The sequence below is a fragment of the Streptomyces sp. ISL-1 genome (assembly GCF_018614585.1).
Classification (GTDB): domain Bacteria; phylum Actinomycetota; class Actinomycetes; order Streptomycetales; family Streptomycetaceae; genus Streptomyces; species Streptomyces maoxianensis.
This window is the reverse complement of record NZ_JAGGOI010000047.1, coordinates 1-57,671: the sequence shown is the minus strand read 5'-3', so window position 1 is coordinate 57,671 and position 57,671 is coordinate 1. Positions and strand designations below refer to the sequence as shown.

Here is a 57,671-nt window from a genome sequence, read left to right as displayed (position 1 = left end):
CGGAACTCGGCGCGCTGCGCGGCGGGGTAGGGGTCGCGCCAGCGGGCCTGCCGGAAGGGGTCGTCGCCGGGCGCGTACAGATAGCGGTTCTGCTTGGTACGGCCCATGAAGTCCAGCTGCGCCAGACGCTGTTGATGGCTCCAGGGCTGTCCGTAGAAGCCTTCCGTCAGTCCGCGTACGGCCGTGCCCGGCCAGTCGCGTACGAGGACTCCGGCGACGGCCTTGTGACCGCTACCGGCGACGGTCTTCCGGTCGGTGATCAGTTGGCGCAGTGTCTGGACGCCGTGGAAGAGCCCGTCCCCGCCGAGGCCGTCGAGCGCGACCGTGTCGCGGCCCTCGACCTGGCCGACCGCGAGCCGGTAGCCGCCGGAGGGCAGGTCGGCGCGCTCGGGCGCGCGCAGGGCGCGCAGCGCGTTCTGCGCGCCGGTGCCGCCGATACGCAGGACGGGACCGCGGCCGGGCAGCTGGGTGTGCACGGTCCGTACGCCGGCATCGCGCAGCAGCTTTTTGAGCCGCTCTACGGCGTACGGATCGGCATCGCGGTCCGCAGCGACGGTCACCTCGTCGCCGAGCGGCACGGCGGAACCCGCGGCCCGCATCGTCTGCGGGCGCGGCCACACGGACGGCAGTGCGGACTCGCCCTCCGGGTCCTTGGCGGTGCTGGGCAGGGAGCCGGGGTCTTCGGGGGCCGCGACCGCGCCGTGCGCGCCGCCGAGCAGGCTGCCGATGACTGCGACTGCGACGGCTGTCGCGGTCCGCCTCCTGCGCGCGAGCCGCACGTCAGTCTCCCCTCGTCCATCCCTGACGTTCCGGTCGGTTTCGAGCCCACCACCGCCACACTCCGGGTGTCAATGCGAGCGGCCGTTGTGCACCTTTTGCCTGATGCTATGGGTGGTTTGAAGCAATGTGACTCAACTGCGGGGTGAGGGAGGGAATGTGGGGAACTTTGTGTGACACGGAACACGTTGACCGATCGTGCAGGTCTGCCTTCGCGATCGCTGGGTAGGGCGCCTGTGTCCCGATCCCGTCAGCTTGGAGTGTCCCCCATGGCCGCATCCGCGCATCTGCTGCTCTCCGCCCTGTCCAAACAGGTCCCGGGCCCCGGCCCGCTCACCAGCGAACCCCCGCTCGCCGATGCCGCCCCGCTCACCAGCGAACCCCCGCTCGCAGACGCCGCCCCGCTGACGAGTGAGCCGCCCCTCGCCGACGCCGCTCCCCTCACCAGTGAGCCGACCGCGCACGGGACGGCCGGCGGCACGGAGTCACCAGGAGTCTGAATGGGCCTAGACCGGCTCGCCGCGCTGCACGGAGTCGCCACCGCCTACGCGCCCTCGGAGGGCGTCACGGTCCCTGTCCCCGACGCCACGGTCCTTGCGGTCCTCGCGGCGCTCGACATCGACGCGTCGACGCCCGCGGCGTTACGTGATGCCTTGAACCACGCCGAGTCCGCGGCGTCGGCCCGCCTGCTGCCGCCGACCGTGGTGCTGTGGAGTGAGGGCGCCGATCCGCTCCCACCTGCCCTGACGGCGCTCCCCGCGGGCACGAGTGTGCGGGTCGAGACGGAGGGCGGTGGGGCGGTCCAGTGGACCAGCCCGGGTCCGGCGGGCGCTGCCCCGCCGGGTGGCGCGGAGCCGACCACTACGGCCGAGGCGGCTTCTGCGGCCGGCGTGGTGCATCCCGCCGGCGTGGTGCCTTCGGTCGGCGCGGCGCCTCCGATCGATGTGGCGCCTGTGTCCGGCGCGGTGCCACCGGCCGACGTGCCGCTCCCGGCCGAGGCGGCGTATCCCGCCGACATGGCGCATCCCGCCGACATGGCTCATGACTGGCCGCAACTTCCCCTGGGCGTACACCAGTTGCACGCCCACGCCCCGGACGAGCGCGTGGCACGCTCCACCCTCATCGTCGCGCCCGCCCGCGTGCCGTCGCCCGACCGGCGCTCGTACGGGTTTCTCGTGCAGCTCTACTCCCTGCTCTCCGCCCGGTCCTGGGGCATGGGCGACCTCGGCGATCTGGCCGAGCTCGCCACCTGGTCAGGGCGAGCGCTCGGGGCCGGGTTTGTGCAGGTCAACCCGCTGCACGCGGCAGTGCCCGGCGCGCCCACCGATCCCTCCCCGTACCGGCCGTCCTCGCGGCGGTTCCCCGATCCCGTCCATCTGCGGATCGAGGACATCCCTGAGTACGCGTACGCCGGCCCCGACGACCGGCAGCGGCTGGACGAGCTCCGGGACGAGGCCGCGCGACTGCGTGAATCCGTGCTGGCCAAGGGTGCGTTGATCGACCGGGACGCCGTGTGGGCGCTGAAGCGCGCGGCCCTGGAGATCGTGCACCGTATCCCGCTGGGGCCCGGCCGCCGCGCCGCGTACTGCGACTTCCTGGCCGAGCAGGGGCAGGCACTGGAGGACCACGCCACCTGGTGCGCCCTCGCCGAGGTGCACGGGCCCACGTGGCACTCCTGGCCCGCCGCGCTGCAGGACCCGCGCTCGCCCGAGACCGCGCGGGCCCGGCACGAGCTGATGGACCGGGTCGACTTCCATGGGCGGCTGGTCTGGCTCACCGACCGGCAGCTGGCCGCGGCCGGACAGGCGGCGCGTGAGGCGGGCATGGGCGTCGGCATCGTCCATGACCTGGCCGTCGGCGTGCACCCCGGCGGTGCGGACGCCTGGGCGCAGCGGGAGGCATTCGCCGCCGGGATGTCGGTCGGCGCGCCCCCGGACGCCTTCAACGCACGCGGCCAGGACTGGGGGCTGCCCCCGTGGCGGCCGGATGTGCTGGCCGCGTCCGGCTACGCCCCGTACCGGGGACTGCTCCGAGGCCTCCTGCGGAACGCGGGCGCGCTGCGTATCGACCATGTCATGGGCCTGTTCCGCCTCTGGTGGGTCCCGGAGGGCAGCCCGCCCACCGAGGGCACGTATGTGCGATACGACGCGGAGGCGATGCTCGCGATCCTCGTCCTGGAGGCCCACCGCGCGGGCACGGTCGTCATAGGGGAGGACCTCGGCACGGTCGAACCGGGTGTGCGTGAGGCCCTGACCCGCAGGGGCGTGCTGGGCACCTCCGTGCTCTGGTTCGAGCGCGACTGGGCCGGCACGGGCCGCCCGCTGCCGCCCGAGCGCTGGCGCGAGGGCTGCGTCGCCACCGCGACCACGCACGATCTGCCGTCCACCGCGGCCCGGCTGACCGGCGAGCATGTGGCGCTGCGGCACCGCCTGGGTCTGCTCACCCGCCCTCTGGAGCAGGAGCGTACGCAGGACGCGGCGAACGTCTCCGAATGGCTCGGCCTGCTCACCGGCCTCGGCCTGCTGCCCGAGGGCACGGGCGACGAGGAGGGCCAGATCCGCGCGGCCTACCGCTTTCTGCTGCGTACACCCGCCCGCATGGTCGGCGTCTGGCTGCCGGACGCGGTGGGCGACCGCCGCCCGCAGAACCTCCCGGGCACCTGGGACCAGTACCCGAACTGGCGCCTGCCGGTCGCGGACGCCGAAGGCCGCCCGGTCCCCTTGGAGGAGCTGGCCGCCTCGCCCCGCCTGCACGCGCTGATGGGGGTCTTCACGCCCCGTACGGCACCCCCGGACGCGCGGCCGGGATAGCCGTTCGCTACGTTGGCATCGTGGACAAGAAGAACGCTTTGCGCGCCGGCTCCGTCGCGGCCGGTACGACGCTGATGATGCTGCTCCTGTCGTCGCCCGCGCTTGCCTTCAGTGACGACGGCGAGGACCCGGGCCAGGGTCTGAGCGTGATGGAGACGGTGGGCCTCTTTGTCGCGGCGCCGGTGGGGCTCTTCCTGCTGATCGTGGGCCTGGTAATGGTTCTCGACAAGTCCAGGAAGCAGACCTGACCGGCTTCAGGCCCCGTCAGCTCCACGAGATCTACTAGCTCCACCGGCTTTCCAAGGGCGCCTTGAGGTGTGTACGCACCCAAGGCGCCCTTGCCATGCCTGCCATCCCCCCAACCATTCAGGCTCCGGCCTGCCGGGAGCCTGAGGTGGTGCTGGGGCGGGGCCGCCGCATCCCGCGCTCACCGGCGGCGACGGGCTGACGACGGACGCGTCACGCGGCACAGCCGGCCGTCCTGACACCGGCACCGACACCGGCACCGACACCGGCACCGGCACCGACACCGGAGAACCCGTTGCTCTAGGCCGCGTTCCCCTGCATCGGCCGGTGCCGTACACGCGATGCGGTCCCGTCGGGCACGAGGTGGGGCACATGACCGGGCACCTCGTCGGGCATGAGGTCCCACCACCAGGAGACGGCGGGGATGTCCAGTGGCTCGCGGCTGTCGTCGGTGGGCGTATCGCGGAACACCGACGGGAAGGCCGCCGGATCGTCCGGCGTGGTGTACCGAACGGAGCTGATGCCCCAGTCCTGGGCGCCGCGTATGAAGCAGGCAAGGCTGCTCAGATACCGCCGCAGCTGCGGGCTGGCCGTCGGCTGCAGGTGCGCGCTCAGGCGCATGAAGAGGGTCATCACCCGGTCCCGCTGGGAGATCGCCGTCTCCAGTGCCTGGACGGGATTGAGACCGTGCTCCTCCTCCAGCACCCGCAGGGCGTTGAGGTAGTAGCCCGACCCGTTGCGTTCCTTGTGGTACGAGAAGATGTCGTTGTCCCACGTGATGATGAAGGACGCCATCTCGGCCGCCGCGCGCACGGCGGTGTGGTCCCGCTCGTGCGGCTGGAGCTCGTAGCCGTGTCCCATCTCCAGCAGCGGTAGCACCACGGACGTCGCGCCGTCGTAGAGGCGCATCAGGGTGTAGTCGTTCAGGTCCGGCACGGTGCCCGTACTGCGGTGGGCCGCCTCCCACACCACGGAGAAGAAGTACTCCCGCAGCGCGTCCACCCAGCGGGCCGTCTGGCCCGGGGTGCCGTAGCGGCTGACCCGGAGCCGCAGGTCCCGCAGTCCCGCGGCCAGCGGTTCGTCGAGCAGCATCGGGGCTTCCGGGTTCTGGGCGACGCGCAGCAGACGATGGAGCAGGCCGGCCAAGTCGCCGGGCCGGTGGCCGAGTTCCCCCTCCTCGCAGTGTCCGTCGTCCACGCCGAAGAGCCACAGGACGAAGTCCGAGAGGAGGGAGACGACCTCCTCACTGCCTTCCGGCAGTATCCGGGCGGAGAACGTGCCGATGTCCTGCATCACGAGTCTGCCGCGCAACTCGTCGGACCCGATGCGAAACGTTTCGGCCCAGGCCGCGGTCTGCACGTCTATGTCCGCATGGCACGGATGGATCGCCGGCGGAATGGGAGAGAAGATCGGTGGAACTCTCAGCTCGGGTCCCACTGCGAACTCCCTCTCGTTGGGGGCGCGACGCCAACTCTGCTTCAGCAGAGGTCACTTGCGCCCCAGAGCGATCAACCATGGCGCATAGTATTCACTCCGAGCGGTTGATCCAATAGGACAAGCCCCCGGCTATGGGGCACGCCACCGCGCCCTCCCCGGCCGTCGGGGTGAGAACGGACCAGGCCGTGGGCCGTGCGCCGTCGCGAGGCGTCGCGAGGGCAGGATCATGACGCCTCCCGCGTCGTGGCCAGCGTCTGCAGGTAGCGCATCAGCGTCATCAGTACGTCCCGGCTGGACGCGCGCTCCCGGGCGTCGCACATCACGATCGGCACCGCCTCGGGGAGATCGAGCGCGGCCCGCAGCTCATCCACCGGATAACCGGGCGTGTCCGGGAAGGAGTTCACGGCCACCACGAACGGCACCCCGCGCTCCTCCAGACGCCCGATGACGTCGAAGCTGACCTCGAGGCGGCGGGTGTCGACCAGCACCACGGCACCCAGCGCGCCCTCGAACAGACCGCGCCACAGGAACCAGAAGCGCTCCTGTCCGGGAGTGCCGAACAGATAGAGCACCAGCTCCTCGTTGATGCTGATGCGGCCGAAGTCCATCGCGACCGTCGTCGACGTCTTGTCGCCTATGCCCGCCGTGTCGTCGACGCCGACCCCGGCCTGGGTCATCGTCTCCTCGGTGGTCAGTGGCCGGATCTCGCTGACCGAGCCGACCAGGGTCGTCTTGCCGACCCCGAAGCCGCCCACGATCACCACTTTGACGGCGGCGGCAGCGGTTGCCGGCAGCGCATCCTCGCTCCGCGGCCCGGCGGCCGGCGCCGGTTGCTCAGAGCCTCTGAAGTCCATCGATCACTGCCTCAATCAAAGCGCGGTCGGGAAGTCGGGCGGGTGGGACGGGTGCTCGGGCGACGACCCGGTTGCCGGCGAGCAGATCGCCGATCAACACGGTCACGACGCTGACCGGAAGGCCGGTGTACGCGGAGATCTCGGCGACCGACAGCGGCGCGTCGCAGAGCCGGATGATCGCCGCGTGCTCCGGCTGCATACCGGGCTTCGGCCCGGACCTGGCCATGATCAGGGTGACCAGGTCCAGCGTGGCGGGGACGGACGAGCCGCTGCGGCCACCTGTGATGACGTAGAGCCGCTCGGGACTGTCCTCCCAGTCCCGGCCGCCCGCGTCGCTCACCTCGGCTGTCCATCCTGACGCGGCGGGGTGCTCAGGTGCTCACCGATCCGCAGAACGAGGTCCCGCATCCGCTGGCCCATCAGCCCTGCGTCGACGTCCGCGTCGGCGAGCACCGCGAGGAATGCCCCGGGGCCCGCTGCCATCAGATAGAAGAAACCGCCGTCCATCTCGATCACGACCAGCCGCATCCGGCCGTCGCTGTGCGGGAGTTCGGAGGCGACCGCGCCGGCCAGGGACTGCAGCCCGGCACAGGCGGCCGCCAGCCGGTCGGCGGTGTCGGTGTCGGTTCCGTACTGGGCCATGCGCAGACCGTCGGCGGAGAGGACGACCACATTCCTGGTCTGCGGCACGCCCTCCGCGAGGTCCTTGAGCATCCAGTCCATGTTGGTCTGGTTGGACTGCTGCTGAGTCATGGCTGGTTGTTCCCTCTGTTCGTCTCGGGGGTCTCGCCGGTCACGCCGCTCTGGAAGGCGGCCAGCCACATGCCGGGCTGCACCGCGGGTGCGGGATCCGATTCGGACTCCGGCGCCGGCGCGGCAGTTGGGGCCGGTGCCGCGACGGGCGCCTTGCGACGCCGCTGCGGCAGACCGTTCGCGGTCCGCTCGGCCACGACAGGGAGCTCGTCTTCCACCGTCGTGGGACCGGTGGCCGGCTTGGGCGGGCGCTCGGCGGGGGCCTGAGGCAGAGTCGGGCGGGGGCCGGAGGAGGCGCCGATGCCATGCGCGAGACCGGTCGCCGAAGCGGCCGTGGTGATCAGCGCCTGCGGGACCACCAGGATGGCGCGCACACCGCCGTACGCGGAGGAGCGCAGCGAGACCTGGAAGCCGTACGCCTGCGACAGCCGGCCGACCACGGCGAGGCCCAGGCGCGGCGTCTCACCGAGGTCGTTGACATCGATGCCCTGCTGGGCCTGGCGGAGCATACGCTCGGCCCGCTTGCGGGCCTCCTCGCTCATGCTGACGCCGCCGTCCTCGATCTCGATGGCGATGCCCGACTGCACGTCGACGGCGGTCAGATGGACCTTGGTCTGCGGCGGCGAGTAGCGGGTGGCGTTGTCGAGCAGCTCGGCGAGCGCGTGGATCAGCGGCTCGACGGCGGTGCCGAGGACGGCGACCTCGGTGACCGAGTGCAGCTCCACCCGCTGGTAGTCGATGATCCGCGACATGGCGCCGCGCATCACGCTGTAGAGGGGTACGGCCTTGCTCCACTGGCGGCCGGGCCGCGCGCCGCCGAGCACGGCGATGGAGTCGGCGAGCCGGCCGATGAGCGCGGTGCCGTGGTCGATCCGGAGCAGATCGCCGAAGACTTCGGGGGAGCGGCCGTGCCGGTCCTCCATCTCCCGTAGTTCCTGCGCCTGTTGGTGGACGATGGCCTGAACCCGTCGGGCGATGTTGACGAAGGCGCGCTGTGCGGATTCGCGCAGATCTTCCTCGGCCACCACGGCGTTGAGTACCGAGCGCAGCACCGCCTGGTGCTCGGCCCGGGCGTCGATCGATTCGAGTACGTCCTCCGGGAACTCGCCCTTGCGCAGCCGCTCCACCACCTGCGGCAGCAGTTCGTCGGCGAGGTATCCGGTCTCGGCCTGCTGCCGCGCCAGCGCGGCCTCCCGCTCCGAGAGTCTGGCCCGCAGCTCCTGGACCAGCCTGCCCCGGCGCGCTGCTTCGGCGCAGGCGATCGCCACCATGACGACCGCCGCGACACCGATCCAGAGCACAGGGGTGCGGGCCGACTCGGAGACCAGTACGGCGGCCGCCGCGGTGGCCGCGGCGATTACGGCGACGGGCAGCAGCCACACGGAAGAGCCCGCAGGCCGCGGACTTCCGGTCGACGTTTCCTGTCGAACCATCAGCACCCTCAAACCCCATCGAACGAAGAAGATCACATAACGACGGTCGGGAGCATATCCATGTCCGGCCAAGGAGTTTGACGGCGGGTCACAGTAATTGGCGCATTGTTTTCGCCCGGCACCGACGAGGGCGCCCCGAGCCGATGTGGCCCGGGGCGCCCTCGCGCGAGCTCGTTACGCAGCGGCCGCGTCCGCCTCCTGCGCCTTCAGCGCACGCTCGACGCCCGCCCGCGACTCCGAGATCAGCCGCCGCAGCGCGGCGTTCGGCTCGGCCGATGCCAGCCACGCGTCCGTCGTGTCCAGTGTGGCCTGCGAGACCTGGAGCGAGGGGTAGAGCCCGACCGCGATCTGCTGGGCGATCTCATGGCTGCGGGACTCCCACACGTCCTTGACCGTGGCGAAGTACTTGTCGGTGTACGGGGCGAGCAGCTCGCGCTGGTCGGTCTGGACGAAGCCCCCGATGACCGCCTCCTGCATGGCGTTCGGCAGCTTGTCGGACTCGACGACCGAGGCCCAGGCCTCGGCCTTCGCATCCTGGGTCGGCCGGGCCGCGCGCGCCGTCGCCGCGTGGCGCTCGCCCGCCGCCGTCTTGTCCCGCTCGTACTCCGCGGCGATCTCGTCCTCGTCGAGCAGGCCGGCAGCGGCGAGACGCTCCACGAACGTCCACCGCAGCTCGGTGTCCACGGCCAGACCATCGATCGACTCCGTGCCGTCGAGCAGCGCCTGCAGCAGGTCCAGCTGCTGCGGCGTCCTCGCGGTCGCGGCGAACGCCCGCGCCCACGCCAGCTGGTGGTCGCCGCCCGGCTTCGACGCGCGCAGATGCGCCAGCGTCGCGTCCGTCCACTGCGTCAGCCCCGTCTCGCGCCACTCCGGCGCGGCGTACAGGTCGATCGCCAGCTTCACCTGGCGCTGCAGCGACTGCACGACGCCGATGTCCGACTCCTTGCCGATGCCGGAGAGGACCAGAGAGAGATAGTCCCGCGTCGCCAGCTCGCCGTCGCGGGTCATGTCCCAGGCGGAGGCCCAGCACAGGGCCCGCGGCAGCACCTCGGTGAAGTCGCCGAGGTGCTCGGTGACGACCCGCAGCGACTCCTCGTCTAGGCGGACCTTCGTGTACGTCAGATCGTCGTCGTTGAGCAGGATCACCGCGGGACGGCGGGTGTTCTGCGGGAACGGCACATCGGTGCTCTCGCCGTCCACGTCGAGCTCGATCCGGTTCGTACGGACCAGCTTGCCGTTCTCGTCGAGGTCGTAGCAGCCGATCGCGATCCGGTGCGGACGCAGCGTTGGCTCACCCTTGGCGCCGGCGGGCAGGGCGGGCGCCTCCTGGCGTACGGAGAACGAGGTGACGTACCCGTCCTCGGAGACCTCGATCTCGGGGCGCAGGATGTTGATGCCGGCCGTCTCCAGCCACGCCTTCGACCAGGTCTTCAGGTCACGGCCGGAGGTCTCCTCCAGCGCGCCCAGCAGGTCGGACAGCCTGGTGTTGCCGAACGCGTGCGCCTTGAAGTACGCCTGCACCCCGCGGAAGAACTCGTCCTGCCCGACATACGCGACGAGCTGCTTCAGCACCGACGCGCCCTTGGCGTAGGTGATGCCGTCGAAGTTGACCAGGACGTCGTCCAGGTCACGGATGTCGGCCATGATCGGGTGGGTGGACGGCAGCTGGTCCTGCCGGTAGGCCCAGGTCTTCATCTGGTTCGCGAAAGTGGTCCAGGCGTGCGGCCACTTCGAGCCGGGGGCGTGCGCCTGGCAGGCGATCGAGGTGTAGGTGGCGAACGACTCGTTCAGCCACAGGTCGTTCCACCACTCCATGGTGACCAGGTCGCCGAACCACATGTGCGCGAGCTCGTGCAGGATCGTCTCGGCGCGCGTCTCGTACGCCGCGTCGGTCACCTTCGAGCGGAAGACGTACTGGTCGCGGATGGTCACCGCGCCGGCGTTCTCCATCGCGCCCGCGTTGAACTCCGGCACGAAGAGCTGGTCGTACTTGGCGAAGGGGTATTCGTAGTCGAACTTCTCCTGGAACCAGTCGAAGCCCTGCCGGGTGACCTCGAAGATCGCGTCCGAGTCCAGGAACTCGGCGAGCGAGGGCCGGCAGTAGACGCCGAGCGGGACGCTCTGCCCGTCCTTCTCGTACGAGCTGTGCACGCTGTGGTACGGACCGACGATCAGCGCGGTGATGTACGTGGAGATCCGCGGTGTCGGCTCGAAGCGCCAGACGTTGTCCTGGGGCTCCGGAGTGGGGGAGTTCGAGACGACCGTCCAGCCCTCGGGGGCCTTCACGGTGAACCGGAAGGTCGCTTTGAGGTCCGGCTGCTCGAAGGAGGCGAAGACGCGGCGCGCGTCCGGCACCTCGAACTGCGTGTAGAGATAGGCCTGCTGGTCCACCGGGTCGACAAACCGGTGCAGCCCCTCACCGGTGTTGGTGTACGCGCAGTCCGCGACGACCGTCAGCTCGTTCTGGCCCGTGTGCAGATGCGGCAGCGCGATCCGCGAGTCCCTGAAGACGGCGGCGACGTCCAGTGCCTTGCCGTTCAGCACGACTTGGTGCACGGCCGGGGCGACCAGATCGATGAAGGTCTCCGCGCCCTCCTCGGCGGAGTCGAAGCGCACCGTGGTCACGGACCGGTAGGTCCCGCCCTCCTGTGCCCCGCTCAGGTCGAGGTCGATCTCGTACGAGTCGACACTCAGCAGGCTCGCCCGCTGCTGGGCCTCTTCGCGGGTCAGATTCGTGCCAGGCACGCTGTCATCTCCTCGGTTCGTGACGTTTGCGGCCATCTTTCCACGGGGTGCGGGTCCGTCGCCTGCTCTATTTGCCTGCCCCGATCGCCTGCCCCGATCGCCTGCTCCGCCCGCTGCCCCGGCCGAAGGGGCAGGCCCGCGGGGAGCAGCACGAGGGCGGGGCACCCCGTGGGTGCCCCGCCCTCGTCGCCGGCAGGGGTCAGGCCTTGAGCTCGTCGGCGACGAGCTCCGCGATCTGCACGGCGTTCAGCGCCGCGCCCTTGCGGAGGTTGTCGTTGGACAGGAAGAGCGCGAGGCCGTTCTCGGCGGTCTCGTCCACGCGGATACGGCCGACGTACGAGGCGTCCTTGCCGGCCGCCTGCAGCGGCGTCGGGATCTCGGAGAGCTCGACGCCCGGGGCGTACGTCAGCAGCTCATAGGCGCGCTCGACGCTGATCGGGCGCTCGAAGCGGACGTTGACCTGCAGCGAGTGGCCGGAGAAGACCGGGACGCGGACACAGGTGCCGGAGACCTTGAGCTCCGGGATCTCCAGGATCTTGCGGGACTCGTTGCGGAGCTTCTGCTCCTCGTCGGTCTCGAAGGAGCCGTCGTCGACGAGGTTGCCCGCCAGCGGCACGACATTGAAGGCGATGGGGCGCTTGTAGACGGCGGGCTCGGGGAACTCGACGGCCGCGCCGTCGTGCGTCAGCTCGCTCGCGCGGCCGGCGACCTCCTTGACCTGCCCGTCCAGCTCGGCGACACCGGCCACCCCGGAACCGGACACGGCCTGGTAGGTGGTGGCGATCAGCGCGGTGAGTCCCGCCTCGGCGTGCAGGGGCTTCAGGACCGGCATCGCGGCCATCGTGGTGCAGTTCGGGTTGGCGATGATGCCCTTGGGGCGGTTCTTGATCGCGTGCGGGTTGACCTCAGCGACGACCAGCGGCACCTCGGGGTCCCGGCGCCAGGCCGAGGAGTTGTCGATCACGACGGCGCCCTGTGCGGCGACCTTCTCGGCGAGCGCCTTGGCGGTCGCGCCGCCGGCCGAGAAGATCACGATGTCCAGACCGGAGTAGTCGGCGGCGGAGGCGTCCTCGACGGCGATCTCCCGGCCCTCCCAGGGCAGGGTGGAGCCCGCGGACCGCGCCGAGGCGAACAGTCGCAGCTCGTCGACCGGGAACTTCCGCTCGGAGAGGATCTTGCGCATGACTCCGCCGACCTGACCGGTGGCTCCGACGATTCCGACCCTCACGGACGACTCCTTTGTGCTGATTCGTACTGTTCTGCTGGCCTGGGTGCTGCTCCATGATGCGTATGTCCCCGGGCGACTTGTCCAATCCATTGTCCGATGGCCGGGACGTGTGACACAGGACATGCCGGCGGGGCGGGTGCTCCGAAGAGCGCCCGCCCCGCCGTCGTACAGACCGAGCCGCTACGGGAGTGCTACGGCGTGACCTTCTCGATCACCACGCTGCCTGCGCCCGCGACCGTGCCGCGGCCGTTCAGCAGCTGCACCTCGCCGAAGAACTGCCGCCCCTCGGGAGCCGCGCCGCCCACCAGAACCTCGGCGCTGACCTGCGCCGACGCCCCGTTGGCGAGCTTCACCGGCGTCGAGTCGACCTTGACCGAGCCGAGCGAAGCCGCGAAGAACACATCGCGGTAGTTGTACTCGGTGGTCCCGGCCGGGACGGAGTAGCCGTCGACGACGATCGTGTAGGTGCCGGCGGCCGGCTTGAGCAGGCTCACCGCCTCCTCGGAGTCGCCGTCCGCCGCCTGGCCCACCTGGACGCCGTCCAGGAGGACCGTCAGGTCCAGGTCGGCGCCCGTGTCGGAGACCCCGCCGATGGCGACGTCGAGACGCTCGACGCCCTCACCGATGGTGACCGTCGACTCCTGCGACTCACCGTCCTTGATCGACGGCCGGGCGACCTTCGCCGAGCCCAGCGAACCGCCGGCGAGCTTGCCGTCGATCGCGGCGAAGCCGTTGGTGACCTTCCACTCGACGGGGGCCGGCGTGCCGACCTTCGCCTCGGGGAGCGTCTTGACGGCCGGGTCGAAGGAGGCGCCCAGCAGGCTGACGTCCAGCTTGTACGGGTTGTCGAGCAGCGGAGACGTACGCCGCGACTCGACCTCGATCTCCCAGACGCCCGGGGTCGGCTCGGCGTACGAGCGCAAGTCCGGACGGCAGGTGTTCGCGGGATTGTTGTAGTTCGGGTAGCAGAAGATCGTCGAGCTGTCGTCGACCCCCACGCCGTACGGGTGGATGCCGATGAACCGGGTCTGGCTGTTCGCGGCCAGAGCGCCGAGCGAGACCTCGAGGTTCTTCGCGCCCTCGGGCACGGTGACGAAGTACGACTTGTGACTGTTGCGCTGTACCGAGCCGGACGCCGAGAAGGTGTACTCGGGCTTCGCCAGCTGCTTGGAGACGATCACCGTGGCGAGGATCTGCTTGTCGATGCCCTCGGTGCGCTCGTCGTCCACCTCGAGGATGGCGCTGTGGGCACCGGCCGAGCCGGGCTTGGCGTCGACCTTGACGGTGACCGGCGTGTTCAGCGGCAGCGTGACCGCGCCGGAACCGGGCAGGTCGAAGGTGCCGTCGTTGTACTTCCAGTCCAGCTCGTGCCGCACGGGGCGGTCCGGGCCGGTCGTCCGCGTGATGACGACGTCGTACGACTTCTTCTGGCCGGCCTTCAGGCCGCCCTCGCGGTCGTAGAGGCCGGTGCCGAAGCCGGGGGTCTTCAGCGCGAAGTCGATCGCGGTGTCGACCGGGGCCTTGACGCCGTACTCGTGGGCGGTTGCGCCGTCCTCGATGGCGTCCCAGGCGTCCACGATGTTGATCAGGCCGGAGCCCTGCTCATGTGCCTGCACTCCGGGGATACGGTGCGCGGTGCTGGTCAGCGCCGTGCGCAGCTTCGCCGGGGTCAGCGCGATGTGCCGCTGCTTGGCGGCCGAGAGCAGCAGAGCGCTCGCGCCCGCGGCCTGCGGCGAGGACATCGAGGTGCCCTGCAGCATCGAGTAGCCGGCCGGGAGCTTGTAGCCCGCCTCGGCGACCGGGCCGCCGGGCAGCCAGGTCTGGGTGGTGTTGATGGAGGCGCCGGGCGCGGTGATGATCGGCGCGAAGCCGCCGTCCTCGCGCGGTCCGCGGGACGAGAAGGGCAGCATGGCGTACTTCTTCGTCACCCCGGATCCGTAGTTGGACGCCCAGGTCTCCTTGGAGATGGCGGCGCCGACGGAGATGACCTTGTCGGCGAGGCCCGGGTCGCCGATGGTGTTGGTGCCCGGACCCTCGTTGCCGGCCGAGATGACCAGCTGGACACCGTAGGTGTCGATGAGGCGGGTGTAGAGCTCGGCGCGGGCGTTGTTGCCGTCGTTCAGCGCGGGCAGACCGCCGATGGACATGTTGACGATGTCCACGCCGCGGTTGATGACCAGGTCGGCCATGCCCTCGGTGAGCGCGATGTTGGTGCAGCCGCCGCTCCAGGTGCAGGCGCGCGAGGAGACCAGCTTGGCGCCGGGCGCCGCGCCGTTCATCCTGCCCCCGAAGAGGCTGTTGGCCGCGGTGATGCCGGCGACGTGCGTGCCGTGCTCGCTCTCGATGACGCCGATGTTGACGTAGTCGGCCTTGGCGCCGGCCGCGTTGTAGACGACGTCCTTGCGGACCTCGATGACGAACGGGATGCGTTCGACGACCTCGGTGGCCGGGTTGTCCTTGCCGAAGTAGCCGATCTGGAAGCCGTTCTTGTACGGCTTCATCACGGTGTCGTTCGAGAAGTTCGCGTCGTTGTCGAGGTCGACGCGGGCGGTCCGGGTGCCCGCGTCGTACAGCACGCCCCAGACGTCGGTGGTGTCGCCGTCCCGGTTGAGGTCACCGGCCATGTCGCCGCCCTTGGTGGCGGCCTCGGCGAAGAGGTTGAACTTGTACGCGCCCGCCGGGGCGGAGTACGTACGGCCGTTGACGGTGAACGTCGGGCCGCTCACATCGAGCGACATCCGGCGCCAGGTGCCGTCGCCGTCCGCGACCGGGTCGGTCGCGGTGACCCAGTCGACGATCTTGCGCTCGCCGGTGGTGGTCTTCTGCAGCGCCGGGTGGGCGAGGTCGACGCCCGAGTCGAGGATGCCGATGGTCACACCGCGGCCGTCGGCCTTGGGGTGCTCATTGACGAAGTCCACCGCGCCGGTCTCGAAGGACGGGTTGTACGGATTCTTCGCCGGGGTGTCCTTCCCGGGCGCCGGGTACGTCGCGGCCTGGGCGCCGGCCCTGCCCGCGCCCTTGGCGGTGTCGCCCGCCGGGGTGGGGTCGTCCAGCTTGATCTCGTGCTTGAGATCGATGCCGTGGACGCTGGAGAGCTTGGCGGCCGCCTTGAGCGCGGCCTCCGCCCGGTCGGTGGGCAGGGTGGCCCGCACATAGCCGAGCTGGTCGTACGTCTTGCCGACCACGGCGCCCTTGACGGCGTCGAGCTGGCCCGCGACCTGCTCGGTCGCACCGGGGGCGGTGGCGACCATGACGGTGACGCTCTTCTCGCCCTTGGCCTCGGCCTCGGCGAGCAGTTGCGCGTCGGCCGAGCCGAGCTTGTCGGACGCGGCCTTGACGCCGGCGGTGGTGCCTGGGTCGTCGGCGGGCGCGTCGGAGAAGGCCGGTACGGCGCCGGCGGCGACCAGCGCGGCCACCATCGATGCTGCGGCCGCGATGCGGGCCACGCGTCTGTGACCTGGTACGGAGCGCCCTGATATGGGGCTCTGGGATTCGGGGGTCATCAGCATCCCTGTTTAGTGAAAGAGAGGGTCCGGAATTCGGTGCCGGATGACCGCTCAGCCTTGCGTAAGTGACAGGGGTTTGTGGAGAGTTGTCGGAGGCGGGATGTGGTCATGGCGGACATCCGCCACTGCGGGCGATGTGCCATGAGGGACAAAGGGAGCCATTCGGTCCTCGCGGTCGCGGATGTGCGTACGTCTACCCTCACGGCATGAACAAGCAGTGGCGGAACAGGGAGTTGAGGGTTGCGGCCTACGCCGTGTGCGTACGGCAGGAAGAGATGCTGCTCGCCCGCTGGGTGGGCCGCGACGGCGTCAAGAAGTGGACGCTGCCCGGCGGCGGAATGGAGCACGGGGAGGACCCTGTCGACACGGTCGTCCGCGAGGTCGAGGAGGAGACCGGCTACACGGCCGAGATGACCGCGCTGCTCGGCCTCGACTCCGTCCGCCGCCGGTATCCGCGCAAACTCGGCGCGTTCGCCGACTTCCAGGGGCTGCGCATCGTGTACGAGGGCCGGGTCACCGGAGGCGAGCTGCGCCACGAGACGAACGGGTCCACGGACCTGGCCGCCTGGCACCCGCTGGCCGCGGTGACCGGCCTGGAGCGGGTCGAACTCGTCGACATCGGCCTGGAGTTGTGGCGCTCCAGGCCCGCGGTGGGCCGGATCGCCACAAACGGCCGATAGCCGCTCAACTCTTCCCCCCGGAGTTCCGCGGCTCGAGGCCGCTGAAGGCAGCTGACGCGGCCGACCGCTCAGCGCGGGAGCACCACGACGTAGGCGGCGGGATCGCGGTCCGGCGCGGCCATCAGTGCCGTGCGGACCACGGTCGCCTGCTGCTCCGGCGACTCCCGCAGTCGCCTCGGCATGATGTGTACGACGGTGATGCCGAGCCGCTCCAGCTGCTCGCGCTTGCGGACGGACTCCGACCACAGGGCGTCGTCGTCCTGGCGCGGCGCGCGGGTGTCCAGCTCGAGGGCGACGGCCTGCTCGGGCCAGTAGGCGTCGACGCCGCCGAGGTGCGGGCCGCCGGGGAGGCGCAGGTCGACGTTCCACAGGGGGTCGGGGAGCCCGTGCGTACGCACCAGGTCGTACAGCCGCTGCTCGGCGACGGCCCGCGCCTCGGCGAGCAGCGAGTCGACGGCGTTCACGACGTGAGGGCGGGACAGCAGTCGTGCGCGGTTCAACTCCTTGAGCACAGCGACGGCTTCGCAGTGCCCGCCGCTGACCGCCTCGGTGAGCAGCCGGCGTACGGCATTTGCCTCGGTGAGCTGTGCGACGGCGTCCGCGAGGGCGCGGGGCACGGGCGCGACGGGCACGCCGGTGATCTTTTCCGGTCTCGGCAGGGTGTGCGCCCGCACCAGCCGGACGCAGCCGGTCGATCGCAGCCGCCGGGTGCGGGGCACGAGGACGTCGATCCGGTCGAGGGAGAGGAGTGGCGGGGCGGAGGAGAACCGGTGCAGGGCGAGGGCGGCGAGTCCGGTGACCATGGCTTCGCCGTAGAGGCCGGCGGCGGGCACCCCCTGGGGCTCGCCCTCGGCGGGAACGGCCGTCCGTCCCGCGTAGAGGAGGGCGCCGTGCAGTCGCTCCTCGCTGGTGGGCGGTCCGGGGTGCAGGAGAAAGACACCGGGCAGCAGCGACTGCCAGGGCCCGCCCGGCAGGCACTGCGAGGTGATGCGGGCGGGGGAGATGCCGTGCGCACGCAGCTGGGCCGTGGACAGTACGCGGCGCTGGACCTCGCAGAGGTGGCTGAGCGGGAGGGGGGAGAGCGGGGTGTCGTGGTTCATGCGACGGGGATGCCCGCGGGGGGTCGGGTCGCTAACCGCTGTTACAAGCTCGTCGACAATTCAGGACAACACCGCCCTAAAGTACGGACGTTCGACTGCCGATCAGCCCCCCGACGATCGGGGGGTGCGGGCGCCGAGGGAATCACACCCGCAGGCACCGCACCGGCACACGACCCTGGCGCTCCTACGCGACCGCAGCCGCATCGCAGGACTACCGCAGGGCGGGGCACCCAGGGCCGCACGCCAGGTCGGCCCTCGCAGGCACCCGCATTCACCTGCGAACCCGCCCTACGGCCCCGCACCCTCCGTCGCACGCCTGTGCCCGCGGGGCCCGCGCCACCCCGCAGGCACCCGCACGTGACACCCGGCGCCCCTACGCGCCCGCAGCCCCGTCGCACGCCTGTGCCCGCAGGGCCCGCGCCAGGTCGTCCCTCGCCTCCAGCACCAGCCTTCGCAGGGCCGGCGGCGCGTCCGCGTGGGACGTCAGCCACTCGTCCGTAGCGGCCAGTGTCGACTCGTCGTCCTGGAGACTCGGGAAGAGGCCCCTGACCACGTCCATGCCGATCTGGATCGACCGCTCCGCCCACACCCGCTCGATCGCGTCGAAGTATTTCGACACGTACGGCACGAGCAACTCCCGCTGACCCGGCTGCACAAAGCCCGAAATCGTCGCCTCCACCAGCGCGTTCGACAGCGAGTCCGACTCGACGACCAGCGCCCACGCCTGGGCCTTCACCGCCGCCGACGGCCGCGCCGCCAGGCAGCGGACCTCGTGGCGCTTGCCCGACGCCGTGTCGTCGCGGGCCAGTTCCGCCTCGATGACCGACTCGTCCGCCATCCCGTGCGCGGCCAGCGGCAGCAGGAACGCCCAGCGCAGCTCCTGGTCCACCTCGAGCCCGTCGATCTTCGCCCTGCCTTCCTGCAGTCCCTGCAGCAACTGCAGATCCGCCGCCGCCGACGTCGCCGTCGCCGCGAAGAACCGCGCCCACGTCAGCTGGTGCTGGCTTCCCGGCTCGGCCAGCCGCAGCTCACGCAGCGCACCCTCCGCCAGCAGCCGTCCGCCCTCCTCGCGCCACGCGGGCGCGGCGTAGTGCTCCAGCGCGGAACGCGCCCACGTGTGCAGCGTCTGCAGCACCCCGATGTCCGACTCGCGCCCCGCGAACCGCAGCACCAGGTCGATGAAGTCCCGCGCCGGCATCAGCGCGTCCCGCGTCAGATTCCACAGTGCCGACCAGCACAGCGCCCGCGCCAGCGAGTCCGTGATGTCGCCCAGATGCGCCCGCAGCGTCGCCAGCGAACCCTCGTCGAAACGAATCTTGCAGTACGTCAGGTCCTCGTCGTTGACGAGAATCAGCTCCGGCTTCTCAGCCCCGGTCAGGCCCTCCACGACCGTCCGGGGCCCGGCGACGTCCGCCTCGGCCCGCGCGTACCGCACCAGATCCGTGCCCTGGCGCCGGTACAGGCCCACCGCCACCCGGTGCGGCCGCAGCTCCGGGTGGGACTCCGCCGCCTCCTGGATCACTGCGAGCTCCGTGATCCGGTCACCCGCGTCATACGTGACCACCGGAGTGAGGGAGTTGACGCCCGCGGTCTGGAGCCAGGACTGCGACCACGCCGTCATGTCCCGCCCGGACGTCTCCTCCAGCACCGCCAGCAGATCGCCAAGACGCGTGTTCCCGTACGCATGGCGCTTGAAGTAGCGCCGCGCGCCCTCCAGGAACGCGTCCTGCCCCACGTACGCGACGAGCTGCTTCAGCACACTCGCCCCCTTCGCGTACGTGATCCCGTCGAAGTTGAGCTTCGCGTCCTCCAGGTCACGGATGTCGGCCGTGATCGGATGGGTCGACGGCAACTGGTCCGCGCGGTACGCCCACGACTTGCGGTTGTTGGCGAAGGTGACCCAGCCGTTGGTGAACCGCGTCGCCTCCACCATCGAGAACGAGCCCATGAAGTCGGCGAAGGACTCCTTCAGCCACAGGTCGTCCCACCACACCATGGTGACCAGGTCGCCGAACCACATGTGCGCCATCTCGTGCAGGATGACGTTCGCCCGGCGTTCGTACGACGCCTGTGTCACCTTCCCCCGGAAAATGAACTCCTCGCGGAAGGTCACACACCCCGGGTTCTCCATCGCGCCGATGTTGTACTCGGGCACGAACGCCTGGTCGTACTTCCCGAACGGGTACGGGTAGTCGAAGTGGTCGTGGAAGAAGTCCAGCCCCTGCTTCGTCACCAGGAAGATGTCGTCCGCGTCGAAATGCCTGGCGAGCCCCTTGCGGCAGATCGCCCCGAGCGGGATCTTCAGCGCCGTCCCGTCATCGAGGATCCGCGTGTAGACATCGGTCTCGTAGTGGTACGGACCGGCCACGACCGCGGTGATGTACGTGGAGATCGGCTTCGTCTCCGCGAACCGCCACACCCCGTCCTCGGCCTGCGCGCCCTCGCCGTTGCTCCAGACGCTCCAGCCCTCGGGCGCGGTCACCTCGAAGCGGAACGGCGCCTTGAGGTCCGGCTGTTCAAAGGTGGCGAAGACCCGGCGCGCGTCGGCCGGCTCGTACTGGGTGTAGAGGTAGACCTCGCCGTCCTCCGGGTCGACGAAGCGGTGCAGCCCCTCACCCGTACGGCTGTAGGCGCACTGCGCGTCCACGACCAGCACGTTTTCCGCGGCCAGGCCCGCAAGGGCGATCCGCGAGCCGTCGAAGACGGCGGCCGGGTCCAGCTTCTCGCCGTTCAGCGTCACGGCCGTCACGGAGGGCGCCAGCAGATCCGCGAAGGTCCCGGTGCCCGGCTCCGCGCAGCGGAAGCGGATCGTCGTCACCGAACGGAAGGTGCGCGGCCCGGCGCCATCCGGGGCCTCCCCGACCGCGGAACGCAGATCGAGGGCAACCTCGTACCCGTCGACGGAGACCAGCTCGGCCCGCCTACGGGCCTCGTCGCGGGACAGATTCTCACCGGGCACGGGCACTCCTTCGTGGCTCGTTCGAACAGGACCGATCCTGCCATGTGCACCTGGCACCCGGTATCCGGGAATCGTGCGGTGGCCCGTTGCGTTGCCTGTTCGAGGCGCACGCGACGTTCCCCATGAGGAGTGACATGTCCGAGAACGGCAAGTCCGGCAAGACCCCCGTCGACTTCTGGTTCGACCCCCTGTGCCCGTGGGCCTGGATGACGTCCCGCTGGATGCTCGAGGTGGAGAAGGTCCGCGACGTCGAGGTCCGCTGGCATGTGATGAGCCTCGCCGTGCTGAACGAACCCAAGCTGGATGAGCTCCCGGAGGAGTACCGCGAGGGCTTGAAGCAGGCGTGGGGCCCGGTCCGGGTCGTGATCGCCGCGCAGCAGAAGCACGGGGACGAGATCCTCGGCGATCTCTACACCGCGCTCGGCACCCGCTTCCACAACCGCGGCGAGGGCGCGACCCGCGAGGCGATCGCGGCGGCGCTGGAGGAGGTCGGCCTGCCGGCCGAGCTGATCGATTACGCGGACTCCGACGCGTACGACACGGAGCTGCGCGCCTCCCACAAGGAGGGCATAGACAAGGTCGGCCAGGACGTCGGCACCCCGGTCATCGCGGTCCCGGGCTCGGACGGGCAGCAGATCGCCTTCTTCGGCCCGGTGGTCACGCCGGCCCCGAAGGGCGAGGAGGCGGCGAGGCTCTGGGACGGCACGCTGATGGTCGCCTCCATCCCCGGCTTCTACGAGATCAAGCGCACCCGCACACAGGGCCCCATTTTCGACTGACCGTTCCTCGACTGACCGGTGACTGACCGGTCTTCGGCCATCGCTCATGGAAGGACCCCCGCGAGTCACGTCCTCGCGGGGGTCCTTCGTCATTCCGCCCGCACGTGAAGGTTGAGAAGACGATCACGAGCAGGACGCTCATCGGGTGCTACTGAGGGTGCTACGGAACGAGCAGCAGGTTGTTCGCACGCTGCTTCGCGGACGCGTAACGCTTCGCCACGTCCTGCCAGTTGACGACCTTCCACATCGCCTCGATGAAGTCCACCTTCTGGTTCTTGTACTGCAGATAGAAGGCGTGCTCCCAGGCGTCGAAGACCAGGACCGGGACCGAGCCCTGCCCGACGTTGCCCTGGTGGTCGTAGATCTGCTCGACGATCAGACGGCCGCTGACCGGCTCGTAGGCGAGAACGCCCCAGCCCGAGCCCTGCGTGGTCGCGGAGGCCTTCGTGAGCTGCGACTTGAACTTGGCGAAGGAGCCGAAGGACTCGGCGATCGCGTCCGCGAGCTCGCCCACGCCGTCCTTCTCCAGCGGTTCGCCGCCGCCGTCGCCCGTCATGTTGTGCCAGTAGATCGAGTGCAGGATATGGCCGGAGAGATGGAACGCGAGGCCCTTTTCCAGACCGTTGATCGCGCCCCATGCCTCCTTGTCGCGCGCCTCCTGGAGCTGCTCGAGGGTGTCGTTGGCGCCCTTGACGTAGGCGGCGTGGTGCTTGTCGTGGTGGAGCTCGATGATCTGCGGGTTGATGACCGGTTCGAGCGCCGCGTAGTCATAGGGGAGTTCAGGAAGCGTGTAGGTGGCCATGTCTGTCCGGTCCCTCCGGCTGCTTATTGCACATCTTATGCAAGTGCAATCTAGCAGCAGGAGGGTCGGGTTGTGATCAGGCGCCGGTCACGTCACGTCGTTGGCACTCACGTCGTTGGCACTCACGTCGTTGGCACTCACGTCGTTCCGGGCGATCACCGCGAGGTCCGGGAAGTCCGTGACGACCGCGTCCACGCCGAGGCCGTAATGCAGGGCGTACTCGGCGAAGGCGTCACCGAACTCGCTCGGGCCGGTGCCGCGCCGCAGCGCGGCCGGCAGGAACTGGTTCTCCGCGCGGAAGGTGTACGCGCCGACCTTCAACCCCGCCGCGTGCGCGTCCGCCAGCAGCGGGGACGGCGCGAGTACCGACGACTTGTCCGGCCCGATCCAGTCCGCGTACTCGGCGATCTCCCGCAGCCCGGCCGGGGTCATCATCTGCGCATACGTGGCGGTGTGCCCGTACGGGCCGCCGGAAGTGCCCAGCGCCTGCCAGAGCGGGAGGCGCAGCCGTGCGTCGGCGATGCGCAGGAGGCTGGAGGGTTCGAAGGACTGGATGACGCACTCGCGGGCGTCGAGGTGGCCTTGGCGCACGATGCGCAGGAGCTCAGGCTCCAGCGGGAGGCCGATGGAGCGGAAGTACGTCGGGTGCTTGGTCTCCGGGAAGACGGCGATCCGGCGGCCGTGCCGGCGGGAGAGCCTGCGGGCGAGGTCGACGACCTCCTGGAAGGTCATGATCCGCTGGGTGCCGTCGAAGACGGTGTTGCGGTTGCGGACCAGCGGCAGCCGCTCCACGGCCCGCAGCGTCTTCAGCTCGGCGAGCGTGAAGTCCTCGGTGAACCAGCCGGTCACCACGCGCCCGTCGACCGTCTTCGTGGTGCGGCGCTGAGCGAACTCCGGATGCTTCGCGACGTCCGTCGTCTGCGAGATCTCGTTCTCGTGCCGGACGACCAGCACATGGTCCTTGGTCGGGACGAGGTCCGGCTCGATCCAGTCGGCTCCGGCCTGGACGGCGAAGATGTAAGAGGCCGCGGTGTGCTCGGGCCGCCAGCCGGCCGCACCGCGATGTCCGATCACCAACGGCCGGTCGGGAGCGGGGTGTTGACGGACCTGGGCCGCCGCGGCGGGCAGCGCGGACACGGTGGTCGCGGCGGTCGCCGCGCCGGCCGCGAGAAGGATCGAGCGGCGTCTCGGCAGTGCGGGCATGCGGGTCTCCCTCGTCGGTCCTCGGTCGTGGGGGGCGCTGTACACCACGCTCCCGACGACGGGTTGCGGCAGAGGGGACACAGGGTGTCCGGGTCATGTCCGCGTGAGTGTGCACGGGACAGGACGCGCCGGACCCCCGGACCGTGACGGCCCGGGGGTCCGGCTTGCTTTTCGAGCCCGTTGGGGCCCCCGGACGAAGTCCGGTGGAGTTGAGGAGAAAACGGTTGCCGGACGACCCCGGCTACCCCTTGCCCGCTTCGGCGTCGAGCGCCTCAGCGTCCCCCTTCGCCGCCACCGCGACCTGCCGGACGTACCCCACGACGGCCAACGCCAGCACCAGCCCACCCGTGTAATACAGCTGCGTACGCGTATCCGCCTCCCGCGCCATCAGAACGAACACCGCCGCCATGCCCGCCAGCGCCACCCACGTCAGCGCCGGGTACAGCCACATCTTCACGACCAGCTTCTCCGGCGACTCGCGCTCCAGCTTGCGGCGGAGCACCAGTTGGCAGACGGCGATGAAGATCCAGACGACCAGGATCACCGCGCCGATCATGTTGAGCAGCCACATGAAGACGTCGTTGGGCCGCCAGTAGCTGAGCAGTACGCAGCTGAAGCCGAAGACGGAGGAGACCAGCACGGCGACGCGCGGGACACCACCGAAGACCTTGCCCAGCGCCTTCGGGCCCTGGCCGCGGGCCACCAGCGAGCAGGCCATGCGGGAGGCCCCATAGACGTTGGCGTTCATCGCAGAGAGCAGGGCGACCAGTACGACCACGTTCATGATCTGGCCGGCGGCGGGGATTCCGAGGTGGTCGAGGGTCGCGACGTACGGGCCCTTCTCGACGACCTTCGGGTCGCCCCACGGCACGAGGGTCACGATGACCGCCATCGAGCCGATGTAGAAGAGCGCGATACGCCACATCGCCGTACGCACGGCCTTGGCGACACCCTGGACCGGGTGCTCGGACTCGGCCGCCGCGATGGTGACTGTCTCCAGGCCGCCGTACGCGAAGACGGAGGCGAGCAGACCGACGACGAGGCCCTCGGAGCCGTTCGGCATGAAGCCGCCGTCGCCCGTGAGGTTGGCGGTGCCGGGGGCGTCGGTGCCCGGCAGGATGCCGAGGATGGCCAGTACGCCGATGCCCAGGAAGAGGGCGATCGCGCCGACCTTGAGGGCGGCGAACCAGAACTCGAACTCGCCGAAGTTCTTCACGGCCGCCAGGTTGGTGCCGCAGAACACCAGCATGAACAGGGCGACCCAGGCCCACTCCGGAGTGCCGGGCAGCCAGCCCGTCATGATCTTGGCGGCGCCGATGCCTTCGAGGCCGACGGCCACACAGAGCAGGAACCAGAATGCCCAGCCCACGGTGAAGCCCGCCCAGGGACCGATCGCCCGCTCGGCGTGCACGGAGAAGGATCCGGATGCCGGGTTGGCCGCCGACATCTCGCCGAGCATGCGCATCACGAGCATGACGAGCAGGCCCGAGATCGCATAGGCGATGACGATCGAAGGTCCCGCGGCGGCGATGCCCGCGCCTGATCCGACAAAGAGTCCGGCGCCGATGACGCCGCCGAGAGCGATCATCGAAAGATGGCGTTGCTTGAGTCCGTGCGAGAGCGGCGCGTCGACCGGTTGGTCGACCGGCGCGGGCGCGGAAGTCCGAGACATGGGCGTGCCCTGTTCAGTAGCTGGGGCCGGGGAGCGGAGGACAGTCTGGGCACGCGCCCGTTTGCAGGGGGCACATGTCCGCTATACGGGCACGATGCTCACACAAGGTGAACACTCACCTACGTCGCGCCCGAACCTCTCGCGCCCCGCGACCAGCGGCACCGCCGCGGTCGCGCCGTCCGGCCAGAGCACCTGCGCTTTGGCGGGACTCCACAGTCTCCCCAAGTTCGACCCCGAGGCGCGGAACGGGACGACTCGGCTCCGACCTCAGTGACGAGCGTCACGCCAACTTGCACATGGCGGACCACCTTTGTGTGATCTCCACCAAGCGGCAGAGTCGGCCTTTGTCGCCGACTGACGGTGATCGAGTGATTCCCGGTGGGCTAGCGTCAGCCTGTCCTTACCTGCCCTCACCTTTCGCGGAGTCCCGATGAGTACTGCTTCCGTCACCTCACGCCCGGGAGCGGTCCTCGCCGACCTGCTGCCTGCCTCACGTACGAAGAGCATCGCGCTGGTCGTCGGCGGCGCCGCGCTCACCGGCATCGCGGCCCAGATCTCCGTCCCGGTCCCCGGCTCCCCGGTCCCCGTCTCCGGCCAGACCTTCGCGGCCCTCCTCGTCGGCACCGCGCTCGGCGCCCGCCGCGGCTTTCTCTCCCTCGCGCTCTACGCGGTCGTAGGCATGGCGGGCATGCCCTGGTTCGCCCAGGGTGCTTCGGGCTACGCGATGCCGTCCTTCGGCTACATCCTCGGCATGACGCTGGCCGCCACCGCCGTCGGCGCCCTCGCGCGCCGCGGCGCCGACCGCTCCGTCCTGCGCACGGCGGGCGCGATGGCGGCCGGCTCGGTGATCATCTACGCGGTCGGTGTCCCGTACCTGGCGCTGGCCACCGGCATGACGCTGTCGCAGGCCGTCGCCGCCGGTCTGACGCCCTTCCTGATCGGTGACGCGCTGAAGGCGGCACTGGCGATGGGCGCGCTGCCCACGGCGTGGAAGCTCATCGGCCGCCGGGGCTGAAGCTCCCGGGGCAAAGCTTTCGCAGGAGTGGTCCCGGCTGCGCAAAGCATGGCTGCGGACAGCATGAAGGAGGCTCTCCGTTCGCGCCTTGCCGGCGTGTACGGAGAGCCTCCTTCGAGCAGAACGGACGCCTAGGACCGGGTGACCGAGTCCTTCACATCGCTCTGAGTGGCGTCCGCGGAATTCACCGCGCCGCCGCGCCCGAACTTCTCACGGCCGACCGCGATCGCGATCACCACGGCCGCCACCAGCAGCGACAGCAGCACCTGTTCCCGCGGGTCGCCCCCGTCGTAGATCATGTAGCCCAGCACGAACAGGATCATCGCGATGGTCAGCCAGGTCAGGTACGGGAAGAGCCACATCCGCACGACGAGCTTGTCCGGCGTCTCGCGCAGGATGATCCCGCGCATCCGCAGCTGGGTGACGCAGATGACCAGCCATACGAACAGCGCGACCGCGCCGGACGAGTTCAGCAGGAACGCGAAGACGGTGTCCGGCCACTTGTAGTTGAAGAAGACGGCGAGGAAGCCGAAGACGACGGACCCGAGAATGGCCGCCCGCGGCACGCCACGCGAGTTCGTACGGGCAAAGGCCTTCGGCGCGTCGCCACGCCGCCCGAGCGAGAACGCCATCCGGGAGGCGGTGTAGAGCCCGGAGTTGAGACACGACAGGACGGCCGTCAGGACGATCACGTTCATGATCTGGCCGGCGTGCGCGATGCCGATCGAGTCGAGGGCGGCGACGTACGAGCCCTTGTCGACGATCGACTTGTCGTTCCACGGCAGCAGCGTCAGCACCACGAAGATCGAGCCCAGGTAGAAGATACCGATCCGCCAGATCACGCTGTTCGTCGCCTTGGTGACCGCGCGCTGCGGGTCCTCGGACTCACCGGCGGCCAGGGTCACGATCTCGCTGCCCATGAAGGAGAAGACGACCATCAGCACACCGGTCAGGATCGCGCCCGCGCCGTTCGGCAGGAATCCGCCGGCGTCGGTGAGGTGTGCGAAGCCCGCACCGGGGTTGTCCGAACCGGGCAGCAACCCGAAGACCGCGAGCACACCGATCAGTACGAACGCGCTGATCGCGACGACCTTGATGCCCGCGAACCAGAACTCGAACTCGCCGTACGACGACACCGAGGCGAGGTTCGTCGCCGTCAGCACCAGCATCACGATCAGCGCCCAGCCCCACTGCGGGACCGCCGGTATCCAGCTTTCGAGGATCTTCGCGCCGGCGGTCGCCTCGACCGCCAGCACCACGACCCAGAAGAACCAGTACAGCCAGCCGATCGAGAACCCGGCCCAGCGGCCGAGCGCCCGGTCCGCGTAGGCGGAGAAGGAGCCGGAGGTCGGGTTGGCGGCGGCCATCTCGCCGAGCATCCGCATCACGAAGACGACCAGTGCGCCTACGAGTGCGTACGACAGAAGGATGGCTGGGCCTGCCGCGGCGATACCGGAACTGGAGCCGACGAACAGGCCCGCGCCGATCACTCCGCCGATGGCGATCATGGACAGATGGCGGTTCTTGAGACCGGCCTGGAGACCGCCGGAGGAATTCGGGTCCCCAGGTATACCGGGCTTCCCGCCTTCCTTCGTGAGGGTCTGCTGCGAGGTCATGGACGATTCCTTAGGTTTGAGAGCACTCGGGTCACGAGCCCCCGCATTCAAACCTGCGATACCCGATCACGGAAGTCCCGTCTCCGTATCGTTAGGTCGATGCGATAAGCGGAAGGCCCGCGACCCTTACGGGTCCGGACCCCGCTGACCGCTACCCAGCCCCGCGCGTGCCACACTCGGACCATGCGCGTGTACCTCGGCTCCGACCATGCCGGCTTCGAACTCAAGAACCACCTCGTCGAGTGGCTCACGGCCCATGGCCACGACCCCGTCGACTGCGGCCCCCACATCTACGACGCCCAGGACGACTACCCGCCGTTCTGCCTGCGTGCCGCCGAGAAGACGGCCGCGGACCCCGACAGCCTCGGCATTGTGATCGGCGGCTCCGGCAACGGCGAGCAGATCGCCGCGAACAAGGTCAAGGGCGTGCGCGCCGCACTCGCCTGGAGCGAGCAGACCGCGGCGCTCGGCCGTGAGCACAACGACGCCAACGTCGTCGCCATCGGCGGCCGGATGCACACGCTGGAGGAGTCGACGAAGTTCGTCGAGATCTTCCTCACTACGCCGTACTCGGGTGAGGAGCGTCACACCCGGCGCATCCAGATGCTCACCGCGTACGAGTCGACCGGCGAGCTCCCTCCGATCCCGGCGCACCACCCGCAGCAAGGCTGATGCCCGAGGGTCATACGATCCACCGACTGGCCGCCGACCACTTCGAGAGGTTCGGCGGCCGGCCTGTGCGGGCGACCAGCCCGCAGGGGAAGTTCTCCGACAGTGCGGCGCTGCTCGACGGCCAGGTCATGGAGAGCACCGAGGCGCACGGCAAGCACCTCTTCCTCGGCTTCGGCCCGCTCGGCTGGGTCCATATCCACCTCGGCCTCTTCGGCAAGGTGAACTTCGGCGCCGCGCCCCCGCCTCCGCCCACCGACACGGTCCGGCTGCGTCTGGCCTGCCCCACCGCGTACGTCGATCTGCGCGGCCCCACCGCCTGTGAGCTGATCGCCGACGGCGAGAAGCAGGTGATACACGACCGCCTCGGCCCCGACCCGCTGCGCGCCGACGACGCCGCGTGCAACTCCGGGGGCGAGCGGGCATGGGCTCGTATCTCCCGCTCCCGCACCACGGTCGCCGCGCTGCTGATGGACCAGAAGATCATCGCGGGCGTCGGCAATGTCTATCGCGCCGAGGTCCTCTTCCGGCACGGCATCGACCCCTACCGCACGGGCATCGACCTGCGCCGCGCCGAGTGGACAGCGATCTGGACCGACCTCGTGGAGCTGATGCGCGAGGGGGTACGCAACAACCGCATCGACACCGTGCGCCCCGAGCACACCCCCGAGGCGATGGGCCGCCCACCGCGCGTCGACGACCACGGCGGCGAGGTCTACGTCTACCGTAGGGCCCAACTGCCCTGCCATGTCTGCGGCGGCGAGATCCGCACCGCCGCTCTCGCCGCACGCAATCTTTTCTGGTGCCCCTCCTGCCAGCAGGGTTAGTTCCCGACCGGGGCTCCGCCCCGCGCCCCGCTCCTCAATCGCCGTTCAAGCCCGTCCGGCGATTGAGGACACGCCCGAAGGGCGTACCGGGGTCCGGGGCGAAGCCCCGGTTCGGGACGGAGGTCCTGACGCCCACGGGCGTAGGGGGAGCGGTGGGGTGGGGAAGCGGCCCGCCGCAGGCGCTAGAAGCCGTGCGGCAGCCAGGGCGCGACATCGCTGATGAAGGCCGACGACGCCTCGGCCAGCGCCCCCTGCCGCAGCTCCCGCACCCGGCCCGCGCCCGCCAGCGCGGCCAGCGACACCCCGCCCAGATAGGCCGCGCCCAACTCCCGTACGGACAGGGCGAGATCAACGTCGTCCTCGGTCCGCTTGCAGGACGCTCCCTTGCTGTCGCCGGTCAGCCGCCACCGTCCGGCGTTCCAGGGACAGAAGGCGTCATCGACGTCGAAGACGACATCCACCGGCGTCCGGTACGTACGCGCCTCGAGCGCCGCGCCCAGATCCACCAGCCGTACGAACAGCCCGTCACGCACCCGCACTTCCAGCTTCCGCACATCGTTGACGAGATGCAGCAGCGGATCGTCAACGGGCCGGTTGCGCACCAACACCCTCACCGTCAGGTCGATGTCGAAGAGGAATCGCCACAGCACGGCGTACGTAACGGGGTCGAGCGCCTCGATATGCCGCAGCGTGATGGTGCCGCTCGGCCCGCCGGCCTCCCACTCCGGCTTGTTGTGGAAGCGGACGAAGCCGACGATCTCGCCCTCCCGCTCGGCGACCACACACTGCATCGGCGACGCGCCGTCCCGTTCGGCCGGCGGGTCGAGCAGCGGCAGCCGCTCCCAGCCCGGCTTGCGGGCGAGCATGCCAGGCCGCGACCCGATGCCGCGTACGTACACCGCCTCGCACTCCGCGGCGACATCCGCGACCTCGGCGAACCGCAGCCGGACGGCGTCGGCGCCCTGCGGGGCTGTGATCCGCCCCCGGACCGTGTCGATTTGAGCGGACATCTGCTGGGTCGCGATCCCGTAGCCGAACCGGCCGTAGATCTCCGGCTCGGAGGCCGTCAGCACGGCCAGCGGCTCACCCCAGCGGCGTACGTCGTCCAGTTGGCGGCGCATCATTGAGGTGAGTACCCCGCGCCGCCGGTGCGTCGCGGCCACGCTGACCATCGTCACGCCCGCTGCGGGCACCATCGCGCCGCCCGGCACCGAGACCCCGAACGAGAACGCCCCGGCCGTCCCGACGCAGTCGTCGCCGTCCCAGGCCCCGATCGACCGCTCGTGCTCGGTCAGCGAGCCCCACAGTTCGCGCTCTTCCTGCGGCTCCTCGACCCCGCCGAAGGCGAGCAGCAACTTCCCGAACCAGTCGTCCCATTCGGACGGCCGCAGCACCCGCAGCTCGATCGTCATATGCCATGCCTACCAGGGCTACGGCATCAGGGCGACCCAATTTCGAACACATTGTCACAGGGGTCCCCCTGCGGAGAACGCGGGCGGGTGGATAGGGTCCACGGCAATGGCCCTCGGCTCTGCAGCAGACTCGTACACGGCCCGGTTGCGGAAGGCAGTGCACCGGGCACGTATCGCGCTGCGCAAATCCGGCGTCGACTACTTCCGCGGCGACGGATCCGACTGGATCGCGCTGGCCGGGCTGCTGCTGACCATCCCCGCCTTCACCTGGGGCACGGTCGTGATGCCCGCCTGGGTGTCCCCGGCGGCGCTGGTCCTGCCGATCGTGGCCGGCGGTCTGCTGCTGCGCCCGGCGAGCCTGCTGGGTCTGTACGCGGCGGCCGCGGCGGCTCTGATCGTCGAGTCTGTCGTGCTCGGCCCGTACACCGCGGGCCCGGCCACCGTCACCCCGGGCACGGTCCTGGTGGTCGCCGCATGCGGCTTCTTCGGCCTGCTCATCGCGCAGTTCCGGGCGCGGGTCGGCGTGCCCTGGCGGCGCGGCGGAACAATGCTCTTCGACCTGCGCGAGCGCATCCGAATACAGAGCGCCCTGCCGCGGCTGCCGAAGGGCTGGCACCGGGAGATGGCGCTGCGCCCGGCCGGTGGCCAGTCCTTCTCCGGGGACTTCGTGGTCGCGGCGCGTACCAACGGCGGCCGCACGCTCGAGGTCGTCCTCACCGACGTCTCCGGCAAGGGCATGGACGCGGCGTCCCGCGCGCTGCTGCTGTCAGGCGCGTTCGGCGGCCTGCTCGGCTCGCTGCCGCCGCACGGCTTCCTGCCCGCGGCCAACGGCTATCTGCTCCGCCAGGACTGGGACGAGGGCTTCGCCACCTCCATCCACCTCGTCCTGGATCTGGACTCGGGGGACTACGAGCTGCTGTCGGCAGGCCATCTGCCCGCGCTCCAGCTCCACGCAGGCAGTGGCCGCTGGGAGGAGATGGACACCGAGGGCCCGCTGCTCGGCGTCTACGACGGGGCACAGTTCGACGCGGTGAAGGGTTCCCTGCGGCCCGGTGACGTACTGATGCTCTTCACCGACGGCCTGGTGGAGGCCTCCGGCCGCGACATCAGTGAGGGCATCGACCGCCTCACCGGCGAGGCCGACCGCTATGTCGCCTCCGGCTTCGAGGGCGCGGCCTGGCACCTGATCGAGGCCGTCGCGAAGGACGTCAACGACGACCGGGCGCTGCTGCTGCTCTGCCGGCAGGCGTGAGCGCGGGGCAGGCCGCGCCCCACCCCCGATCCGCGCCCCACCCCCGATCCGCCCGCATCCCCTGTCCGCCTGCATCCCCTGTCCGGCTGCGCCGCGGACAGCCTCGGGCGCGTGAACTCGGCGCGGATCGCCGCGCGTTGACTGGCCCGACCACCCCCGCCCCCGGCTGAACGGCCGCCCAACGGGCACCGTACGCCCGTACAGTCGTCCCATGCCGTATCTCACGCTCACCGAGGTCGAGGCCATCGCCCGTGAGGCGCACGCCGCCCAGACAGACAAATCGGGACGGCCGTACACCGAGCATCTCGCTGCCGTCGCGGAGGGCGTACGCACCCGGGGCGGGAGCGAGGAGCAGATCGCCGCCGGGTGGCTGCACGACTCCGTCGAGGACGACGCACTCTCCCGCGAGTGGCTGGAGGCGGCCGCGCTGCCGCAGTCCGTCAAGGACATGGTTCTCGCCCTCACCAAGAGCAAGGGCGAGGATCTGGAGAGCTACACCCGGCGCATTCTGGCCACGCCCGGCGCCCGCCTCGTCAAGGAGGCCGACCTCGCGCACAACGCCGACCCGGCGCGCCTCGCCGCCCTCGACGAGGCGACGCGGACCCGGCTGACGGCGAAGTACGCGAAGGTGCGCGGCCTGCTGGGCCTGCCCGGCGGCCGGCCCACCGCCTGATTCAGCGGGTCAGCGCCCGCGGGAGCTCCGTCGATTCAGCGGTTCAGCGCCGGGCCCGGCTCGGTGGATCCGGCGCCGGCTCCAGCTCCGTCGTTTCAGCGGGTCAGCAGGTCAGCGGTTCAGCGCCGGGGCCCCAGCTCCGTAACGTCCCGCCGGAACGCCCACGTCATCTCCGGCTCGGTCACGCAGCGCATCACCCGCCGCACCGGCGGCGTGCACAGCAGTGTCACAGCGGCCGCCGCGACCAGCGTCACCACGATCTCGCCGCCCGGCTCGCTCAGCCAGGTGTTCGTCTCGAAGACATGCCCGTAGTCCGCGGCCTTGATCAGCAGGCCGTGCAGCAGATAGCCACAGATCGTGCCCGCGCCCAGCACCGTGAACCACATCCTGCGGCGCGGCACCCACGCCAGGAACCCGGCCGAGAGCAGCACCGCGCACCCGAAGAACCCGAGGGTCATCACAATCCCCGACCACCACGGCACACCCAGGTCCTGCGCGCTGCTGGAGCGGTAGAACCAGCCCAGATCCATCCGGGGAGCGGCCCAGTACGCGAAGACGCCCGCGCCCGCGAAGAGCGGCAGCGAGAGCAGCCGCACTTCGCGCCGCCGCACCAGCTGGAAGTGCTCGGGCTTCAGGCACAGCCCGAGCACGAAGAACGGCAGGAACTGCAGTACGCGCTGGAGATTGAGGTCCGCCCCGATGTTCGGCGTCAGCGCGGCCAGCGAGGCCAGGGCGAGCGCGACCGGCAGCGGCCACCGGATCAGCCGCCACAGCGGCGTCGTCAGCCGCCAGATGAACAGGGCGACCAGGAACCAGGTCAGATAAAAGGGGTCGAGCAGGCTGATCGGCTGCTCGGGGGCGTGCTGCGCCCACCGCCGGAAGAGGGAGTAGACCACCTCGAAGACGACGTATGGCAGGGCGATCCCGGTCAGCAAGCGTCTGAGCTGGTCGGGGCGGCCGGTGTAGCTCCGCGAGAAGTATCCGGAGACGACGATGAAGGCCGGCATGTGGAAGGTGTAGACGAGCATGTACAGCGCCCGGGTGGCGCGGCTGCCCTCCATCACCGGCTCCCACGCGTGGGCGACGGCCACGAGCACCATGGCCAGATATTTCGCGTTGTCGAAGTAGGCGTCTCGCCTGGTGGACTTCGCGGCGGCCTTCTCGACAGGCGCAGGGACGGCCGGAGCCGCCGTCTTCTGCGTCGTACGGACGGGCTCCGTCTCCCGGGCCTGGGGGAGCGGGGCCCTCTCATATCCATGCGGAGCGTGGAACATCTGAGGCACCTTAGTCTCGCCGATTCGATTTCGTAAAACCTTCTCCAGGTGTCCCCCATTCGAATCTGAAACAGCCACCAACCGCCCACTATGCCCTAGTTAATACCCCTTAAATGGTGCATATCGCCACGACTTTGTGACCACGTGAATTCCCTCACCGGCCACCTTCGAATTTCTCGTGAGCGACGTGTGCGGGCATGGCAACGATCAGGCCGAATTCCTTCCCGCATTTCACCCCGGCGGCCGAGTCTTCCCTTCGTACAGGCGCGCGCGGGCGCGCGGATGGCGTGAACCCGTCGTCGATGATTCGTCAGCGGGCCGCATGTTCTGGGCTGTTGGTGGCACGATGGTCAAGGCGGGGGTGTGCTGGGCCGCACGCTCCCGGGCCGGCAAGGCGGACCGACCGAGGGTGTGATCAGTTGTGGCCATTTCACTATCTGTGGTGCTTCTGTTGGCGATCATCCTCGTGGTGCTGATCCGCGGTGGCTCCATCAAGGCCGGACCCGCGATTGTCGCGGTGCTCTTCGGCTTCTTCCTCGCCTCGACGGGCATGGCGCCGTCGATCAACAGGTTTCTCGACTCGATAGCCGACACCATCAACCAGATCAACTTCTGATCCGGAAACGCCTCAGGCCCGGCTCGGTGAACTGCAACCGAGCCGGGCCTGAGGTCTGAAGAGAGCGGGCGACGGGAATCGAACCCGCGTAGCTAGTTTGGAAGACTAGTGCTCTACCATTGAGCTACGCCCGCAAGCAGCGCACCGCAGGTCGCGAGGCCCGCGGTCACGAAGAGCATCGTAGCGGGTCCGGGGCCGGTGACGCACACCCCATTCCGGCCGCAACGCCTCCCTCAATGCCCCACGGAGAATGCGGGAGCCGCATGGCCTGCGGCCATGTACCCTACGTGTCGCACCGACGGGGTGTGGCGCAGCTTGGTAGCGCGTCCGCTTTGGGAGCGGAAGGTCGTCGGTTCGAATCCGGCCACCCCGACCATCACCACCATCGCCCTTCAAGATCGCATTGTGGGGCTCATCCTCCGTGCGGCTACTATGCAAGCTGCGTGCCCGTGTGTCCGACGCGTCCGACGAACAGTCGGCGAGTCTGACGGAGAGCCGGGCCGATCCGCTGAGCCGCATCCAATGCGGCGGACGCAGAACCTCAGAATCAGCCACAAGGAGACCGAACCGTGAAGAGCGCCGTGGAGACCCTGAACCCGACTCGGGTTCGGCTCACTGTCGAGGTGCCCTTCGAGGAGCTCAAGGACAGCCTCGACGCGGCGTACAAGAAGATCAACCAGCAGGTCACGGTCAAGGGCTTCCGGAAGGGCAAGATTCCGGCCCGAGTGATCGACCAGCGGTTCGGCCGTGGTGCGGTGCTGGAGGAGGCGGTCAACGACGCCCTCCCGAAGTTCTACACCGAGGCGGTCAACGAGGCCGCGGTCAATCCGCTCGGCCAGCCCGACGTCGACATCACGGAGCTGAAGGACGGCGAGACGCTCGCCTTCACCGCCGAGGTCGACATCCGCCCGGCCATCGAGATCCCGGACTACTCCGGCATCGAGGTCACCGTCGACGCCGTCGAGGTCAGCGACGAGGACGTCGAGAAGTCGGTCGAGGAGCTGCGTGAGCGCTTCGCCTCCACCAACCCGGTCGAGCGCGCCGCGGCCGAGGGTGACATCGTGACGATCGACCTCGAGGCCAAGGTCGACGGCGAGGTCCTGGAGGACGGCGTCGCGAGCGGCGTCCAGTACACGATCGGCTCCGGCGAGCTGATCGACGGCATCGACGAGGCCGTCACCGGCCTGGAGGCCGACGGCGAGGCCACCTTCACCTCCGAGCTCAAGGGCGGCAGCGCCGAGGGCAAGGAGTCCGAGGTCACCGTCAAGGTCACCGCCGTCGCCGCGCGCGAACTCCCCGAGCTCGACGACGACTTCGCCCAGATGGCGAGCGAGTTCGACACCCTCGAGGAGCTGAAGGCGGACAGCCGCAAGCGCCTCGAGAACATGAAGCAGTACGACCAGGCCACCCAGGCCCAGGAGCGCGTCCTGGACGAGCTGCTCAAGCTGGCCGAGGTGCCGATCCCCGAGAAGCTCCTCGAGGACGAGGTCAACACCCGCAAGCACAACCTGGTGAACCACCAGCTCGCCCAGATGGGCATCGACCTCGCCAAGTACCTGGAGATCCAGGGCAAGACCGAGGAAGAGTTCGATGCCGAGACCGAGGAGCAGGCGGTCAAGGGCATCAAGACCCAGTTCATCCTCGACGAGCTGGTCAACAGGGAGAAGCTGAACGTCAACCAGGAGGAGCTCACCGAGCACCTCATGCGGCGTGCGGCCTCCTCCGGCATGAGCCCCGACCAGTTCGCCCAGGCGGTCGTCGAAGGCGGCCAGGTGCCGATGCTCGTGGGCGAGGTCGCCCGCGGCAAGGCGCTCGCCGTGGTTGTCGAGGCCGCCAAGGTCACCGACAGCAACGGTGAGGTCATCGACCTCGAGGACGACGAGGACGAGGCCGAGACGGTCGAGGGCGCCGTCGACGGTGCCGCTGACGACGCCGACGCGGACAAGAACGCCGACAAGAACGAGGCCTGAGCCTCGCGCTGACCCCTACGCCGGGCCCCGGACGCACCCTGCGCCCGGGGCCCGAGTCGTACTGCTGTGCCCTTGAGTACCTTGCGCTCCGAGCGAACAGTTCGGGAACCGGGATGGTGTTGTCCCACCTGCGCGTTAGGGTCCATGAATACGAGGGCAGGGGAGTCCCCGCCCCCAGTACGAAGACGCTGAGACGGTCACAGCCGTCAGAGACGAGCAGGTGGATACGTGACGAATCTGATGCCTTACGCCGCGGGTGAGCCGTCCATCGGTGGTGGCCTCGGCGACCAGGTCTACAGCCGGCTGCTCGGCGAGCGCATCATCTTCCTCGGCCAGCAGGTCGACGACGACATCGCCAACAAGATCACGGCGCAGATGCTGCTCCTTGCCGCCGATCCGGACAAGGACATTTTCCTCTACATCAACAGCCCCGGCGGCTCGGTGACGGCAGGCATGGCGGTCTACGACACCATGCAGTACATCCCGAACGACGTGGTGACCATCGGCATGGGCATGGCGGCCTCGATGGGTCAGTTCCTGCTGACCGGTGGCGCCGCCGGCAAGCGCTTCGCGCTCCCCAACACCGACATCCTCATGCACCAGGGTTCGGCCGGCCTCGGAGGCACCGCCTCGGACATCAAGATCCAGGCCGAGTACCTGCTCCGTACGAAGAAGCGCATGGCGGAGATCACCGCCGTGCACTCGGGCCAGTCCGTGGAGACGATCATCCGCGATGGTGACCGCGACCGCTGGTTCACCTCCGATGAGGCCAAGGAGTACGGCCTCATCGACGAGATCATCTCCGCCGCCTCGGGCGTTCCGGGCGGCGGCGGCACCGGCGCCTGAGCCGTGAGCTCCGAGCTCCCGAGCCAGGCAGTCCGCGCCCCGTCCACCCCAGCCCACAGAACGCCACCAGGATGGTGAACACCGACATGAGTATCTTCCCCGGCGCCTCCGCCAGCGGTCTCTACACCGGCCCGCAAGTGGACAACCGCTACGTCGTCCCACGCTTCGTCGAGCGCACCTCGCAGGGCGTGCGTGAGTACGACCCGTATGCGAAGCTCTTCGAGGAGCGCGTGATCTTCCTCGGCGTGCAGATCGACGACGCCTCCGCCAACGACGTCATGGCGCAGCTGCTGTGCCTGGAGTCGATGGACCCGGACCGCGACATCTCGATCTACATCAACAGCCCCGGTGGCTCCTTCACCGCGCTGACCGCGATCTACGACACGATGCAGTTCGTCAAGCCGGACATCCAGACTGTCTGCATGGGCCAGGCGGCCTCCGCCGCGGCCGTGCTGCTCGCCGCCGGTACCCCCGGCAAGCGGATGGCCCTGCCGAACGCCCGTGTGCTGATCCACCAGCCGTCCTCGCAGACCGGCCGTGAGCAGCTCTCCGACCTGGAGATCGCGGCCAACGAAATCCTGCGGATGCGTACGCAGCTGGAGGAGATGCTGGCCAAGCACTCCACCACGCCGATCGAGAAGATCCGTGACGACATCGAGCGTGACAAGATCCTGACCGCCGAGGACGCACTTTCGTACGGCCTCGTCGACCAGATCGTCTCGACCCGTAAGAGCACGGCCGCAGCGGCCGCCTGACCGGACCGGCGCCCTTGGCGTGGCTCACGCGACAATGTGAACCGCGCCAAGGGGGGCCCGAACGGGGGGCCCGGCAAGGTACCGTCGGATATGAGGCACCAGGAGTCGGCTGAACCAAGCTGCTCCCAGGCGAAGGGGAAGCACCTCGTGGCACGCATCGGTGATGGCGGCGACCTGCTCAAGTGCTCGTTCTGCGGAAAGAGCCAGAAGCAGGTGAAGAAGCTCATCGCAGGCCCGGGTGTGTACATCTGCGACGAGTGCATCGACCTCTGCAACGAGATCATCGAGGAGGAGCTCGCCGAGACCTCCGAGGTGCGGTGGGAGGAACTGCCCAAACCGCGCGAGATCTACGAGTTCCTCGAGGGGTACGTCGTCGGGCAGGAGCCCGCGAAGAAGGCCCTCTCGGTAGCGGTCTACAACCACTACAAGCGCGTCCAGGCCGGCGAGAACGGCGGCGGAGCGGGCCGGGACGACGCGATCGAACTGGCGAAGTCCAACATCCTGTTGCTCGGCCCGACCGGGTCCGGCAAGACGCTGCTGGCCCAGACTCTGGCCCGGATGCTCAACGTCCCCTTCGCCATCGCCGACGCGACGGCGCTGACGGAGGCGGGATACGTCGGCGAGGACGTCGAGAACATCCTGCTGAAGCTGATTCAGGCGGCCGACTACGACGTCAAGAAGGCCGAGACCGGGATCATCTACATCGATGAGATCGACAAGGTCGCCCGCAAGAGCGAGAATCCGTCGATCACCCGGGATGTGTCGGGCGAGGGCGTCCAGCAGGCCCTGTTGAAGATCCTGGAAGGCACGACGGCCTCGGTGCCCCCGCAGGGCGGCCGGAAGCACCCCCACCAGGAGTTCATCCAGATCGACACGACGAACGTGCTGTTCATCGTGGGCGGCGCCTTCGCCGGGCTTGAGAAGATCATCGAGTCGCGGGCGGGCGCCAAGGGCATCGGCTTCGGCGCGACGATCCGCTCCAAGCGCGAGATCGAGGCGAGCGACCAGTTCCAGGAGGTCATGCCGGAGGACCTGGTGAAGTTCGGGATGATCCCGGAGTTCATCGGCCGCCTCCCGGTCATCACCTCGGTCCACAACCTGGACCGCGAGGCCCTGCTGAAGATCCTGGTCGAGCCGCGCAACGCACTGGTGAAGCAGTACCAGCGCCTGTTCGAACTGGACGGCGTGGAGCTGGAATTCGACCTCCCGGCGCTGGAGGCGATCGCCGACCAGGCGATCCTGCGCGGCACCGGCGCGCGTGGCCTGCGGGCCATCATGGAAGAGGTCCTGATGTCGGTGATGTACGAGGTCCCGTCGCGGAAGGACGTCGCCCGGGTCGTCATCACGGCGGACGTCGTGCGCAACAACGTGTACCCGACGCTGGTGCCGCGGGAGCCGCGGATCGTGAAGAACGACGGGCGCCACGAGAAGTCGGCGTAGCAAGTCGGCGTAGCACTCAGCCGATTCAGCCATACGAAAGGGGCGCCCGGCCAGTCAACTGGCCGGGCGCCCCTTCGTGTTGTCCTCTGAGGGATCAGACCTTGGTGCGCGAGGTCTTGTAGAGCTTGGCGGCAAGCTCGGCGACCTGGTCCTGCGACATGCCCTTGCCGCCGGTGCCCATCATCTGGGCCAGGTCGATGGCGGTGACCTGGGCGATGGTGCTGTAGTCGGCCCAGACGCAGATCGGGACCTCGAACTCCTTGGGGCCAGTGGCCGATGAACCCGAGCCGGTCGGCTTGAACTTGGCGTTCTGGCACTTCATCAGTGCGCCCTCGAAGCCGGAAGGCGTGACGGAGGTGGGACTGCCGATGAGCTCGACCTCGACGTCCTCCTTGTCCTCCTCGTCGCCCTTCTTGATGCTGGTGAAGTAGCCGTCGACCGCCTTCTCCGGGTCTGAGATCTCACCCCAGAGCCCGGTGAGGCTGAGGACCTTCCCCTTGAGGGGATCGCTCTCGGAACCCGAGCCGTACTCGGCGCCCGCCTGCTTCGGGTTCTCGATCCCGTACGCGGCGGCTTCCTTCTTGTCCTTCGCGGTCAGGGGCTCCGACTTGTCGGCGCCCTTCTTCTTGTAGTCGTCGACTGCGGCCGCCGGCGTGAGCTTGTACCCCTTGGTGTCGTCCGCGACGTCACTGTTGCCGCCACCGCCCAGCAGGAAGTACGTGCCGCCGCCGATCACCGCGAGCGCCACAACCACCGCGCCGATGATCAGGCCCGTCTTCTTCTTCGGCGCGGGCGGCGGGGGCGGGACCTGGCCGCCGGGGTACTGGGGCTGCTGTCCGTACGGGCCCGGCTGCTGGGGCTGGCCCCACTGGTCCTGCTGCGGGGGGACGCCCTGCGGGGGCTGCTGCGGGTAGCCGTAGCCGGGCTGCGGCTGCGGGGGCTGCTGCGGGTACCCGTAGCCGGGCTGCGGGGCCTGCGGCGGCTGCTGGCCGTAGGGACCCGGCTGACCGTACGGCCCGGGCTGCTGAGGCTGTCCGCCGTACGGGCCCGGCTGGTTGTAGCTCATTACGGGGTTCCCCTCCAGATACTTATGTGGTCCGAACATCCTGGCCCAAGCGGCTGTGCCGTGGGGCGGCGGGGGTCACACCGTTACGGAAGATTCCCGTTTCAGTACGGCCGTGTGACACCCCTAAACTGAGCCCGTGACCGAGAACGCTCAGCAGCAGCCAGCCAGCAACCCCGAACTGCCGACCCAGTACGCGCCGGCCGAGGTGGAGGGGAAGCTCTACGAGCGCTGGGTAGAGCGCGGTTACTTCACGGCGGACCCCAAGAGCGAGAAGCCGCCGTTCACCATCGTCATCCCGCCGCCGAACGTCACGGGCAGCCTGCACCTCGGGCATGCCTTCCAGCACACCCTCATGGACGCCCTCACCCGCCGTAAGCGGATGCAGGGGTACGAGGCGCTCTGGCTGCCCGGCATGGACCACGCCGGAATCGCCACCCAGAACAAGGTCGAGCAGCAGCTCGCCGAGGAGGGCAAGTCGCGTCAGGACCTGGGGCGGGATGCGTTCGTCGAGCGCGTCTGGCAGTGGAAGGAAGAGTACGGCGGCAAGATCCTCGGCCAGATGCGCCGCCTCGGGGACGGTGTGGACTGGAGCCGCGAGCGCTTCACCATGGACGAAGGGCTCTCCAGGGCCGTCCAGACCATCTTCAAGAAGCTGTACGACGACGAGCTGATCTACCGCGCCGAGCGCATCATCAACTGGTGCCCGCGCTGTCTGACCGCCATCTCCGACATCGAGGTGGACTACCAGGACGACAGCGGTGAGTTGGTCTCGATCAAGTACGGCGAGGGCGACGAGACCCTCGTCGTCGCCACGACCCGCGCCGAGACGATGCTCGGTGACACCGCCGTCGCCGTCCACCCCGACGACGAGCGGTACAAGCACCTCGTCGGCAAACGGATCAAGCTGCCGCTGACCGACCGTACGATCCCGGTCGTCGCTGACGAGCACGTCGACCCGGAGTTCGGCACTGGCGCCGTCAAGGTGACGCCGGCGCACGACCCCAACGACTTCGCCATCGGGCAGCGGCACGGGCTCGACTCGATGACCGTCATGGACGAGCGCGGGATCATCACGGTCCACGGGCCGTTCCAGGGGCTCGACCGGTTCGAGGCGCGGTCGACGATCGTCGAGGCGTTGCACCAGCAGGGCCGGATCGTCGCCGAGAAGCGGCCGTACGTCCATTCCGTCGGGCACTGCTCCCGCTGCAAGACCACGGTCGAGCCGCGGCTGTCGCTCCAGTGGTGGGTCAAGGTCGAGCCGCTCGCGCAGGCCGCCGGTGACGCGGTCCGCGACGGCCGGGTCAAGATCCACCCCGCCGATATGTCGAGGCGCTACTTCGACTGGGTCGACAACATGCACGACTGGTGCATCTCGCGCCAGCTGTGGTGGGGCCACCGGATCCCCGTCTGGTACGGGCCGGAGGGCCAGGTCCTCTGCGTCGGACCCGACGAGGAGCCGCCCAGCGGCGAGGGCTGGACGCAGGACAACGACGTCCTGGACACCTGGTTCTCGTCCGGTCTGTGGCCGTTCTCCACGCTGGGCTGGCCGGAGAAGACCGCGGACCTGGAGAAGTTCTACCCGACCGATGTCCTGCTCACCGGGCACGACATCATCTTCTTCTGGGTTGCCCGGATGATGATGTTCGGTCTGTACGCGATGGACGGGGAGCCCCCCTTCCACACCATCGCGCTGACCGGTCTCGTGCGTGACGAGTTCGGCAAGAAGATGTCGAAGTCGAACCCCAACTCGGTCGACCCGCTCGACTGGATGGACGCGTACGGCTCCGACGCTGTCCGCTTCACGCTGGCCAATGGCGCCAACCCCGGCGCCGACGTGCCGATCGGCGAGGACTGGGTCAAGGCGTCCCGTAACTTCGCCAACAAGATCTGGAACGCGACCCGTTTCGCGCTGATGAACGGCGCGACGGTGGAGGGCGAACTGCCCGACCCGGCGCAGATGTCCGCCACCGACCGGTGGATCCTCTCCCGCCTCAATGCGGTGGTCGCCGAGGTCGACGCGTACTACGACGACTACCAGTTCGCGAAACTCGCCGACTCCCTCTACCACTTCGCGTGGGACGAGGTCTTCGACTGGTACGTCGAGCTGTCCAAGACGACCTACTTCGCGGGCGGTGAGGCAGCGAAGGTCTCGGCGCGCGTCCTCGGCGAGGTCCTCGACGTGACGCTGCGGCTGCTGCACCCGATCGTCCCGTTCGTCACCGAGACGCTGTGGACCACGCTCACCGGCAAGGAGTCGGTCGTCATCGCCGACTGGCCGGCCGACAGCGGCTTCCGGGACTCCGCGGCCGAGAAGGAGATCGAGCTGGTCCAGCGGGTCGTCACCGAGGTCCGCAGGTTCCGCTCCGACCAGGGGCTGCAGCCCGGCCAGAAGGTCCCGGCCCGGCTCACCCTGGACGGCACCGCGCTGGCGCCGCACGAGGCCGCCATCCGCCAGCTGCTGCGTCTGCAGCCGGAGGGCGAGGGCTTCAGCGCCACGGCGACCCTTCCGGTCGCGGGGGCCACGGTCGCGCTCGACCTGTCGGGCACGATCGACGTCGGCGCGGAGCGCAAGCGGCTGGCGAAGGACCTGGCCGCGGCGGAGAAGGAGAAGTCGCAGGCGACCGGCAAGCTCGGCAACGAGGCGTTCCTCGCCAAGGCGCCGGACAACGTGGTCGACAAGATCCGTGCCCGCCTCGCCAAGGCGGAGGAGGACATCGCGCGGATCACCGCGCAGCTGGACCGGCTGCCGGAGGCGTAGCCCGCAGCGAAGTCGCCCACAAGAGGCCCCGGGGTTTCCCCGGGGCCTCTCGTGTCCAGGCCCGTGCCGACCGCAATCCCCGTGCCGACCCCCCGGCCGACCGCGAGAGCGGCACTTAAACCCTCCGAAAAGGGCGGGGTGAACGTCCTGTCACTGCTCCTCCGTAGACTGGCCCCTGTGAGCGAGCAGCCCGACCCTTTCGACGAGATCGTCGACGCCGAGACCGACCGTGACCCCGACCTGGCGGTGATCGAGGCCGGCAGCCGTACCCTGCGCGCGCGGGCCGGGTCGCCCCAGGGTGACCGCGTGCCCGCCCGGCCTGCAGACCCGGAGGTGGACAAGGCGCTGCGGGCGGTGGAGCAGGAGCTCGCCGGCCGCTGGGGTGAGACCAAGCTGGAGCCTTCGGTCGCCCGTATCGCGGCGCTGATGGATGTGCTGGGCGAGCCCCAGCGCGCGTACCCCTCGATCCACATCACGGGGACGAACGGCAAGACGTCCACGGCCCGCATGATCGAGGCCCTGCTCGCCGCATTCGACCTGCGCACCGGGCGGTACACCTCGCCGCACGTCCAGTCGGTCACCGAGCGGATCAGCCTGGACGGCGCCCCGATCGAAGCCGAGCGCTTCATCGAGACATACGAGGACATCAAGCCGTACGTCGAAATGGTCGACGCGGCTCAGGAGTTCCGGCTCTCCTTCTTCGAGGTGCTCACCGGGATGGCGTTCGCCGCCTTCGCCGACGCGCCTGTGGATGTGGCAGTCGTCGAGGTCGGCATGGGCGGCAGCTGGGACGCGACGAACGTCATCGACGCGTCCGTCGCCGTCGTCATGCCCATTGACCTGGACCACACCGACAGGCTCGGCTCCACTCCCGCCGAGATCGCCGTCGAGAAGGCCGGAATCATCAAGCAGGGCGCGACGGTCATCCTGGCGCAGCAGCCGGTGGACGCCGCACAGGTGATGCTGAAGAAGGCCGTCGAGGTCGACGCCACGGTCGCCCGCGAGGGCATGGAGTTCGGCATCGTCTCCCGGGAGGTCGCGGTGGGCGGCCAGGTGGTGGCGCTGCGCGGACTCGGCGGGGAGTACGAAGAGATCTTCCTCCCGCTGCACGGGGCGCACCAGGCGCACAACGCCGCGGTGGCGCTCGCCACGGTCGAGGCGTTCTTCGGCATCGGCGCCGATCAGGCCCGCACGCTGGACATGGACACGATCCGCAAGGCGTTCGCCTCGGTGACCTCGCCGGGCCGCCTGGAGGTCGTGCGCCGCAGCCCGACGGTCGTCCTGGACGCCGCGCACAACCCGGCCGGCGCCCGCGCGAGCGCCGCGGGGATCACCGAGTCATTCGGTTTCTCCCGCCTCATCGGCGTGGTCGGTGCGTCCGGCGACAAGGACGTCCGGGGTTTCCTGGAGGCGTTCGAGCCGATCTTCGCGGAGGTCGTCGTCACTCAGAACTCGAGCCATCGCGCGATGGACGTGGACGAGCTGGCGGCGGTCGCGGTCGAGGTCTTCGGCGACGAGCGGGTGGTCGTCGAGCCGCGTCTCGACGACGCGCTTGAGGCGGCGATCACGCTCGCCGAGGAGGAGTCCGAGTTCGCGGGGGCCGGCGTCCTGGTGACCGGCTCGGTGATCACGGTCGGCGAGGCCCGGCTGCTCCTGGGAAGGGGCTGACATCTGATGCGTACGCTCTGTGCATCCACCCTGATCGGCGAATTCTTTGTGATCGGCTTCGCCGGTCTTGTCGCCATGAAGTCCGACGGCCTTTCGGCGACGACGGTCTGGGCGGTCTGCGGCGTCGGCATGCTGCTCTCGGTCCTGCTCTGCGGGATGCTCAGCCGCCCCGGCGGCGTACAGCTCGGCTGGGCGCTGCAGATCGCGCTTGTCGTGAGCGGTTTCGTGGTGCCGATGATGTTCTTCCTCGGGGCGGTGTTCGCGGGCCTGTGGTGGGCCTCGGTGCACTACGGCCGCAAGATCGACGAGGCCAAGGCCCGGTGGGCCGCACAGGCCTCGTCAGAGCCTGACGCTGCGTAATCGGCGGCTTTCCGGCCCTGTAGCCTCTGAATTCCTGAATCCGCATTTGAAGGAGCCCGCACAGTGAGCCAGCGCACGCTCGTCCTGCTCAAGCCCGACGCCGTACGCCGCGGACTGATCGGCGAGATCATCGGCCGGATCGAGGCCAAGGCCGGCTGGACAATCAGCGCGCTGGAGCTGCGCACCCTCGACCAGGAGACCCTGGAGCAGCACTACGGCGAGCACAAGGGCAAGCCCTTCTACGAGCCGCTGGTCGAGTTCATGGCGTCCGGTCCCGTCGTCGCGCTGGTCGTCGAAGGCGAGCGGGCCATCGAGGGCGTTCGCGCGCTGGCGGGCCCGACCGACCCGATCGCCGCCGCGCCCGGCTCCATCCGGGGCGACTTCGGCACCATCGTCCGGGAGAACCTCATCCACGCCTCGGACTCCGAAGAGTCCGCCATTCGGGAACTCAAGATTTTCTTCCCCGGACTTTCCTGATTGGCCGTCAGCCATACGCGCTCATGACCTGGGGCGACCGAAGGAATTTCGGTCGCCCTTCGGCATACGAACGCGCTTTGCGGGAACGCATCGCTGCGACACCTCGTCACCTATACAGAGGCGGGCCACCGCGCCGTGTCCGTGCAGGCGGCACTACGATGAAGCCTCCACGCCACAGCACCCACCTCGCCATCCTGAAAAGCCATCAATGCTCGATTTGGGAAGGCCAGACGCATCCTCATGGGGAACAACATGTCGTTCATCGGCCGTGACATGGCTGTCGACCTCGGGACCGCCAACACGCTGGTGTACGTCAGGGGTCGGGGGATCGTCCTCAACGAGCCGTCCGTCGTCGCCATCAACACCAACACGGGCGGCATTCTCGCGGTCGGCGCCGAGGCGAAGAAGATGATCGGCCGGACACCTGGCAACATCGTTGCCGTCCGGCCGTTGAAGGACGGCGTCATCGCCGACTTCGAGATCACCGAGCGGATGCTCCGCTACTTCATCCTGAAGATTCACAAGCGCCGCTACCTCGCCCGTCCGCGCGTCGTCGTCTGTGTGCCCTCCGGCATCACGGGTGTCGAGCGCCGTGCGGTCATCGAGGCGACGACGCAGGCGGGCGCCCGACAGGTGCACATCATCGAGGAGCCCATGGCCGCGGCCATCGGCTCCGGACTCCCGGTCCATGAAGCCACCGGCAATATGGTCGTCGACATCGGTGGTGGCACCACCGAAGTCGCCGTCATCTCACTTGGCGGAATCGTCACAGCACAGTCCATCCGCGTCGCCGGCGACGAACTGGACAACGCGATCATCCAGCACATCAAGAAGGAGTACTCCCTCCTGCTCGGTGAGCGGACCGCCGAGAACATCAAGATCACCATCGGCTCCGCGTACGACTTGGACAAGGACGAGCACACCGAGATCCGCGGCCGTGACCTCGTCTCAGGTCTGCCGAAGACCGTGGTCGTTTCCGCCGCGGAAGTCCGCAAGGCGATCGAGGAACCGGTCAACGCGATCGTCGACGCCGTCAAGACCACCCTCGACAAGTGCCCGCCGGAGCTGTCCGGCGACGTGATGGACCGCGGCATCGTCCTCACCGGCGGCGGCGCGCTGCTGCGGGGCCTCGACGAGCGTCTGCGCCGGGAGACCGGCATGCCCATCCATATCGCCGAGGATCCGCTGGACTCGGTGGCCCTCGGAGCGGGCAAGTGCGTCGAGGAGTTCGAGGCGCTCCAGCAGGTTCTGGACGCCCAGCCCCGCCGATAACGCGGCGGCGGGCATGCGGATCGAAACCTCCCCCTACGCCCCGGCGGGCGTAGGGGGACCCCCATACGGGTGCCTGCCAACCCGTGTGGCGGATCGTTGATATACAGACATCAACATTCCTACGAGGAAGGCACGGCCGTCGCACGTGAGGGACACACGAGAGAGCCGGCTGCTCCTGGTGCTGCTGATCGCCATCGCGTTCGCTTTGATCACGGTGGACATCCGCGGAGGCGAGGAGTCACCGGTCGACGGCGCCCGGCAGGCCGCCGCAACGGTCTTCGGACCCGTCGAGAACGGCGTCGCGACAGCGGTCGACCCGATAGGCAATGCCATCGGAGCCGTCCGTGACTCGGGCCGGCGTCACGACCGCATCGGCGAACTGGAGCGCGAGAACGCCACGCTGAAGGCCAAGCTCGGCAGCGACGACCGCAACCGCAGCCGGGTGCGCGAGCTGGACAACATGCTCAAGAAGGCGGGCGCGGGACAGTACGGCATCAAGGGCGCCGAGGTCATCGCCATCGGAGCGGCCCAGGGCTTCTCCTGGACGGTCACCATCGACGTCGGCTCCAACGACGGCATCCAGCGCGACATGACCGTCCTCAATGGCGACGGACTTGTCGGCCGGATCACCACGGTCGGCCCCAACACCGCGACCGTACTGCTCGCCACCGACCCGGACTTCACGGTCGGCACCCGGATGGAGAAGACCGACGAACTGGGCTTCGCCACCGGCCAGGGCGACCGCCCGCTCTCCGTGCAACTGCTCAATGGCAAGGCCAAGGTGAAGAACGGCGACCGGCTCGTCACCTTCGGCTCGCAGGCCGACAAGCCGTTCGTGCCCGGCGTCCCGGTCGGCGAGGTCGTCCGCGTCGACCCCTCCGGCGGTGACCTCACCCGGAACATCTACGTCCGCCCGTACGTCGGCTTCACCAAGCTCGACATCGTCGGTGTCGTCGTCATGGCGCCCAGGTCCGATCCGCGCGACACGGTCCTGCCGCCCAAGCCCGCCGCCCCCAGGCCCACACCCACGGTCACGGTGACGGTCACCCCGTCCGCGGACGGCGAGGGCGGCGAGCAGATCCAGGGCGACGCCCAGGATCCGGCGGCCGACGCGAACGCCAGCGACCCGAACGTCGAGTAGGAGCTGATCCGTCATGCGCTTCAACCGGATGCTGCTCTCCACGACACTCGTCGTGGTCGCCCTCGTCATCCAGGTCTCCATCCTCGCCCGCCTCCAACTCCCCGGTGCCGTCCCCGACCTGCTGCTGCTCGTCGTCCTCGGACTCGCCCTCGTATACGGGCACATGGCCGGCGCCTTCATCGGCTTCGGCGCGGGCCTGCTCGCCGACCTCGCCCCGCCCGCCGACCACGCCGCCGGGCGCTACGCACTCGTGCTCTGCGTGATCGGCTACCTCGCGGGCCTGGTGCGCCCCGACAACGGCCAGCTCAAGTCGGCCACCGGACCGATGGCCGTGGTCGTCGGGGCCGCCATCTGCTCGACGCTGCTGTACGCGGGCGTGGGCGCGCTCGTCGGCGACACCGCCGCCCGCCATGTGGGCCTGGGCAGCCTGCTGTTCACGGCCGCCGTATACGACCTGCTCCTCGCGCCCTTCACAGTGCCGCTCATCATGGCCCTCGCCAGACGCGCCGAGAGCAATCCGCTCGCCGACAGCCCGAGCACCAGAAGCGGTGGCGACGCCGCCGCCCGCTGGCTCTCCTCCGGCACCGGCCTGCGCATCGGCAAGCAGCGCGGCGGAATGCGAGCCAAAGCAGCCAGGTCGCGAGCGGCGCGGGCCGTGCGCATAAAGGGAGTCAAGCGACTGTGATCGAGGGGGCACCAGCGTGAGCAACATTCCGGAGACCGGGCGGACCCCCCGTGTCCAGATCCGGCTCGTCGTCATCCAGGTACTGGTCTTCTCCCTCTTCCTCACCCTCGGCGGGCGCCTCTGGTACATCCAGATCCGCAACGGCCAGGAGTACACCGACGAGGCGAAGAACAACCACGTCCAGCAGGTCGTCCAGCCCGCCGTCCGCGGCTCGATCCTCGACGCCCGTGGCATCCCGCTCGCCGACAACGAGACCCGCCTGGTCGTCTCCGCGTCCCGCACCGAGCTGATGAAGATGAAGGACGACGGCAAAGGCGTCCTCACCCGCCTCGCGGGCGTACTCGGCATGAAGCCGAAGGACGTCATGGACAAGGTCAGGCTCTGCGACGCCAAGACCCCGCAGCCCTGCTGGAACGGCTCGCCCTACCAGCCGATCCCGGTCACCGACGAGGCCACCACCCAACAGGCCCTGCAGATCCGCGAACGCGCCGAGCACTTCCCCGGCATCACCGCCGAGCCCACCGCCGTACGCCGTTACACCGGACCCGGCGAGTCCAACACCGCCCAGGTCCTCGGCTATCTCTCACCCGTCACCGACGAGGAGATCACCAAGGCCAAGGACACCGACTCGCCGTTCCTGCGCTCCGACCAGGTGGGCCGCTCGGGCATCGAGCGCACCTACGACAAGGAGCTGCGCGGCAAGGCCGGAGTCACCCGCTACGAGGTCGACAACCTCGGCCGGGTCATCGGCCAGGCCGCCAAGGACGAGGCGCAGCCCGGCGCCAACCTCGTGACCTCGATCGACGCACGGGTGCAGGGAGTCGCGGAGTACGAGCTCAGCAAGGCGATGAAGGCCGCCCGCCAGGAACTCGACAGAAACACCGGCGAGAAGTACAAGGCGGACGCCGGCGCCGTCGTGGTGATGGAGAACAAGACCGGCCGGATCGTCTCGATGGCCTCCCAGCCGACGTACGACCCCAACTCCTGGGTCGGCGGCATCTCCGGCAAGGACTACGCCAAGCTCACCGGCAAGGACTCCAACTACCCGCTGCTGAACCGCGCGATCCAGGGCCAGGCCGCGCCCGGCTCGATCTTCAAGGTCGTCTCCTCGACCGCGGCGGTCAACGCGGGCTACCCCTTCAACGGCGGCTACCCCTGCCCCAGCTCGTACTCCGTCGGCGGCCAGGTCTTCAAGAACTTCGAGTCCAAGGGCTACGGCAGCATCAACCTCGGCAGGGCCCTGGAGGTCTCCTGCGACACCGTCTTCTACGGTCTCGCCCACCGGGAGTGGCAGAAGGACGGCGGCATCAAGCCGAAGAAACACACGAACGACTGGTTCTACAAGACCGCCCACCAGTTCGGCCTCGGCAAGGAGACCGGCATCGACCTCCCCAACGAGGTCAGGGGCCGCGTCCCCGACCGCCAGTGGAAGCAGAGCTTCTGGGAGGCCAACAAGGACAGCTGGTGCAAGCAGGGCAAGAAGAACGGCGACTACGTCGAGAAGATCGCGTACGAGAACTGCCTCGAAGGCAACCGGATGCGCGCCGGTGACTCCGTCAACTACTCCATCGGCCAGGGCGACATCCTCGTCACTCCGATCCAGATGGCCACGATCTACTCGGCCATCGCCAACGGCGGCACCCTGTACAACCCCACCATCGGCAAGGCCGTGATCAGCGCGGACGGCAAATCCGTCCAGGAGATCAAGCCGAAGTCCCACGGCAAGCTGCCCATGGACGCCCGGACCCGTTCGCAGATCGACAAAGCCCTCGCGGGAGTCACCACCCGGGGATCGGCCGCCTGGCGCTTCGGCGGCTGGCCGCAGGACGAAATCCCGATGCACGCCAAGACGGGTACCGCCGAGGTCTACGGCAAGCAGACGACCTCCTGGTTCGTCTCCTACACCGAGGACTACACGATCATCATGACGATCGCCCAGGGCGGTACCGGATCCGGTGCCTCGGGACCGGCCGTGCGCAAGATCTACGAGGCGATGTACGGACTCGACGAGAAGGGCGGTCAGGACCTGAAGAAGGCCCTGCTGCCCAAGCCGCAGACGGCACTGCCGAAGATCGAACGGGACGGCTCCATCGAAGCCCCCGAGATCGAGCCGTACAAACCGGCCGAAGAGGAGCCTCCGGCCGAGGACCAGCAGCTCGCGGGCGCTCCCGCGCGGAGGGACTGAGCCATGGCCGGCACGAATGGCTTCTCCGTCTCCGGATACGGGCCCCAGCGCGGCGGCCTGTGGTCGCAGCTGTCGGCCCGCGACTCCGTACTGCGCAAACTCGACTGGCCACTGCTGCTGTCCGCGATCGCGCTGTCCCTCGTGGGCACGCTGCTGGTGTGGTCGGCGACCCGCAACCGCACCGCGCTGAACCAGGGCGACCCGTACTACTTCTTCTTCCGCCACGCCCTCAACACCGGTATCGGCATCGTGCTGATGATCGGCACGATCTGGCTCGGGCACCGCACCCTGCGCGGCGCGGTCCCGGTGCTGTACGGACTCTCCGTCGTGCTCGTCCTGCTGGTGCTCACGCCGCTCGGCGCGACCATCAACGGCGCGCACGCGTGGATCGTGATCGGCGGCGGCTTCTCACTCCAGCCCTCGGAATTCGTGAAGATCACGATCATTCTGGCGATGGCCATGCTGCTGGCCGCGCGCGTGGACGCCGGCGACCAGCAACACCCCGACCACCGGACAGTCGCCAAATCCCTGGGCTTCGCGGTCCTGCCGATGGTGATCGTCATGCTGATGCCCGACCTCGGCTCGGTGATGGTGATGGCGGTGATCGTGCTCGGGGTGCTGCTCGCCTCCGGCGCGTCCAACCGCTGGATCCTCGGGCTGATCGGCGCCGGCGTCATCGGTGCCGTGACGGTCACCGCGCTCGGGCTGCTGGACGAGTACCAGATCAACCGCTTCGCGGCGTTCGCCAACCCGGAGCTGGACCCGGCCGGCGTCGGCTACAACACCAACCAGGCGCGGATCGCGATCGGATCGGGCGGGCTGACCGGCACGGGCCTGTTCAAAGGCTCCCAGACCACCGGCCAGTTCGTCCCCGAGCAGCAGACGGACTTCGTCTTCACAGTCGCGGGCGAGGAACTGGGCTTCCTGGGAGCGGGCCTGATCCTGCTGCTGCTCGGCGTCGTCCTGTGGCGCGCCTGCCGCATCGCACGCGAGACGACCGAGCTGTACGGAACGATCGTGGCCGCCGGGATCATCGCCTGGTTCGCCTTCCAGGCCTTCGAGAACATCGGGATGACGCTGGGGATCATGCCGGTGGCGGGCCTGCCGCTACCGTTCGTCTCGTACGGAGGCACCTCGATGTTCGCGGTCTGGATCGCGATCGGGCTGCTCCAGTCGATCCGTGTGCAGCGGCCGATAACCGCGTAGGTGAACGCGTGGGGATGCCACGGAGGCCTCCAGGCAACTAGATTCGGTTCATGGCGGATACGAAGCGTGAGATCGAGCGGAAGTACGAGGCCACACCGGACACCCGGCTCCCGGACCTGACCGGGATCCCAGGAGTATCGGCAGTCCACGACAAGGGCGTCGCCGAGCTCGATGCCGTCTACTACGACACCGCCGACCTGCGCCTCGCCGCCGCCGCCATCACCCTGCGCCGCAGGACCGGCGGCACGGACGCCGGCTGGCACCTCAAGCTCCCCATCGCCCCCGGCGTACGGGACGAGATCAGCGCACCCCTGTCCGACACGGTCCCGAGCAGCCTTCAGAGCCTGGCCCGCGCCCGCACCAGGGACGCCGAACTCACGCCCGAGGTGCGCCTGCGCACCTCCAGGGAGGTACGCCACCTGGTCGACGCGGACGGCTCGCTGCTGGCCGAACTGAGCAAGGACGCGGTCCGGGCGGAACGCCTCACCGACGGCGGCCGCAAGGCAAGGTGGACCGAGATCGAGGTGGAGCTCGGCGACGACGCGGATCCGTCCATCCTCGACGCGATCGACAAGAAGCTCCGCAAGGCGGGCGTACGCCCGGCGAAGTCGCCGTCGAAGCTGGCCAGGGCGCTGGCGGAGACCGCCCCCGAGGCGGACGAGCGGGCCACGCCCCCCGCCCCGCAGCCCCCGCAGACCTCCGGCGAGTACGTCCTCGCCTACCTGCGGGAACAGGCCGACGCGCTGCTCGCGTACGACCCCGGCGTACGCCGTGACCTGCCCGACGCGGTGCATCAGATGCGGGTCGCCACACGACGGATGCGCAGCGCTTTCAAGACGTTCCGGAAGATCCTCGACCGGACCGTCACCGACCCGATCGGCGACGAGCTCAAGTGGCTCGCGGGCGAGCTGGGAGTCGCGCGCGACCAGGAGGTGCTCACCGAGCGGCTGCAGTCGCGGATCGACGAGGTGCCCAGGACCCTGCTGCTCGGCCCGGTGCTCGGCCGGCTGCAGATCTGGAGCGTCGCCCGTGGCTCCGAAGCCCGGCGCAAGGCCCTCGCCGCACTCGACACCGAGCGCTACCTCTCCCTCCTGGATTCGCTTGACGCACTGCTCAGCGACCCGCCGCTACTGAAGACGGCGCGCGGCGCGCCCGCCAGGGTGCTCCCCAAGGCGGTCCTGAAGGACTACGACCGGCTGGCCGCCCGGATCGACCACGCCCTGGAGCTGCCCCCGGGCGAGGAGCGGGACCTGGCCATGCACGACGCCCGCAAGGCCGCCAAACGCGCCCGGTACGCGGGAGAGGCGGCGACGCCCGCGCTCGGCAAGGCGGCCAAGAAGTTCGCCAAGCGGATGAAGGCCGTGCAGACGGTGCTCGGCGACCACCAGGACAGCGTCGTGGCCCGCGAAGCCCTGCGCAATCTCGCGATCCAGGCGCATGCGGCGGGGGAGTCCGCCTTCACCTGGGGCCTGCTGTACGGGCGGGAGGAGACACAGGCCGCGCAACGGGAGGCGGAACTTCCGGAGGTGTGGAAGGAGGCGTCCGCCCCGAAACTCCGGGCGGATCTGACCGGCTGAGCGCCGGGGTAGCCTTGATGGTCACCCTTGCCCGCTCACGAGAGACGCCACGATGCCTGTCGAGTCGGTCTTCCCACGCCTGGAAGCGCTTCTCCCGCACGTCCAGAAGCCGATCCAGTACGTCGGGGGAGAGCTCAACTCCACCGTCAAGGACTGGGACGCCTGCGACGTCCGCTGGGCGCTCATGTACCCCGACGCGTACGAGGTCGGACTGCCCAACCAGGGCGTCATGATCCTCTACGAGGTACTGAACGAGCGCGAGGGAGTGCTCGCCGAGCGCACGTACAGCGTGTGGCCGGACCTCGAAGAGCTGATGCGGGAGCACAAGGTCCCGCAGTTCACGGTCGACGCACACCGCCCGGTGAAGGGCTTCGACGTCTTCGGCCTCAGCTTCTCCACGGAGCTCGGCTACACGAACATGCTCACCGCCCTGGACCTCGCGGGCATCCCGCTGGAGGCGAAGGACCGCGGCCTGGACGACCCGATCGTGCTCGCCGGCGGCCACGCGGCCTTCAACCCCGAGCCGATCGCGCAGTTCATCGACTGCGCGGTCATCGGCGACGGCGAGCAGGCCGTCCTCGACATGACCGAGATCATCCGCGCCTGGAAGGCCGAGGGCCGCCCGGGCGGCCGCGAAGAGGTGCTCTTCCGCCTCGCGAAGACCGGAAATGTCTACGTCCCGGGCTTCTACGACGTCGAGTACCTGCCCGACGGCCGCATCGCCCGCGTCGTCCCGAACAAGTCCGGCGTGCCCTGGCGCGTGTCCAAGCACACCGTCATGGACCTCGACGAGTGGCCGTACCCGAAGCAGCCGCTGGTCCCCCTCGCCGAGACCGTCCATGAACGGATGTCCGTCGAGATCTTCCGCGGCTGTACCCGCGGCTGCCGCTTCTGCCAGGCCGGCATGATCACGCGCCCTGTGCGGGAGCGAAGCATCACCGGCATCGGCGACATGGTCGACAAGGGCCTGAAGGCGACCGGCTTCGAGGAGGTCGGCCTGCTGTCGCTGTCCTCCGCGGACCACAGCGAGATCGGCGACATCGCGAAGGGCCTGGCCGACCGGTACGAGGAAGACAAGATCGGTCTCTCGCTGCCGTCGACCCGCGTGGACGCGTTCAACGTGGACCTGGCCAATGAGCTGACCCGCAACGGCCGTCGCTCGGGTCTGACGTTCGCCCCCGAGGGCGGCTCCGAGCGCCTGCGCAAGGTCATCAACAAGATGGTCTCGGAAGAGGACCTGATCCGTACGGTCTCCACTGCGTACGGCAACGGCTGGCGTCAGGTGAAGCTGTACTTCATGTGCGGTCTGCCCACCGAGACCGACGAGGACGTTCTCCAGATCGGCGACATGGCGGTCAAGGTCATCGCCGAGGGCCGGAAGGTCTCGGGGCAGAACGACATCCGCTGCACGGTGTCGATCGGCGGCTTCGTGCCCAAGCCGCACACCCCGTTCCAGTGGGCCCCCCAGCTGAGCGCCGAAGAGACGGACGCGCGGCTCGAGAAGCTGCGCGACAAGATCCGCGGCGACAAGAAGTACGGCCGCTCGATCGGCTTCCGCTACCACGACGGCAAGCCCGGCATCGTCGAGGGCCTGCTCTCCCGCGGTGACCGCCGCATCGGCTCGGTCATCCGCGCGGTCTACGAGGACGGTGGCCGCTTCGACGGCTGGCGCGAGTACTTCTCGTACGACAGGTGGATGGCCTGCGCCGAGAAGACGCTGCCCTCCTTCGGCGTGGACGTCGACTGGTACACGACGCGTGAGCGCACATATGAGGAAGTCCTGCCCTGGGATCACCTGGACTCCGGTCTCGACAAGGACTGGCTCTGGGAGGACTGGCAGGACTCGCTCGACGAGACCGAGGTCGAGGACTGCCGCTGGACGCCGTGCTTCGACTGCGGCGTCTGCCCGCAGCTCGACCTCGACATCCAGATCGGCCCGACGGGCAAGAAGTTGCTGCCGTTGACCGTCAAGAAGCCTGCGACCAGCGGACACTCTCACTGACGTGAGTGAGGCGCTGCGGCGCATCACCGATGCCTTGGCCGGCACCAGCGAGGAAGCGGCGGCCGTGGTGCTGAGTGTGCTCGGCGTCCGGGGCAGGCGACAGCGGTGCGTACGGGATACCCCGAGAACGCCGCTGCCGCCGCCTGGGATCTTCGGGCGTTCAGTCCGAGGTCGAGTGGGTCCGAGAACCTGCGTCACATCCTCTTTCCGCAGCTCACGGCGTCATGAAGTGCGATCTGATCTGCCTTGCCGTTCGGCTGGGCGTCGATGGACGGCAAACCGAAGGGGCAGCGGGTCGTTCTTGACTCCCTGCAGTCACGGGATGCGATCTCGGCCTCTGAGGGCGACGCTGAGGGAGGCCTGCACCCGTGACCGCCCACCCCACGCATGCCGACAGCGTGGGAAAGATGAGTGGCAGCCCGAGTGACAGAGGAGAGAACACCATGCGCATCGCCGTCGCCGGAGCAACCGGGAACATCGGGGCCCGCACCGCCGCCGCCCTGGAACTGGCCGGACACGAAGTCGTGCGCATCAGCCGCTCACTCGGCGTGGACCTGATCACCGGGGACGGCCTCGGCGCCGCCCTGACCGGCGTCGACGCCGTCGTGGACGCCACGAGCTACGAGGCAGCCGACCGAGACGACGCGGTGGCGTACTTCGGCACCGCCACCCGGAACCTGCTCGCCGCCGGGGAAGGGGCCGGTGTCCGTCACCACGTGCTGCTCTCGATCGTCGGCGTTGATCGTGTTGAAGGCAACGCACACTACGCCGGGAAGCGTGAGCAGGAGCGTCTCGTGACCGAGGGCCCGGTGCCGTGGACGATCGTTCCTGTCACCCAGTTCCACGACTTCGCCGCGACGTTGACGAGTTGGACCGAACAGGACGGCGTCGCCACGATCGCACCGCTGCTCGTCCAGCCGATCGCGCCCGCGGACGCGGCCGGCATCCTCGCCGAGATCGCCACGGGCACACCGCAGGGGCGTTACCGCGATGTCGCCGGCCCGGAGCCGCAGGACCTGGTGGACATGGCCCGGCGCACCAACGAGGCGCGCGGACACGCGGTCAAGCTCGTGCCGACGTGGCAATCGCTGCTGGGTTCGGAGATGGCCGGCGACGTACTCCTGCCCGGCGAGGGCGCCCGCATCGCGCCAACCACCTTCGACGAGTGGCTCGCAAAGCCGCAATAGCGTCACCCCGGCCCAGCACCCTGCGCTGCCGCGATCGCGGCACTGGTACGGAGTGCGGCCGAGCGCCCGCCGCCGCGGTCATGCCACCGCGATGCTGCGCGACGTCCTCCCGCACGCCCGCGCACTCGGCCTCGACCGGGTCCTCGTCACCTGAGACATCGTCAACACCGGCTCGCGCAAGGTGATTGAGAGCCGCAAGGTGATTGAGAACAACGGGGGCGTCTACGAGGGCGAGCGCGGCCAAAAGCGCAGGTAATGGATCCGGACGGGCCTGTGACGCGTCATGTCTGACATGGAGTTCGAGAAGTCACCTCAGACGTACGGGAATCATCAGGCGCCCGCGCACTACGAGCCCGGTGAGGGCTGTCTCACCACAGTCATCCGCATTCCGGTGCGGATCGTGGTGCTGCTCGTGGTCATTCCCGTACGGATGGTGTGGGACCTTCTCGTCGTCTGCGGCCGGGCCTTGGAGCGGATATTGCTGCGGCCGCTGGGCAGGGCGCTGGCCTGGGTGTACGAGGCGGTGCTGACTCCGGTCGGGCATGGACTTATGTGGCTGGCAATGGCGTTGCTCGTCTGGCCGTGGGTCGCCCTGTGGCGGTACCTGCTGGTGCCGGTGGTGACGTACGGGCTTGTGGTGCCGGTGGTGTGGATCTACCGGCAGTTGCTGACTCCGCTCGGCCACGGGCTCGCCTGGCTCGTGGAGCTTTTGCTTGTCGCGCCCGTGCGCTGGAGCTG

General features: G+C 69.2%; 45 protein-coding genes, 2 tRNA genes and 2 pseudogenes (1 of these 49 running past the window's edge). 30 read left to right on the top strand and 19 right to left on the bottom strand.

Annotated features, from left to right (window positions below; translation table 11 throughout):
* On the bottom strand, window positions 1-779 hold the beginning of the coding sequence (locus J7E87_RS29660) for a beta-N-acetylglucosaminidase domain-containing protein (RefSeq protein WP_215097682.1). The gene continues 2,281 nt to the left of window position 1, outside the view; the window shows 779 of its 3,060 coding nt (coding positions 1-779); its start codon is at window positions 777-779; its stop codon lies beyond the left edge, outside the window.
* Window positions 780-1,046: 267 nt separating this feature from the next.
* Here J7E87_RS29660 and J7E87_RS29655 point away from each other — a divergent pair, with 267 nt between their 5' ends.
* Genes J7E87_RS29655 through J7E87_RS29645 form a run of 3 tightly spaced genes read left to right on the top strand, consistent with a single transcriptional unit; the run spans window position 1,047 to window position 3,835 of the window.
* Window positions 1,047-1,277 (top strand): hypothetical protein, encoded by a 231-nt coding sequence (locus J7E87_RS29655; RefSeq protein ID WP_215097681.1) that lies wholly within the window; start codon window positions 1,047-1,049, stop codon window positions 1,275-1,277.
* Complete coding sequence (malQ, locus tag J7E87_RS29650; protein ID WP_215097680.1) at window positions 1,278-3,587, top strand: 4-alpha-glucanotransferase; 2,310 nt, start codon at window positions 1,278-1,280, stop codon at window positions 3,585-3,587.
* A 20-nt stretch (window positions 3,588-3,607) separates the two neighbouring features.
* Window positions 3,608-3,835, top strand: coding sequence for a hypothetical protein (locus J7E87_RS29645; protein WP_215097679.1), 228 nt, complete (start codon window positions 3,608-3,610; stop codon window positions 3,833-3,835).
* Window positions 3,836-4,133: 298 nt separating this feature from the next.
* On the opposite strand, the gene J7E87_RS29640 is transcribed toward J7E87_RS29645, so the two are convergent.
* The 8 genes from J7E87_RS29640 to J7E87_RS29605 all read right to left on the bottom strand — a co-directional run bounded on the left by J7E87_RS29640 (window position 4,134) and on the right by J7E87_RS29605 (window position 15,792).
* Window positions 4,134-5,270, bottom strand: a complete 1,137-nt coding sequence (locus J7E87_RS29640; protein ID WP_308313120.1) for a selina-4(15),7(11)-diene synthase — start codon at window positions 5,268-5,270, stop codon at window positions 4,134-4,136.
* A 224-nt stretch (window positions 5,271-5,494) separates the two neighbouring features.
* Entirely contained in the window at window positions 5,495-6,124 is a 630-nt protein-coding gene (locus tag J7E87_RS29635; RefSeq protein WP_215097678.1) for an ATP/GTP-binding protein, read from the bottom strand.
* Window positions 6,105-6,464 (bottom strand): DUF742 domain-containing protein, encoded by a 360-nt coding sequence (locus J7E87_RS29630; protein ID WP_215097677.1) that lies wholly within the window; start codon window positions 6,462-6,464, stop codon window positions 6,105-6,107. The genes J7E87_RS29635 and J7E87_RS29630 overlap by 20 nt, the downstream gene beginning before the upstream one ends.
* Window positions 6,461-6,877 (bottom strand): roadblock/LC7 domain-containing protein, encoded by a 417-nt coding sequence (locus J7E87_RS29625; protein ID WP_215097676.1) that lies wholly within the window; start codon window positions 6,875-6,877, stop codon window positions 6,461-6,463. Before J7E87_RS29625 ends, J7E87_RS29630 begins: the two co-directional genes overlap by 4 nt.
* Window positions 6,874-8,310, bottom strand: coding sequence for a sensor histidine kinase KdpD (locus J7E87_RS29620; protein ID WP_215097675.1), 1,437 nt, complete (start codon window positions 8,308-8,310; stop codon window positions 6,874-6,876). Before J7E87_RS29620 ends, J7E87_RS29625 begins: the two co-directional genes overlap by 4 nt.
* Before the next feature lie 174 nt (window positions 8,311-8,484).
* Window positions 8,485-11,055, bottom strand: a complete 2,571-nt coding sequence (gene pepN, locus J7E87_RS29615; RefSeq protein ID WP_215097674.1) for an aminopeptidase N — start codon at window positions 11,053-11,055, stop codon at window positions 8,485-8,487.
* A 199-nt stretch (window positions 11,056-11,254) separates the two neighbouring features.
* Complete coding sequence (locus J7E87_RS29610) at window positions 11,255-12,283, bottom strand: aspartate-semialdehyde dehydrogenase (protein WP_215097673.1); 1,029 nt, start codon at window positions 12,281-12,283, stop codon at window positions 11,255-11,257.
* Window positions 12,284-12,474: 191 nt separating this feature from the next.
* Window positions 12,475-15,792, bottom strand: a complete 3,318-nt coding sequence (locus J7E87_RS29605) for a S8 family serine peptidase (RefSeq protein ID WP_215097672.1) — start codon at window positions 15,790-15,792, stop codon at window positions 12,475-12,477.
* A 203-nt stretch (window positions 15,793-15,995) separates the two neighbouring features.
* Here J7E87_RS29605 and J7E87_RS29600 point away from each other — a divergent pair, with 203 nt between their 5' ends.
* Window positions 15,996-16,469, top strand: a complete 474-nt coding sequence (locus J7E87_RS29600) for an NUDIX hydrolase (protein WP_215097671.1) — start codon at window positions 15,996-15,998, stop codon at window positions 16,467-16,469.
* A 68-nt stretch (window positions 16,470-16,537) separates the two neighbouring features.
* On the opposite strand, the gene J7E87_RS29595 is transcribed toward J7E87_RS29600, so the two are convergent.
* Both J7E87_RS29595 and pepN (J7E87_RS29590) read right to left on the bottom strand, forming a co-directional pair.
* Window positions 16,538-17,569, bottom strand: a complete 1,032-nt coding sequence (locus tag J7E87_RS29595) for a hypothetical protein (protein ID WP_215097670.1) — start codon at window positions 17,567-17,569, stop codon at window positions 16,538-16,540.
* A gap of 373 nt (window positions 17,570-17,942) precedes the next feature.
* A complete protein-coding gene (gene pepN, locus J7E87_RS29590) occupies window positions 17,943-20,528 on the bottom strand; it encodes an aminopeptidase N (RefSeq protein WP_215097669.1) in 2,586 nt (861 codons plus the stop codon).
* Between the two features lie 134 nt (window positions 20,529-20,662).
* Between pepN (J7E87_RS29590) and J7E87_RS29585 the strand changes: the two genes are divergently transcribed.
* Window positions 20,663-21,307, top strand: coding sequence for a DsbA family protein (locus tag J7E87_RS29585; RefSeq protein ID WP_215097668.1), 645 nt, complete (start codon window positions 20,663-20,665; stop codon window positions 21,305-21,307).
* Between the two features lie 160 nt (window positions 21,308-21,467).
* On the opposite strand, the gene J7E87_RS29580 is transcribed toward J7E87_RS29585, so the two are convergent.
* From J7E87_RS29580 to J7E87_RS29570, 3 genes are all read right to left on the bottom strand, one after another.
* A complete protein-coding gene (locus tag J7E87_RS29580) occupies window positions 21,468-22,109 on the bottom strand; it encodes a superoxide dismutase (RefSeq protein ID WP_215097667.1) in 642 nt (213 codons plus the stop codon).
* Window positions 22,110-22,196: 87 nt separating this feature from the next.
* Window positions 22,197-23,312 (bottom strand): glycerophosphodiester phosphodiesterase family protein, encoded by a 1,116-nt coding sequence (locus J7E87_RS29575; protein ID WP_215097666.1) that lies wholly within the window; start codon window positions 23,310-23,312, stop codon window positions 22,197-22,199.
* A 241-nt stretch (window positions 23,313-23,553) separates the two neighbouring features.
* Window positions 23,554-24,984 (bottom strand): amino acid permease, encoded by a 1,431-nt coding sequence (locus J7E87_RS29570; RefSeq protein WP_215097665.1) that lies wholly within the window; start codon window positions 24,982-24,984, stop codon window positions 23,554-23,556.
* 430 nt (window positions 24,985-25,414) lie between these two features.
* On the opposite strand from J7E87_RS29570, the gene J7E87_RS29565 reads away from it, so the two are divergent.
* Window positions 25,415-25,999 (top strand): biotin transporter BioY, encoded by a 585-nt coding sequence (locus J7E87_RS29565; protein WP_215097664.1) that lies wholly within the window; start codon window positions 25,415-25,417, stop codon window positions 25,997-25,999.
* Between the two features lie 131 nt (window positions 26,000-26,130).
* Here J7E87_RS29565 and J7E87_RS29560 read toward each other — a convergent pair whose 3' ends face one another.
* Window positions 26,131-27,615: an amino acid permease gene (locus J7E87_RS29560; protein WP_215097663.1), complete on the bottom strand. Its 1,485-nt coding sequence runs from the start codon at window positions 27,613-27,615 to the stop codon at window positions 26,131-26,133.
* Between the two features lie 183 nt (window positions 27,616-27,798).
* Between J7E87_RS29560 and J7E87_RS29555 the strand changes: the two genes are divergently transcribed.
* Window positions 27,799-28,287: a ribose-5-phosphate isomerase gene (locus tag J7E87_RS29555; protein ID WP_215097662.1), complete on the top strand. Its 489-nt coding sequence runs from the start codon at window positions 27,799-27,801 to the stop codon at window positions 28,285-28,287.
* Window positions 28,287-29,111, top strand: a complete 825-nt coding sequence (locus tag J7E87_RS29550; protein ID WP_215097661.1) for an Fpg/Nei family DNA glycosylase — start codon at window positions 28,287-28,289, stop codon at window positions 29,109-29,111. The genes J7E87_RS29555 and J7E87_RS29550 overlap by 1 nt, the downstream gene beginning before the upstream one ends.
* 182 nt (window positions 29,112-29,293) lie before the next feature.
* Here the strand turns inward: J7E87_RS29550 and J7E87_RS29545 are convergent, their stop codons facing one another.
* A complete protein-coding gene (locus tag J7E87_RS29545) occupies window positions 29,294-30,523 on the bottom strand; it encodes a GNAT family N-acetyltransferase (RefSeq protein WP_215097660.1) in 1,230 nt (409 codons plus the stop codon).
* A 106-nt stretch (window positions 30,524-30,629) separates the two neighbouring features.
* Between J7E87_RS29545 and J7E87_RS29540 the strand changes: the two genes are divergently transcribed.
* A complete protein-coding gene (locus J7E87_RS29540) occupies window positions 30,630-31,775 on the top strand; it encodes a PP2C family protein-serine/threonine phosphatase (RefSeq protein WP_215097659.1) in 1,146 nt (381 codons plus the stop codon).
* A 211-nt stretch (window positions 31,776-31,986) separates the two neighbouring features.
* On the top strand, window positions 31,987-32,448 hold the full coding sequence (locus tag J7E87_RS29535) for an HD domain-containing protein (protein WP_215097658.1): 462 nt from the start codon (window positions 31,987-31,989) through the stop codon (window positions 32,446-32,448).
* Window positions 32,449-32,567: 119 nt separating this feature from the next.
* On the opposite strand, the gene J7E87_RS29530 is transcribed toward J7E87_RS29535, so the two are convergent.
* A complete protein-coding gene (locus tag J7E87_RS29530; RefSeq protein WP_215097657.1) occupies window positions 32,568-33,722 on the bottom strand; it encodes an acyltransferase family protein in 1,155 nt (384 codons plus the stop codon).
* Between the two features lie 421 nt (window positions 33,723-34,143).
* On the opposite strand from J7E87_RS29530, the gene J7E87_RS29525 reads away from it, so the two are divergent.
* A complete protein-coding gene (locus J7E87_RS29525; protein WP_215097656.1) occupies window positions 34,144-34,338 on the top strand; it encodes a hypothetical protein in 195 nt (64 codons plus the stop codon).
* Between the two features lie 63 nt (window positions 34,339-34,401).
* On the opposite strand, the gene J7E87_RS29520 is transcribed toward J7E87_RS29525, so the two are convergent.
* Window positions 34,402-34,472, bottom strand: a tRNA-Gly gene (locus J7E87_RS29520).
* A 165-nt stretch (window positions 34,473-34,637) separates the two neighbouring features.
* Between J7E87_RS29520 and J7E87_RS29515 the strand changes: the two genes are divergently transcribed.
* From J7E87_RS29515 to clpX, 5 genes are all read left to right on the top strand, one after another.
* Window positions 34,638-34,714 (top strand) — tRNA-Pro (locus tag J7E87_RS29515).
* Window positions 34,715-34,907: 193 nt separating this feature from the next.
* Window positions 34,908-36,308, top strand: a complete 1,401-nt coding sequence (tig, locus tag J7E87_RS29510; protein WP_215097655.1) for a trigger factor — start codon at window positions 34,908-34,910, stop codon at window positions 36,306-36,308.
* 240 nt (window positions 36,309-36,548) lie between these two features.
* Window positions 36,549-37,154, top strand: coding sequence for an ATP-dependent Clp protease proteolytic subunit (locus J7E87_RS29505; RefSeq protein WP_215097687.1), 606 nt, complete (start codon window positions 36,549-36,551; stop codon window positions 37,152-37,154).
* A gap of 71 nt (window positions 37,155-37,225) precedes the next feature.
* On the top strand, window positions 37,226-37,909 hold the full coding sequence (locus J7E87_RS29500; RefSeq protein WP_285427428.1) for an ATP-dependent Clp protease proteolytic subunit: 684 nt from the start codon (window positions 37,226-37,228) through the stop codon (window positions 37,907-37,909).
* A 147-nt stretch (window positions 37,910-38,056) separates the two neighbouring features.
* Window positions 38,057-39,349 carry an ATP-dependent Clp protease ATP-binding subunit ClpX gene (clpX, locus tag J7E87_RS29495; RefSeq protein WP_215097653.1) on the top strand — a complete coding sequence of 431 codons (1,293 nt, stop codon included), beginning with the start codon at window positions 38,057-38,059 and terminating at the stop codon, window positions 39,347-39,349.
* 94 nt (window positions 39,350-39,443) lie between these two features.
* On the opposite strand, the gene J7E87_RS29490 is transcribed toward clpX, so the two are convergent.
* Window positions 39,444-40,415 carry a hypothetical protein gene (locus tag J7E87_RS29490; RefSeq protein WP_215097652.1) on the bottom strand — a complete coding sequence of 324 codons (972 nt, stop codon included), beginning with the start codon at window positions 40,413-40,415 and terminating at the stop codon, window positions 39,444-39,446.
* Window positions 40,416-40,551: 136 nt separating this feature from the next.
* Between J7E87_RS29490 and J7E87_RS29485 the strand changes: the two genes are divergently transcribed.
* The 14 genes and pseudogenes from J7E87_RS29485 to J7E87_RS29425 all read left to right on the top strand — a co-directional run.
* The gene (locus J7E87_RS29485; RefSeq protein ID WP_215097651.1) at window positions 40,552-43,173 is read left to right on the top strand and encodes a valine--tRNA ligase; all 2,622 of its coding nucleotides are present in this window, start codon (window positions 40,552-40,554) and stop codon (window positions 43,171-43,173) included.
* 177 nt (window positions 43,174-43,350) lie between these two features.
* A complete protein-coding gene (locus tag J7E87_RS29480) occupies window positions 43,351-44,841 on the top strand; it encodes a folylpolyglutamate synthase/dihydrofolate synthase family protein (RefSeq protein WP_215097650.1) in 1,491 nt (496 codons plus the stop codon).
* Window positions 44,842-44,847: 6 nt separating this feature from the next.
* Window positions 44,848-45,201, top strand: a complete 354-nt coding sequence (locus J7E87_RS29475) for a DUF4233 domain-containing protein (protein ID WP_215097649.1) — start codon at window positions 44,848-44,850, stop codon at window positions 45,199-45,201.
* A 63-nt stretch (window positions 45,202-45,264) separates the two neighbouring features.
* Window positions 45,265-45,678, top strand: coding sequence for a nucleoside-diphosphate kinase (gene ndk / locus J7E87_RS29470; protein WP_215097648.1), 414 nt, complete (start codon window positions 45,265-45,267; stop codon window positions 45,676-45,678).
* 252 nt (window positions 45,679-45,930) lie between these two features.
* Window positions 45,931-46,950, top strand: coding sequence for a rod shape-determining protein (locus J7E87_RS29465; RefSeq protein WP_215097686.1), 1,020 nt, complete (start codon window positions 45,931-45,933; stop codon window positions 46,948-46,950).
* A gap of 145 nt (window positions 46,951-47,095) precedes the next feature.
* Window positions 47,096-48,091 (top strand): rod shape-determining protein MreC, encoded by a 996-nt coding sequence (gene mreC, locus J7E87_RS29460; protein ID WP_215097647.1) that lies wholly within the window; start codon window positions 47,096-47,098, stop codon window positions 48,089-48,091.
* 13 nt (window positions 48,092-48,104) lie between these two features.
* A complete protein-coding gene (mreD, locus tag J7E87_RS29455; protein WP_215097646.1) occupies window positions 48,105-48,776 on the top strand; it encodes a rod shape-determining protein MreD in 672 nt (223 codons plus the stop codon).
* A gap of 16 nt (window positions 48,777-48,792) precedes the next feature.
* A complete protein-coding gene (gene mrdA, locus J7E87_RS29450; RefSeq protein WP_215097645.1) occupies window positions 48,793-50,961 on the top strand; it encodes a penicillin-binding protein 2 in 2,169 nt (722 codons plus the stop codon).
* A 3-nt stretch (window positions 50,962-50,964) separates the two neighbouring features.
* Window positions 50,965-52,167: a rod shape-determining protein RodA gene (rodA, locus tag J7E87_RS29445; RefSeq protein WP_215097644.1), complete on the top strand. Its 1,203-nt coding sequence runs from the start codon at window positions 50,965-50,967 to the stop codon at window positions 52,165-52,167.
* 50 nt (window positions 52,168-52,217) lie between these two features.
* A complete protein-coding gene (locus J7E87_RS29440) occupies window positions 52,218-53,744 on the top strand; it encodes a CYTH and CHAD domain-containing protein (RefSeq protein ID WP_215097643.1) in 1,527 nt (508 codons plus the stop codon).
* Window positions 53,745-53,796: 52 nt separating this feature from the next.
* Window positions 53,797-55,746: a TIGR03960 family B12-binding radical SAM protein gene (locus J7E87_RS29435; RefSeq protein ID WP_215097642.1), complete on the top strand. Its 1,950-nt coding sequence runs from the start codon at window positions 53,797-53,799 to the stop codon at window positions 55,744-55,746.
* A gap of 443 nt (window positions 55,747-56,189) precedes the next feature.
* Entirely contained in the window at window positions 56,190-56,933 is a 744-nt protein-coding gene (locus J7E87_RS29430; RefSeq protein WP_215097641.1) for an SDR family oxidoreductase, read from the top strand.
* A gap of 46 nt (window positions 56,934-56,979) precedes the next feature.
* Window positions 56,980-57,189, top strand: a pseudogene (locus J7E87_RS35600) (GNAT family N-acetyltransferase); the annotation flags it as partial.
* 36 nt (window positions 57,190-57,225) lie between these two features.
* Window positions 57,226-57,671: pseudogene (locus J7E87_RS29425) on the top strand (hypothetical protein); the annotation flags it as partial.

Coding starts and splice junctions, on each gene's coding strand:
- J7E87_RS29655 (WP_215097681.1), top strand. CDS start 1,047: ATGGCCGCATCCGCGCATCTGCTGCTCTCCGCCCTGTCCAAACAGGTC.
- malQ (WP_215097680.1), top strand. CDS start 1,278: ATGGGCCTAGACCGGCTCGCCGCGCTGCACGGAGTCGCCACCGCCTAC.
- J7E87_RS29635 (WP_215097678.1), bottom strand. CDS start 6,124: ATGGACTTCAGAGGCTCTGAGCAACCGGCGCCGGCCGCCGGGCCGCGG.
- J7E87_RS29625 (WP_215097676.1), bottom strand. CDS start 6,877: ATGACTCAGCAGCAGTCCAACCAGACCAACATGGACTGGATGCTCAAG.
- J7E87_RS29620 (WP_215097675.1), bottom strand. CDS start 8,310: ATGGTTCGACAGGAAACGTCGACCGGAAGTCCGCGGCCTGCGGGCTCT.
- J7E87_RS29605 (WP_215097672.1), bottom strand. CDS start 15,792: ATGCTGATGACCCCCGAATCCCAGAGCCCCATATCAGGGCGCTCCGTA.
- J7E87_RS29600 (WP_215097671.1), top strand. CDS start 15,996: ATGAACAAGCAGTGGCGGAACAGGGAGTTGAGGGTTGCGGCCTACGCC.
- J7E87_RS29595 (WP_215097670.1), bottom strand. CDS start 17,569: ATGAACCACGACACCCCGCTCTCCCCCCTCCCGCTCAGCCACCTCTGC.
- J7E87_RS29585 (WP_215097668.1), top strand. CDS start 20,663: ATGTCCGAGAACGGCAAGTCCGGCAAGACCCCCGTCGACTTCTGGTTC.
- J7E87_RS29580 (WP_215097667.1), bottom strand. CDS start 22,109: ATGGCCACCTACACGCTTCCTGAACTCCCCTATGACTACGCGGCGCTC.
- J7E87_RS29575 (WP_215097666.1), bottom strand. CDS start 23,312: ATGCCCGCACTGCCGAGACGCCGCTCGATCCTTCTCGCGGCCGGCGCG.
- J7E87_RS29570 (WP_215097665.1), bottom strand. CDS start 24,984: ATGTCTCGGACTTCCGCGCCCGCGCCGGTCGACCAACCGGTCGACGCG.
- J7E87_RS29565 (WP_215097664.1), top strand. CDS start 25,415: ATGAGTACTGCTTCCGTCACCTCACGCCCGGGAGCGGTCCTCGCCGAC.
- J7E87_RS29560 (WP_215097663.1), bottom strand. CDS start 27,615: ATGACCTCGCAGCAGACCCTCACGAAGGAAGGCGGGAAGCCCGGTATA.
- J7E87_RS29555 (WP_215097662.1), top strand. CDS start 27,799: ATGCGCGTGTACCTCGGCTCCGACCATGCCGGCTTCGAACTCAAGAAC.
- J7E87_RS29550 (WP_215097661.1), top strand. CDS start 28,287: ATGCCCGAGGGTCATACGATCCACCGACTGGCCGCCGACCACTTCGAG.
- J7E87_RS29545 (WP_215097660.1), bottom strand. CDS start 30,523: ATGACGATCGAGCTGCGGGTGCTGCGGCCGTCCGAATGGGACGACTGG.
- J7E87_RS29540 (WP_215097659.1), top strand. CDS start 30,630: ATGGCCCTCGGCTCTGCAGCAGACTCGTACACGGCCCGGTTGCGGAAG.
- J7E87_RS29535 (WP_215097658.1), top strand. CDS start 31,987: ATGCCGTATCTCACGCTCACCGAGGTCGAGGCCATCGCCCGTGAGGCG.
- J7E87_RS29530 (WP_215097657.1), bottom strand. CDS start 33,722: ATGTTCCACGCTCCGCATGGATATGAGAGGGCCCCGCTCCCCCAGGCC.
- J7E87_RS29505 (WP_215097687.1), top strand. CDS start 36,549: ATGCCTTACGCCGCGGGTGAGCCGTCCATCGGTGGTGGCCTCGGCGAC.
- J7E87_RS29500 (WP_285427428.1), top strand. CDS start 37,226: ATGGTGAACACCGACATGAGTATCTTCCCCGGCGCCTCCGCCAGCGGT.
- J7E87_RS29490 (WP_215097652.1), bottom strand. CDS start 40,415: ATGAGCTACAACCAGCCGGGCCCGTACGGCGGACAGCCTCAGCAGCCC.
- J7E87_RS29475 (WP_215097649.1), top strand. CDS start 44,848: ATGCGTACGCTCTGTGCATCCACCCTGATCGGCGAATTCTTTGTGATC.
- J7E87_RS29465 (WP_215097686.1), top strand. CDS start 45,931: ATGTCGTTCATCGGCCGTGACATGGCTGTCGACCTCGGGACCGCCAAC.
- mreD (WP_215097646.1), top strand. CDS start 48,105: ATGCGCTTCAACCGGATGCTGCTCTCCACGACACTCGTCGTGGTCGCC.
- rodA (WP_215097644.1), top strand. CDS start 50,965: ATGGCCGGCACGAATGGCTTCTCCGTCTCCGGATACGGGCCCCAGCGC.
- J7E87_RS29440 (WP_215097643.1), top strand. CDS start 52,218: ATGGCGGATACGAAGCGTGAGATCGAGCGGAAGTACGAGGCCACACCG.
- J7E87_RS29435 (WP_215097642.1), top strand. CDS start 53,797: ATGCCTGTCGAGTCGGTCTTCCCACGCCTGGAAGCGCTTCTCCCGCAC.
- J7E87_RS29430 (WP_215097641.1), top strand. CDS start 56,190: ATGCGCATCGCCGTCGCCGGAGCAACCGGGAACATCGGGGCCCGCACC.